Raw genomic sequence first — 57,671 nt, 5'->3', positions numbered from 1 at the left:
GAATCGGACTTCCGGAACATAGCGTAGCCTGGGCTACTATTGTCGGAATAACCTTAAACCTCGTTTTGAGAGGACATTCCGAAAACCCCAGTGGTAAATTGAATAAGTAAACAATAGTTTAAAGGACGCGTAAGCGTCCTTTTTCTTTTGATCGAGAACAAAAAACTGGGGACACCATCACTATAAGTGGGTGTCCCCAGTCATATAACTTCTTCTTTAAAGTACTGGGAGATTAAGTGTCTGCATGGCCTTTTCCATAATCCCCTTATCTTGAACTCTGAGCACAACTAAGGCCTGCTCGTTCTCTTTCTCAACAAAGGCATACATGTATTCCACAACTACATCTTGTTGGACGAGCTGGTTTAGTACTTCAGCTAGCCCGCCTGTGCGGTCAGGAACCTTGAGCACCCAAACGGGGGTCAAAGAAACCACAACTTTTCGTTCGCGTAATTTAAGGGCAGTTCCTTCCGGATCATCTACGATGATTCTAAGCACTCCATAATCTTTGGTATCAGCTAATGACAAAGCCCGCAAATTAACCTTGCATTCCGCTAAAAGACTTATGACCTCCGCTAATCGTCCTTTAGCATTTTCTAAAAAAATCGATAATTGAAGCATTATTTTACCTCCTTATTTCGTTTATCGACAACCCTTACAGCTTTTCCCTCACTGCGCGGAATACTCTTAGGTTCAACAAGCCGAATACGTACAGAAATCCCCAGAACGTCTTCAATTCTCTTATGCAGGCGTTGTTGACGGGCCTCTAACTCGCGGACTTCGTCAAAAAAGCTGGTTTCGTTGACTTCTACTTGAACCTCTAGTTGATCCAAATTGCCAACTCGGTATACAACCAGCAAATAATGAGGTTCAAATCCTTCAAGAAGAATCGCTTCTTCAATTTGACTTGGGAAGACATTAACTCCACGGATAATCAGCATATCGTCCACTCGAGCGGAGACACGATCCATCGTCCAACCTACTTGCCCACAAGAACAGGTGCCATAATGCAAGGTTGTTAAATCTTTGGTTCGATAGCGCAGAACGGGAAAACCTTTTTTGTCTAAGCTAGTAATGACTAATTCTCCTCGTTCTCCAACAGCCAGCGGATTTCCTTCTTCATCGAGGATCTCCGGATAAAAATGTTCATCAATATGTAACCCCTTATGGGCAGGACACTCCATTGCTACACCAGGTCCCATAGTTTCACTAAGACCGTAAATATCGTAAGCTTTGATTCCGAGCCGTTGTTCGATTTCTTCCCTCATGCCTTCAGTCCAAGGCTCAGCACCAAAAACCCCAATTTTTAATTTCAGCTCATCCCGGGAAATACCTGATTCTTCGAGACTCTCTGCTAAATATAGGGCATAGGAAGGTGTACAGGCTAAAACAGTTGTGCCAAAATCCCGCATAAGCATAAGTTGGCGAGCGGTATTTCCCCCTGAGATGGGAACAACAATTGCTCCTAATTCTTCGCATCCATAGTGTAGTCCCATTCCACCGGTAAATAATCCGTATCCATAAGCAATTTGCACAACGTCCTTTTTAGTTACGCCTGCTCTTTTAAGACTATTAGCGACAATTCTAGCCCAAAGTGTGATGTCCTCGCGAGTATAACCTACAACTGTCGGCTTACCCGTTGTTCCAGAAGAGGCATGTAGTCGAACAATATTCTCCATCGGTTCTGCAAAAAGCCCAAAGGGATAATTCTTGCGCAGATCTTCTTTAGTAGTAAGGGGTAGTTTCTGAAAATCCTTAAGAGATTTAATATCTGTTGCACTCTTAATCCCTATCGCCCCATAGCTTTCTTGATAGTGCTGTATAGGCAAAACCATCTCTACCGTTTTTCGAAGTCCCTCCAGCCACTGTTCCTCTGTACGTTCCGTTTCCTGTGATACATTATTTGCTAAGTCCATAACCCCATCCCCTATTTCAATTTGTTTAAACTAAATATAGTTTCTATAACAGATATCATACTGAAACACAATTATATGATCTAATATACTACAGTTTCGAATATCATACCACCTATTTTTCCTCATGCCAAAGCCTCTAATGATTGGAAAATCTGTTTACAGGAATAGCATTTGAGAATAAAATTCAATTAGTGCATTCCATCATTAATGCCTTGAGGCAGACTCTACAACAAATCAATTTAGCAATCAAAATTATCCTATTCATGAGATGTCCACAAATTTTGGAGAGCAGATTGTATATATCCGCGTTCCCAAAAGCCTGGTAATCAATAATGGGCAGTACACAGATCAAATTCAAATGGTTGACCCCGTCGTTCAGTTTTAGCTGGTTCACTCTTTCTGACAGAACATAAAGGCAGGTGGATTAATACCACCTGCCTTTATATGCTATTTTATAGAGTCTTTTTCCTTCAGCAGCAACTTTGTACTGCCTATTGATTATTATTTCAAACCTGCCAGCTTTCTTAAGGCTTCGACTTTATCTGTTCTTTCCCAAGGAAGATCCAGATCAGTTCGGCCGAAATGACCGTAAGCAGCTGTTTGACGGTAAATGGGGCGTCGAAGATCTAAAGCTTTAATGATTCCTGCCGGTCTAAGGTCAAATGTTTGTTGTATAAACTCAACAATTTTTTCATCAGCAATTTTTCCAGTGCCAAAGGTCTCAACAGAGACTGATACAGGTCGAGCTACCCCGATTGCATAAGCAATTTGGATTTCGCAACGATCGGCTAAGCCTGCTGCAACTACGTTTTTTGCTACATAACGAGCCGCATAAGCCGCCGAACGATCAACTTTTGTGGGATCCTTACCAGAGAAAGCCCCTCCGCCATGACGGGCCATTCCACCGTAAGTGTCCACAATAATTTTTCGCCCGGTAAGTCCACAATCTCCTTGAGGACCTCCAATTACAAACCGTCCAGTCGGATTGATGAAATACTTGGTATCTTCGTTCAATAGTTCTTTAGGAACCGTTGGATAAACTACATATTGAAGCAAGTCTCTGCGGATTTGCTCATTCGTAACATCCGGGTGATGCTGAGTAGAGATTACAATCGTATCAACTCTAACCGGCTTATTATCCTCATATTCCACAGTAACCTGAGTTTTTCCGTCAGGACGCAGGTAGGTTAAATGATTAGATTTTCTCATTTCGCTTAATCTGCGGGCAAGGCGATGAGCCAAATCTATAGGAAGAGGCATATAGCTTTCTGTTTCATTGGTGGCATAGCCAAACATCATGCCTTGGTCGCCTGCTCCTATAGCATCAATATCAGTATCTGTCATTTCGCCATTCTTTGCTTCTAAAGCCTTATCGACACCCATGGCAATATCTGCAGATTGTTCTCCTATTGATGTCAATACTGCACAAGTATCCGCATCGAAACCGTATTTAGCACGAGTATAACCAACTTCACGAACTGTCTCGCGAACAACATGGGGAATATCCACATAACAAGAAGTCGTGATTTCTCCACTAACAAGAACTAATCCCGTTGTAACTGTGGTTTCACAAGCTACACGAGCATTGGGGTCTAAGGTATAAATGGCATCTAAGATGGCATCGGAAATCTGATCACAAATCTTATCAGGATGCCCCTCTGTTACAGATTCTGACGTAAATAATTTTTTAGCCAATTACTTCACTCCTTTGTTAACCGAGGAGATTGACAATCTCGTCAACGAGATTACGTGCAATCTCTAATTTGCTCATTTGAGGAAAATCTATTCTTCTTCCATCCGGAAAGAGAAAGCTGACAATATTTGTTGGACTTCCAAACCCAGCACCAGGTTTAGTAACATCGTTTGCTACAAGCAGGTCAACATTCTTCCTGTGCATTTTTTCTTGGGCATAAGCGAGAAGATTCTCAGTCTCAGCGGCAAATCCAATTAGAACCTGAGAGGTTTTCCTGCGCCCAAGTTCAGCTAATATATCAGGATTGGGAACCAGCTCAATCGTACGGTTAGTTCCATCCTTTTTAATCTTCTGCTCGGCGTTACTAGCTGGGCGGTAATCTGCAACCGCTGCAGCTTTAACAATAACATCCATGTTTAAGAAATTATCAAGAACCACATCGTGCATTTCAAGGGCTGTCTGCACAGAAACACGCTTAACACCCTTGGGTACCGGCAAATCTGTAGGTGCACTGACAAGAATAGTCTCTGCGCCAGCTTCCTGCATGGCTTGAGCTATAGCATACCCCATCCGCCCAGAACTACGATTACCCAGAAAACGAACTGGATCCAAGGGTTCTTGAGTCCCACCTGCTGTGACAAGCACTTTCTTTCCTTTTAAACGAGTAGACTCTAAAAAAAAGTACGTGATAGCTTCGACAATTTCAACCGGTTCGCTCATCCGACCTACACCTTCCGTGCCACAGGCCTGAAACCCGGTGCCGGGTCCAATAACCTTTATCCCGCGGCCTTTGAGCCGAGCAAGATTTTCTTGTGTCGCCGGATGATCATACATTGCCTGGTTCATTGCCGGGGCAACGAAAATCGGGGAACGGGTTGCTAAGAGCACAGTCGAAAGAAAATCATCAGCCAGCCCCATAGCCATTTTCGCGAGAATATTAGCGGTTGCAGGGGCGACGATGACTGTATCAACATGCTCTGCCAAAGCGATATGCTCAACGTTCCATAATTTTGGTTCGTCAAACATCTCCACATACACAGGATTTGTTGAGAGGCTGCGAAGAGTAAGAGGCGCAATAAATTCAGTGGCTGACTTAGTCATAGCAACATGGACTTCAGCGTTCAACTTACGTAGACGGCTAACCACTTCTGCAGCTTTATAAGCTGCAATTCCGCCGGAAATTCCAACGAGGATTTTTTTTCCTGTTAACATTGCACATTCAGTTCAGGATTACATTCGTAGTTGAGATGATTTTGAGAAATCTCTTCTAAAGAGATACTGACTGGTTTTACACCCTTGGCTAAATCCTCGTGCTTCGCTTCTTCCATTATCTGGCGCGCCCGTTTAGCGACTACAATAACTAGTGTATACTTGCTATCTACTTTACTCATTAGAATATCGAGTGAAGGTTGTTTCACTTAAATTCCTCCTTCAAAAACAAACGGTTTTCGTTTTACCCTGCATTTTTCTGCAACCAAAATACTTTTTAATTTATCAACAGCCTCGGGAACTTCATCATTAACGACAACATAATCATATTCACTTACATATTCAAGTTCATGTATGGCAGCGGCTAAGCGCTTTTGAATAACTTCCTCACTTTCAGTCCCCCGTTTGTGAATTCTCTCTGAAAGAGCGTCCATTGAGGGTGGAACAATAAATGTAAAAACTCCTTGAGGAAAACGCTTCTTAACTTGTAATGCTCCTTGAATCTCAATTTCCAAAATTACATCCTGCCCTGCTTGGATTGCTTGTTCAACTGCAAAACGCGGTGTTCCGTAGTAATTATCACAAAACTGGGCCCATTCCAACAGCTCATCTCTTTCAATCAGAGCTTCAAATTCTTCCCTCTGACGAAAGAAATAATGAATTCCATCAATTTCACCAGGCCGGGAATTCCGTGTGGTCATAGAGACGGAATACTTTAGGGTAGGGAGCTGACGGAGTAATTCTTGGCAAAGGGTTCCCTTTCCTGCCCCTGAAGGCCCGGAAAGGATAATTAATAATCCATGACTTTGTTCCACTACTCCACCCCTAATCCGTCGGGTCTTCGACATGGCTGCTCGACTCTTTAGCTGTAAGACGATGAGCCACAGTTTCAGGCTGAACTGCAGACAGAATTACATGATGGCTGTCACAGATAATCACTGCCCGGGTACGCCGACCATAAGTAGCGTCAATGAGCATGCCCGCATCACGAGCTTCTTGAATAATACGTTTGATTGGGGCGGATTCTGGACTAACAATCGAAATAATCCGATTGGCAGATACAATGTTACCAAATCCGATGTTTATGAGCTTAATGTCCAAGATGAATCCTCCATTACTCTAAATTTTGAACTTGCTCGCGTACTTTTTCCAGTTCACTTTTTACCTTAATCACTCTTTGACCAATCATTAAGTCATTGGCCTTTGATCCTATTGTATTAATTTCTCGGTTCATTTCTTGAACTAAAAAATCAAGTTTTCGTCCTGCCGGTTCCTCACTTCTCAAAGCCTCTCTGCTTTGGGCAAGATGGCTGTCAAATCGGATTAACTCTTCTGTGATTGACCCTCGATCTGCGAAGTAAGCAACTTCGTTTGCCAATCGAACACCATCTAACTCAACTTCACCTAAGAGGGCCTGAAGCCGTTCCTGTAAGCGTTCTTGGTAGTCTGTTACAACATATGGTGCACGCTCACCAATCGTGTGTAAATTTTCAGCAATAAGGTCTAACCTCTGCAAAAGATCTTGGGTTAATTTATCTCCTTCAGAACGCCGCATTTGCCCAAATCCATCGACTGCCTTAGACAGTGCTTCGAAACATGTCTGCCATAAAGCAGCGAGATCAATTTCAGGCTCTATCACCGTAAGAACCTCAGGAAAACTAACTAAACGATAAATATCTGTTTCATACTCCGTATGTAGCGCAAAGGCGAGATCTTTCAATGTCTTATCATACGACAGTGCCAAATCATTGTCAACCTTCACCAATCTCTTTCGTTCTTCTGTTTCCACCATATTAACATGCACTTCAATCCGACCGCGCTGGAAATTATCTTGTAATACTTTACGTATTCGTTCTTCAAAACTATTATAGTTTCGAGGTATCCGCACGACAATTTCTAAAAAACGATGATTAACGGATTTCAGCTCAAAGGATACTTGATAACCATTTCCACATGCTTCTCCCCGGCCAAATCCAGTCATGCTGTTAGACAAAGCCATCACTTCCTCTCTTACTCGATCCTCCAACTTTGTTTCCTAATTATATTGTTACCAAAAATCCCTTGTCTGCTACCTTCATATTTAAGGGGCAGTTAATATTTCAAAATTGCTGTCCTAATATAAAAGTACAGCAGGGGTAGATCCTGCTGCGCTTTTATTATAACACATGTCCTTTTATCTAAGAAATGGTTTTTCACCTCTAGGAAAATCATTTTCTTGTTTTCTTAAAGTCCTAACCATTCACCTTTAAAAACATAATTTCCCGGCCCCGTCATATAGACACGATTATCAAGTCCCCACTCAATCAATAGATCTCCGCCGGGCAAATGAACCGTAACGATACGCTCAGTCTGTTTATTAAGAATGGCAGCCACGACAGAGGCGCAAGCCCCAGTGCCACAGGCTAGTGTTGGTCCGGCACCGCGTTCCCATACCTTCATTGTTATTTCTTGAGGCGAGTTAATTTGAATAAATTCAACATTAGTTTTACGCGGAAAGAGTGAATGCTTTTCAATTGCTGGGCCCACTCTGTCAAAATCCAAAGCTGAAAAATCCTCCACAAAAATTACACAATGAGGATTCCCCATGGAAACAGCGGTAAATAAGTATTTTTGACCTAATACTTCAATTGTTTGTCCAACTACAGGTTCTCCTTCTCCCAAAACCGGAATAAGATCAGCCCGCAAAATTGGTTCCCCCATATCTACCTGTACTCCCTGAACCTGGCCCTCTTTAATAAAAAGCTTAAGCTTTAGGATACCAGCCCCAGTCTCGACGAGCATCGGGTCAGAGATAATTAACCCTTGATCAAAGATATAACGGGCAAAGCAACGTATACCATTGCCACACATCTCCGGTTCCGAACCGTCGGAATTAAAGATCCGCATTCTGGCGTCCGCGACCTTCGAAGGCAGTACCACTATTAAGCCGTCTCCACCTATCCCAAATTGACGGTGACAAAGTTTTCTGGCCAGTTCAGGATAATCTTCTGTCCCATCTTCATCTGAAACAGAGAAGCGATCAAGGAAAACAAAATCATTTCCCAGACCCTGCATTTTTATAAACTCCATTTCGTCCCCTCCCTAATTGTGTTCAGCTTCGTTATACGAACCATATTAAATATCAGCCCTCTTACCCTGAATATTAATCCACATCTGGAAATTAACCTTAGTCCATCTGAAGCCTAGAAGAACTTATCCAGGGACGTAGCAGCCCTTATCTCATCCTCACCGCTAAAGTTGTTCTGTGTAGTTTGCGGTTCGGCGAAAGCAACCTGCGCCGTTAAGCTTTTCTTTGGAGCAGGCGGCTTGGGCGAAACCCTCACCCGGGTTTCGTACTGGATGCTTTCGTACTTATAGAAGATAGGAGTCTTACGACTGGCAGCCTGGAATAAACTTCTATATATTACGTAATTCCCCCTAAAAGAATACTACGCCAACTGAAGTGGGTCAACCGCGTAAACCGGTTGACCCAAAATATCACTATCCTCTCATCCGCATCAAAGTGATCTCATTTTAGCACAAAGAAGTATGCTAAACGCCTTTGGTAGAGGAAAAGCCCTTGGTTGAGTATTTCATTTGTTTGATTACCCTTTAGCGATGACCGTTTTTCCCTGCCAACTATTCTTTAACAACCTGGCAAAACCGATCAAAACAGACGGTCCACCGGCTACACACAGAATAAGAATCCATTGCCAACTGACTAAAGGTGTGGTTTTAAAGATCACCTGTAAAGGAGCCACATATATTACGCTAAGCTGCATGATCGTGGAAATACAGACTGCTCCTACAAGATAGAGATTAGTAAAGATACCCACTTCAAAGATCCCTCGTTCTTCAGATCGACAATCAAAGACATGGAACAATTGAGAAAACACTAAAGTAGTAAAGGCCATTGTGCGGGCGCCTAACATATTAACGCCCATAAAAAGAGCAACTACGAAAACAAAGAGCGTTCCTAAACCAATGAATGTCCCTCTTACTGCAATCTTCGAAGCCAACCCGCGGGCAAAAATACTTTCGCCGGGTTTTCTCGGCGGTCGATTCATAATGCCTGGTTCAGAGCCGTCCACTCCTAAAGCCATAGCAGGCAGACCATCAGTGACTAGATTAACCCACAGAATCTGAATCGGAAGTAATGGAAGGGGTAACCCTACTAGAGTAGCCAAGAACATGGTTAGGACTTCTCCTAAGTTACAAGAAAGTAAATAGCGAATAAATTTTCGGATGTTATCATAAATACCACGCCCCTCTTCCACAGCGGCCACAATAGTTGCAAAGTTATCATCTCCTAAGACCATGGAAGAAGCTTCCTTGGTGACATCTGTCCCCGTCTTACCCATAGCTACACCAATATCAGCTTCCTTGACTGCCGGAGCATCATTGACCCCATCTCCCGTCATGGCGACAACTTGGCCTCGTTTTTTATAAGCACGGACAATTCTAAGTTTGTCCTTCGGGGTCACACGAGCAAACACTGAGATGTCCATTATACGTTCACTTAATTCCTGATCAGATGTTCTCTCAAGTTCTGTCCCGGATACTACCCCTCCATTTTCACCCCGCAAGATTCCTAACTCATGAGCAACTGCTTCAGCGGTTAAACGATGATCCCCCGTAATCATGACTGGCTTTATCCCGGCTTGTCGACAGACTCTGATGGCTTTAACAGCACTGGCACGGGGCGGATCAATCATTCCCAATAATCCAACAAACGTCAACCCTTGTTCTACACCTTCGTCAAGTGGTTCAGCGTCTGCCAAGGGTTTTTCAGCAACGGCAAGAACCCGAAGGGCATGCCTGGCCATCTCATCATTGGCTCTCATAATACTTCTCTTCCGTTCATTGGAAAGTTCTACGATCCCCTGACGAGTTAGTTCTTGCTGACAAAGTCGCAATACCATATCCGGTGCTCCTTTGACATAAGCCTTGCGTCCTTGTTTAGTTTCATAGACTACACTCATACGTTTTCGATCCGAATCAAAGGGCAGCTCGCCAATTCTCTTTTGTTTTCGCTCCAGAACTTCACGCCAAATTCCCGCTTTAGCAGCGGCCACCAAAATGGCACCTTCTGTGGGATCACCCTCAATCCCCCAGGGAGCATCCTTACCCTTAGAACGAAAGAGTCCGGCAACTTGCACCCCTTTCTTGGTGAGGGTAGCATTATTGCATAGTGCTGCAATTTTTAAAGCAGCATTAAGAGGATCCCGTTCTTTTTCCGGATCAGCCCCCTGGAACTCCCCTTTAGGGTCATACCCTTCCCCAGAAACAGAGATTCGTCGTCCATCTGAGTAGATCTGGCGCACTGTCATTTCGTTCTGAGTTAAAGTCCCTGTTTTATCTGAACAAATTACTGTTGCACACCCCAAGGTTTCAACAGCAGGAAGTTTGCGAATAATTGCCTGTCGTTTAACCATGCGCTGTACCCCTACAGCTAAGGCCACAGTGACAATAGCCGGTAACCCTTCCGGTATAGCTGCTACTGCTAGAGAGACTCCTGTGAAGAACATCTTATAGAAATCCTCTCCTCTTAAAATCCCCGTTACCACTACTGCTACACAGACTAAAAAACTGATTAATACCAACCATTTACCAAGTTCCGCCAAACGTTTTTGTAAAGGGGTTTCTTCGTCTTCCACACTTTGGATCATTCCAGCGATAACACCCATTTCAGTATCCATTCCAGTGGCTACAACAACCCCCGCTCCACGGCCATTAACAAGGGCCGTCCCCATATAGCCCATATTTTGACGGTCAGCCATGGGGGTGAACTCATCATGAAGGGGGGAAATACTTTTAGTCACAGGATGGGATTCCCCAGTCAGGGCAGACTCCTCAACTTGCATATTAACAGCTTGAATCCAGCGCACATCTGCAGGAATGCGATCCCCTGTATCAACAAGCACAATATCTCCCGGTACAACATCCGTTGCCGGAATCCTTTGTTCCATGCCTTCCCGTAGGACCCGGGCCTCGGGAGCAGTAAGTGAACGGAGAGATTCCATTGAACGTTCGGCGCGGAACTCTTGTACGAACCCTAAAATGGCATTAATTATGAGAATTGCTAAGATCGTGATTGCATCCGCGATCTCGCCTAAAAGTCCGGAGACTACTGTGGCCGCAAGTAAGACCAACACCATAAAGTCTTTAAACTGTCCAAGGAATAAAAACACAGGATGAGTCCCTTTTTTTACAGCCAGAACGTTTTTCCCCACCTCTTGTAACCGCCGCCGAACCTCTTTCAAATTTAACCCTTTAGCTGGATGCACATCCAACGCCTTAGCCACGTCCAGCCAAGGCAATACATGCCATGCCTGTTGCCGCATGCCCTTTTCCTCCTTTTGCTTTATAAACACCGATTAGAAGGAACTCCTACCTCAAATTATAGGTTAAGTAACAATTGAGAGGCTTTGTCCCTTTTATAGTACATGCTTATTCCTAAAGGTGTAGAAAAATGCCTCGTCCCAACAAGTGTGTTATACTAAAAAGTGATTTGAGCTGAAAGGATGTATTCATATGGCGTTAGACGGCGTGACCCTCGCCTATTTAGTTAAAGAGCTTGCTCCTTCACTTGTCGGAGCACGTATTGATAAAATATTTCAACCCGAAAAAGATGAAATACATATCCAATTACGACAGCAAGGATCCAGACGGCTCCTGCTTAATACAAGTGCCACCTCTCCGCGCTTTCACTTTACCCAAGAAAACAAGAAAAACCCTTCTTCCCCCCCCATGTTTTGTATGATTTTACGTAAACACCTAGAGGGGGGCAAACTCATAAGCTTGCATCAAAACGAGCTAGAGCGGGTTATCACCTTTGAATTTCAAAATTATAATGATCGAGGAGATTTAGTCTCTTTGCATCTTCACTTAGAAATCATGGGCAAGCATAGTAATCTCATTCTCGTTGATCCTCAGACCAATACCATTCTTGATGGACTGAAACGTTATTCTCATGCCCTTAGCCAATATCGCGAGGTGTTGCCCGGACGGGCTTATTTGACACCTCCCTCTCAGGGAAAACAACCCCCACTGGAGGATGAAGAGCTTTGGCGAGCTACTCTTTATAATGAAGAATTAGAGGATCCCATGACAAGTATTCTCCTAGCCCGTTTTGCCGGGATCAGCCCGGAATTAGCACGAGAAATCGTCATCCAAGCCGGATTAAGTACTGAAATTCGCCTCCATCAATGCGGAGATATTGACCTTTCTCGACTTTTTCAAGCTTACCGCAGGCTCTCCAATCCGGAGGGTATCTCCAATATTCAGCCTTGCCTATATTACAAACTGACTCCTCGCCCACAACTCTTTGCCTTCAGCTTTCTTCCCTTTCAACAGTACCAAGATTTAAAGGTTGAATATGTTCCATCTTTAAATGATGCCGTTCAAATTTTTTATCAGTCAAAATCCAATAACAACACCATTGAATCCAAGCGTGGCTCTCTAAAGAAGATTGTCCAAGAACAATACACTCATATGAGCAAAAAACTAAAAATATATAGCGAAGCGGAAGAAAGTGCTCAAAAAGGTTTAGCCTATCAAAGATGGGGCGAACTTCTTACAGCAAACCTCTATCGAATTCCACCTGGATCCTCAGAAGCTAACGTAGAGGATTACTATGATCCTTCAGGCTCTACCGTCACCATTCCTCTTAACCCTCATATAAGTGCCATCGACAATGCTCAACGCTATTACAAACTTTATAATAAAGCCAAAGCAACTCTGCTCAAAACAAAGGAGCTCAAAGAAACCTCCCTGGAAGAAATCAATTACCTGGAGTCCTTACAATATACCTTAAATCAAGCTGCGACTATAACGGAACTTAATGAAATTCATCTCGAACTTGCAGGACAAGGATATGTAGCCGGAAAACATATAAAAGAGAACCTCAGCTTTAAGAATGGGCGTTCCAAGCAATCTGCCAAATCCAAATCTAAGTCCAAAACTCCTAAAGAAATCCCCCAGCCCCGAGTTTATCGTTCCAGCCAAGGGAAAATTATTCTAGTCGGAAAAAATAATGCTCAAAATGATTGGCTTTCTTTGCGCAAAGGAAAGCCGACAGATCTTTGGCTCCATACTAAAGTAATTCCGGGTTCCCACGTCCTCGTTCCTCTGGAAGACGGCGAAGAATTCCCTGATGACAAAACCCTCGAAGAAGCAGCTGCCCTGGCAATTTACTATAGCCAGGCACGGGGTTCTTCTCAAGTTGCTGTCGATTACACCCATGTTAAACAACTAAAAAAACCTAACTCAGCAAAGCCCGGAATGGTCGTCTACGATCAGAACTGGACCTTATACCTCACGCCTAAACAGGAGATACTAGAGCAGTTGTTAGCCAGCGAAGAGGTTACGGACTGAACCAAACCCCAATCTTAATCTCAGGACTTAATCTCTATTACAGACAAAGAACCATATGTGATTAATTAATGTTGTAAAAGCTTAATAACCAGGGAGCAGAAAATCGGAGGACGATCTCTGCTCCCTAGTTATTAAGCTTCTTTATCCTTGTCGTTGGTTCCTAGAACTTCGGAAATCGAAAGTGCCCTGTCATTTTGGATGGCCAGCTCTCTAATTGATCGGACTCCTTTGGTATGGGGCCGGAATTGTGGAGAATATACGGCACGCCATCAGGTCTGCGTTTGTCCGAGACAATAGCAATGTGCTCATGAGGCACATCATACGTCACAATGTCCCCTGGCTGCCATTGAGTTAAATTTTCTATATCCCCAGGTTTAATCTCTTGAGTTAAGTCCAGAGCATTTCTCCGAAAAAAGACGATTAGATTCGGCACTCTTCGAAAATCTATATTAGGATCAGGCTTACCTTCAATGCGGTAATATTTACCGAGGTTAGCATGAATATCTTGGTCAACTAATCCCTTTAAGTCGTAGCCTGCATCTCGAAATGCTCGCCACACGACATCAGTGCAGACTCCTTCATTTTCAGGAGGATACCCCTGTTGATAATATGAGCTGCGATATTGGGGTTTTCTCTCCACCTCGGCTTTTGCGCCCTCTACAATGTCTTTCAGATCATCTAAACCATCTCCATCTTTATCCGTTGGACAAACGATGGCGGGAACCTTTAGAGATGGCAAAAAGGGTATAAAGCTTTTAGCCTGAGGGCTTCCCATAACAAAAGTTCCGATAACTGCACATGCTATTAATAAAATTGATGAGCCCCAGACCAACCATTTACGCAAAATCTCACCTCCTATGCTAATATCAAGTCCTTCTAAATTTTGTATCAAGAGTATATTACTACCTTACCAAAATTATCAAGACTTTTTAAGACCTTTGATAAATTTAATTAAAGGTTTATTCGTAATTTTTCATTAAAAATAACATTTCTATTTATGAATCTATAGACAGACAAAGGTCTCTAGAAAGTTGATCTAACTCGTTTTTAGATACATTAAAGGATGGCAACTCCTTAAAAAAGCCGCCACCCCTATATTTATAGCTACTTTATGAAGTTTCCTATAGTCCAAAATGACGCAAAATCATTGGATATAGATCAATAATTCTCAAATGTTCCCCCTCAACCGGTATACCTGCTACAATCATGGGAACTGTTGAATCTTCTTCTTCCAGAGAGCCATGGCTTCCTCCTCCCGGATGGATAGGAGCTCCAGCTGAGAAATATTCATATCCTGAGGCGGCAGAAACAGCAATTCGTCTTCCATCACGTGCTTCGAGTGCCGTTATTAAACGATTAAAGGCATCCGGAAACTTGCCAAACTCTATAAATTGAGTGCCTGTCTCTTTGGCATCAACTACGGTCAAATCTCCTTCATAGAACCAGCTTTGACCGTATACATCTTGGTAGGAACCTCCGCGAGAAAAGAACAGTTGTTTTTCTGTCCCTCCTTGAATAACACTATATCTATTATCTGAGACTTTCCAAGTGATTTGGGCATTGCGAGGATCTTTGGCCAATATACCCACGACTTCAGGCAAGATCTCCTCTTCTCTTTGGAGAAGGTAAATAAAGGCCATCCGTTCATTTGGGCAAATGGCGATATCATGATGCTCTTGATCATTGGCTTCTTCAGTAAACTTAATCCTCTTAAAGGACTTCAAAGAATGATCTAAATTAATAAGATACTCTTTACCTAATCCAACCGTTGACTGGGCGTGATCTCCCGTAATAATTATTACATTTTCTTCCAGTGCTTTTTCCCAACTCCCAAACTCATCTAGGATTAAAGATACTTGTTGATCAGCATGTTCAATGGAAAAGCCTGAGCGCAAAGGCCCATGTTGGTGGGAATATTTATCATTATCAGGAAAATAAACAACCATAAAATCTGGCTGTTGTCCTTCTCGAACAAGTTGTGCAGCAATTCTCCCAGAAAAAGTATCATTAAACCCAAAACGGTGCAAAGGCCCTCTTGGATAGGCTGTACGTCGTCCAGTGAATGGGGGATGAACAAGTTGACCTAGAGTTAAGCTTTTTGGGCCAGAGACAGTTTCATTATAGAGACGGAAACCTGTTCCTAAAGCAAGGGGAAAGGGAACTTTTGCTTGATAATTATTTGCAGCTCGATGCATGAAAAAGTTGATATTACCTGTACTATAGCCCCCTGCCTCTAATACCTCATATAATGTCGGCGTTAGTAGACTAAGATGCTCTTCATTAAGTCTTTGTAGCAAGTTGCGTAGAACCTTCTCCAGACCTACTTTCAAAATACTTTGCCAGGTCGCTCCATAATCTACTACTTTTTTAATTTGATGATTGTACCAGATAAAGCCTGGAACTCCATGGCGATCCGGCCATTTTCCTGTGATCATTGAGCTCGTAGCAACGGGAGTCATGGTTGGAAAAGATGAGACTACCCGATCAATGTAGGTTCCGTGTTTAACTAAAAAACGAAACCCAGGGGCATTCCCTTCTGAAAGTATCCTGCCTAAAACAGCAGGATGAAGGGAGTCTACCACAAATAAGATTACCTTTTTCATGATTGACTCCCTTCGCTAATTTAATATAAAAATAAGTATATCAAACTTTTCGCTCTTTTGTCACGATTTTAGTTAATTGTCTCTAAGACATCCATATACTCTGGAATAATGCTCCAACAATCAAAAAACATATTACAACGATAACACATGCGACCAACTTATCAGAAGAGCTCAAAGGGAATACCTTTGGTTTTTCTTTTTTACTGCCAGTACAATCCTGGCAGCACCCAGAAATTGAGATTAGCGAAGAAGAAATCTCGCTAGACTCATTTAAAATAAACTTATTACGGAATAACTTCTTACCCCTTTGTTTACAGGAAGCCAGAGTATTCAAACATGCTCCGACTGGACAGAAACAACGACACCAAAATCGTAGAATGAAAATTGACGACAGCAAGATTATCCCCATAACTATCCACTGTGAAGTATTCCCATCACCAGCGAAAAATACCGAGAAGGGTTCATAACTGGCAATGCCAGGATTATTGAATAACAGTGCCAACATGGCAGCTAACCAAAGGAAAAGCCAGCGACTTTTATGGGCTGTAAAAATGAGCCTAGGATTTGGAACATAATTGATCAGATTCAAAGCCTTGTAAATTCCCTCCTGAACAGCTCCGAAAGGGCAAAGCCAGGTACAGTAAAAATTCTTTCCCAAGATTAGCGTGACTACTAATACCCCTAGGACCATAAGGTACCAAACCGGTCGTTCGAAAAAGGTCGGCATTTTTAAAGCTAAGATGCTTATAAAATTACCGATGGTCAAAGAAGAATTTGTCACGAATCCCAAAATCACTACAGAAGATACCAATAACCAGATTCTTAATCTCCTCATATTTCTGACTGATGCTGCCATAGCAACTACAAACAACAGAACGACAAGTCCATCCTGCCATTGAAAATGAAAATGCTTTTGAGAGGGAACGGTTAATCCCAATTGGTTTTGACCCACTTGGTATATCCCTTTCTCCACAGCAAGCTTAATCCCTGTTGTCGTCCGGGTTGCTCCGCTTACAGCATCGATATCCTCATAGTTATTTAATGGCTGAGTAATTTTTTTCCCCTTTAAGTTTTCTGGATAACCAAATCCCCGTACTTTCTTTAGATAGAGAGGAGTTTCCGTGTTCTCCAGTATTACTGCATTGACGATACGCCCTTCTCTACTAACCGTGGTCAACATCGTAATCGGTCCGCCGTAACCAGAAGCACTTGATATGACTCCGTAACTTAAAAAGCTGCCCTTGGCATCCATTAATTCATAGGTTTTATAAACCCCGTTAACTTCATTAAACTTAACGGCAGCTGGCTCTCCTTGCTGTAATACACTTAAGATACTCTGTTTGTTAGCTATTTGCTGGTAAATAGACGTTAAGAGAAGCAAGCTGCAGGCGACAATTATAATAAAAGCTTTACCCTTTTTTAGCAAAAAAGTATTGTTTCCCATTTTCATTCTTTCTTTTCAAATAATCGTTTCCTCACATCAGACAGTAAATCGACCTCCGTTGGCTGTTTTTCACACCAATAGCATAAGTTCTGTTCATTTACTAGGTTATAGGCTCCGCAGCGGTTGCATTCCGCCACGGGGGCTTTGTAAATATTCTTGACTTCAAAGGGATTAGTGATAGGATGCCGATCCCGGGTAATGCTTTGGGTGGGACAGGATAACATACACATCCAACAATCTAAACAATGACCACTGGTAAACAAATGAGTGCATTGCTTATCTTCCACTGTAATTCGTAAAGCCTGAGTAGGGCAATACCTGCTGCACATGCCACAATTTACACAGCCTGTACTCATTTGAATAGTAGGCCAAAAGGCAGGACTACCACCTTCACGAAAGTGATTTAAATAACTATCTTCCAGACGCTTTTGCCAATCTGGCAGATAATTACCTCTCTTCTTTACCTTCCTTTCTTCAGGGGTAAGTGAGTTTTTAGTCTTGATCTCTGGTTCAGCCTTTTGTCTACGTCCAACTAAGGACAAAAACAGATCCCGTCGGGAAGTTATTTTTAAGCCCGAGGAAACCGCTTGCAGCTTTTTCTTCTTTTGGGCTTTCCCTGCGGTAGCGACATAAATAAAATCAGGGGTATGACCTGAAGCGCTTAACCATTCCATTGCGGTTTCTACCGATAATTTCATTCTATCGACACAATTTTTCATCGGACATTCATGACATTCATCTAAACGTAGTTCTACAGCTGTCTGCAGACCCAGCTCATACCAAGTCCCTTTCGAAATACTGCTAAGGCATGTCGGAATCTGCACTGCCCCTTTCTCTTTTTCTTCTTTGCTAAGGAAAGGTGTTTCATGGTACCCACAAAAAAATTGTGTTGCTCTTGCTCCTTGATCTTTTACCTCAGTGATAATGGTTGTTTCATCCCATTGCTGTGACCCAAAAACCTGAGTGGGACAATCTGAAAAACACAGGCCGCAACCCAAACACTTTTCCTTATCTAAGAAAATCTGATGATTATACAGAACCAAGGCTTTTCCTGGACAATGGGAAACACAATGGCTGCATTCCACACCATTGTGTTGTTGGTTCAAACACCTATCTGTCTCAACTTGTACATGTGAACCTTTCGTAAAAAGCATGCTTCCACTCCTTTTTCCTTTACTCCGAGAATAAGCCTTTATCTTATCCGATGAGAAGCATTAGATGAGGCCTAAACCTGTCTTCGCCAATTTTGCCAGAGCTTGATAAGAATTGCTCGTCGATTTGGTATGCAGACCGTTGAAAAATTCTACGCACCACTTTTTAAGATGCATCCTTTCGAATTGCTGGATCTGCTGCTCTATTTTTTCCAATGCCTCATGGTTCTCCTCTTTTAAGGCCTGACCCTTCTTACCATATAAATACATCATGAATTCCAGTTCTGTTGCCATATGATCCGCCGGTTCAGCAGATTGTCGAACTAAACTAACCCCCGCCTCTCGATAACAGCGCTCCACATCAAGGGCCGTCGGGCTCATAAACAGCATGGCTCCCTGGCCATCTTCGGGGTTGTGAAGAAAAAGTGTCTCATAAATATTTAAAGCAGGCTGCTTGGGGTCATCAAAAAGCCGGGTATATTCTCGACGCATCTCAATCAAGAGCGGAGTTAAACCCTCTTTGCTTCCTTTCAAGGTATCCAAGGATTCACTAACTAACAATAAATCTTTTTTGCTGCAGGAAAGCTCCTCTAAAATATTAATCCCGTCCTGTCTGTAACTACCATCGAGGAGTGCTTCTGCCAATTCTGTGGTAGGGAGACGTAAGGAAATAGATAATAGTTGAAAGAAATCTGAGGTTGCACAGGCCTCTTTGACTTTTTGTTCTTCGATAGTATTCATTGTTTCTCCTTTTCGTTAACTCCTAATGTTTGTCCTTCTTCATTGAAAAGAAGACTTTACAACTCAGTTTAAGGTGAGCTGTAAAGCCCCAGTTCTACATATACATTTGTACCAAAGGCTGCAGTAAACTACAGCTTTCGTGTATTGGCATTCGTCCCAAGGTTAAGTTTACCAAATCCCAAATTCAATAGGAGTGCCCCTAAGGATACGATTCCTAAAGACAACCCGATTTCAAGCAGAGAAGGGACATAGGGTCCTGTTGTCCCGCCATAAACAGGTGTTCCCGGCAAGGTAATCAATGGATTGAATAATTGGGCCTGAAGCAGGTTGGATTTAATGAGATAGATTGCTATAAGAGCGATTATCGCACCGCCTAAAAGAAGACCTGCCTTCGGTGAGGTTCCTTGTTTAGCTAAAAGAACAATCGCAGTGACAAGAGCTACCATCTCTAACCAGAAACTAACGGCCCCTTTTCCTGTGACCAGCCATAGGAAGGCTGCATAGTCTTCTCCACTACCTGGGTAAAGACCAATCAATATTTCTGTAATTACTATAATGAACTCGATGCAAAGCAGCGCGGCCATCAGTTTACCCATCTTAGCGAGAAGACCAATGGGCATCTTAATATAACCGCTCTTATTCAGGATATGGCTTAGAATCATCATTACCGCTAAAGCGGCTGCTAATGCAGCAATTAAGAAGGACAAGGGCTGTGCCGGAGTATTCCACAAGGGTCTAGCCACTTGGAAACTGAATACGAATGACGTTACCGTTACGAGAATACCTGCAGCAAAAGCAACCAAAGCTAATCCTTTTACGTCTTTTTCTTCGATTTTGCCTTCATTTAGTAAAATGAGCTTGCGAGTAAACATTATAGAAATTACCATATACGAAGCCAGCATGATGAAATCCCAAAACATCGGTGAACTCCAATTCCCGCTGGTGATAAATAACCAAACCCGTTCAGGATTTCCAATGTCAACGATGATGAACAGGGACGCAGCTACAACACTGGCTACAGCCCCCAGATAGGAGGCGATCCGAGTATAGGGCTTAAACTCTTCGAGTTTAAACAGGTAAGGCACCGCTGCAAAAAGCAGACTCCCCGCAGCAATCCCCGTAAAAATCATAAAGCCAACAATATAGAGTCCCCACATATTATCAGTACCTAAGTTGGTCATCTGCAAGCCCTTTGTGAGTTGTAAGCCCCAGCAAACTGCTCCAAGGACAGCAAAGACAGTAAAAATCATTGTCCACAAATTAATTGCACTAGTTTTCTTAGTGTTTGTTACAACTGCCATGTTCCCACCCCTTTACGTTAAGTAGAAGATAGAGGGCTTAGTGCCTTTTTCTTCGAGTAAATGGAAATAACTGCGTCCTTGGATAGCTCGGCTTACTTCACTGTTCGGGTCATCGATGTCCCCAAAAATTCGGGCCCGATTCGGACAGGTATCAATACAGGCTGGTTTCAAGCCTTGTGCCAATCGATGGGTACAAAACGTGCATTTTTCTACTGTATTATACTGATGAGGTGTGATTGCAGCGTCGCCCATAGCTACATCTATGGCATGTTCAGGTTTTTTCCAGTTAAACTGACGAACACTAGCGTATGGACAAGCCACCATACAATAACGGCAGCCAATGCATTTATCATAGTCCTGTATCACAATACCATCTTCTTCTCGCTTATAGGTTGCCTTTACGGGGCAAGCCTTCACACAGGCAGGATTCTCGCAATGCTGACAATTTACGGGCAAGAACTGCATACTCAAATTAGGAAATGTTCCTGATGGTGTATCCATACTTTTACCACCAGCGGTTAGAATTCGGTTCCAAAAAATACCGTCCGGCAGGTTGTTTTCGACTTTGCAAGCTACCGAGCAGGCATGGCAACCTGTACAACGGTCTAGATCTATCGCCATTGCATAACGCATGATTTCAATACCTCCTTATCTTTTTTTAACGTCCACTAAACAATCAAAGAATGCGAAATTGACAGCCATGGGATCTGAAGCAGCGTTAGTTAACTCTTGGAAACAACCTTCGATGAATTGTTCTCGCTGCCAGCCTTTTGGAATACTGAGAACACCTGCACAAATGGCATCATTAACTTCAGCTTTTAGTACCGCCTTGCCACGATCATTAAATACTTCTACGATATCTCCGGTCTTAATCCCCCGGGCTTCAGCATCTACACGGCTGATTTTGGCTAGAGGCTCAGGGTCGATTTCTCTTAACATAGGCACATTGTACCACTGAGTATGGGTGCGGAACCTGGCGTGTTCCTGAATAAATACCAGCGGATATTTGGCAAACAGTGGATTTTCGCTCCATGCTTCACCAGGTGCTTTAAAGTACGGTAGTCGTTCCTTTTCCGTAATACCCTTTAAATTCTGTCCATAGTTAACACGAGGCAAGGGATTTTCACAATAGAGCTGCGCTCTGCCGCTGGGCGTATTAAAAAACTCTTCGCCGCGGATAAATGGTTTTTCGGCACTTCCTGTTGCTCGAATTGCTTTTTCTTTTTTAAGTCTCTCGTAAGTAATATTCATTTTGCGTAAGGCGTCAGAATTTAATAGAACTTTAATCCACGCTGTATCGTCCATGTTTTCGGGGAAAAATTTCTCCAAACCCATTTTCCGACCAATCATGGCGATAATATCGGCATCCGGCTTGCTTTCATACAAGGGCTCAATGGCTTTTTCCTGCATAGTTACGTAGGGGTTGTTATAGTTCACACGCAGGTCATTGACTTCAAACCAGAAGGAAGCAGGTAATACGATATCTGCATAGCGAGCTGTATCCGTAAGCTCAGTATCCACGACAACTGTAAACTCAAGGTTCGGCAAAACATCTGTAAGCCAAGTTTTCTGTTGGGCGAAATTGCTCATCGAATTAGAAGAAGTAGTGTACATAGCTTTGATAGGATAGGGTTTTCCTTCCAGTGCTTGATCTCTTACTGCTTTATAAAACTCAGTGTGGGGAAGTGTTGAACTAGCCATTTTGCCGTTAGTAACATACATACCAATGTAATTAAGGGGGGTACTTTGAACAAATAATCCCGTGAAACCTGCACCCTTTACCCCAATATTCCCTGTGACAGAAGCCATCATGAAGGCAGCAAATGACCATAAATGACCGTTTTGATAGTGATCAATTCCATAATTTGTATAAATCTGGGTCGGTCCGGAAACATAAGCTTGTACTAATTTCTCAATTTTCTCTACAGGAATCTTAGTGTATTTACTGGCTTTCTCAACGGTGTATTCCTGTACTTGTTTCTTAAGCAGGCTAAAAGTGGTCTCCACCTCTACCCCTTGAATCGTGTATGCGCCCTCAATGGCTACATCTTGGGGACCTTCTTTTAACAAGGCAGCGGCATTGGCAACACTATCCCATACATAATAATCATCTTCAGCAGGGGGAAGATTGGCAACAAAATCACTCTTGCGCAATATTTTTCCATTATCTTTACGAACAAGGAAAGGCGCTGTACTTCTCTTTTTCATAAACGGGATATTGATCAAATTTTTATCAATAATATGATTTAGCATAGCAAGTACCAACATTAAATCCGAACCCGGAACGATGGGAATGTATTCATCGGATTTATTGGCAGTGGCTGAGTAGATTGGATCAATGGTAATAATTTTCGCACCATTCTTCTGAGCTTCTTTCAGAATGCGCCAATTTTGTGGCTGAGAGTATACCGGATTAGACCCCCAAACAATAATTGTTTTTGAATCCATCATGGTGCGCGGTTCATTACCCCATAGCCAAACACTACCGCCTATAACACGGTCAGCACCATACCCTGTTGCTTGGTCATAACATACATTTAATTTGGTACAGCCGATAGAATTAGTTAGCCTGTTAAAGATACCCAGGCACCCATGGACAACACCATAATTTCCGGATCCCACATCAAAGGCCAGGGCTTTGGGACCATATTTTGCTTGGACAGCCATAAACTTTTCAGCGATTTCACTAATAGCTTCATCCCAAGAAATTCTTTCCCATTTATCTTCACCCCGTTCACCGACTCGACGCATAGGGTACTTGATTCGAGTAGGACTATAGGTCCTTTGCACATGAGATAAGCCCTTCAAGCAGCTCCCGGTATAGATGCTATCTGGGTAAGGTGCAGGGGTTGTTTTGGTTAATTTACCATCTCGGACATGGGCGTTTAAAAGACAACTTTGGAAACAGTTAGAACGACATGGCGAAATCACCAACGTCTCTTCACTTGAGGCCGCAGTACTTTCTTCTCCTGTCGCTAATGCTTTCATCCCAGAACCCCAAGGATTTGCCGCTACTGCACCTGTGGCTACAGCAGTGGCTGCCGACGCCTTTAGAAAGGTACGGCGGGACAACTTAGAATTAAGTGCAACGTTCTGCTCTTCCTTTTCCATTCCATTTTCCCTCACTTTCATTAGAGCCATAAACTGTTTTTGGTTCTCCATTAAGCGAGCGACGGCCTCATTGAGTTTTCTGTCCCGCAATACCTGAACCAGAGCAGGAAACAATTGTTCATCTGCGTTTTCCTTGACCACGACAGCACTGGCTCCTGCGGTAGTTAACTCGTACTGATAACCGGTGTTGCTGGTGGACACCAGGGCTACGATGGACAGTCCTGAGTTCTTTTCCTTAATCCGCGCAAAAATGTCCCGATAGTATTGTGAGTACGAAAAAACATCAACGATAGCCAGCCTAGCCTTTTTTCTATCGATGATCTGATATAATTCCGCGATACTATCTACACAGACACAATCCACCTTAGCAGAAGCAAAAATTCTTGCTACCACCTGCCGTAGCCAGAGATGGGGAATTGCAACTACAACCGTTAAAAACTCTACCTCAGCCTTACTAATACCACTTAAATTGTCCAACCAAAACAGCTCCTTTGCGCTTAAACGCACAACTTAATTTTATTCTATATGAGGCATCCCCTTTAATCTGTCGGGAATAAGCCTAGATTACGTTGAGAATAACCCGCTAAAAAAACGACAGCAGTGTCAGTAAAAAGCACTACTGTCCCAGCAATTTATAACGGATAGCATAATCCACCAAATCAGAACGATGTTCCAATTTCAATTTGACAGTAATTCGCTCCCGGTAAGTCTCTATAGTACGAGGAGATAAATACAGTTTTTCACCAATTTCCTTGGAGGTAAAGCCGCGAGCAAGTAATTGAAGCACCTGCCGCTCTCTTTCCGACAAGATATCAGGCTTTATCTCCGAAACACTTTCTGTACTGCAATATTGGCGTGCCATCACCTGGACACCTACGGAACTTAAGAAAACCTCTCCATTCATAACAGTTTGAATGGCCTTTAGCAAATCCCGATCTGCCGCCGATTTGTGCACATACCCCATGCCGCCGGCATTCAGGAACTTTAATAGATATACATCTTCCATGTGCATGGTAACTGCGATAACCTTAGTTCCAGGCAGCACTTCCAATATTTTATGGGTAGCCTCTACACCGTCGAAATCAGGCAAAGTAATATCCATTAGCACTACATCGGGCTTCTCCTCTAAAACCCCTCGAACAGCGCCTGCGCCATTGCCTGCTTCCCCGACGACTTCTATATCCCTTTCTCCCTGCAGCAGCATACATAAAGCATTACGCAGAAGTGTATGATCATCCGCCAGAAAAACGCGAATTTTATCCATCATTTCTACTCTCCTTAGTCAAAGGTAGTGTAATCAAGATCTTAGTTCCTTGCTCCGGCTTGCTTTTTATTGTGAACTCTCCTCTAGCAAGCTTTACACGTTCCTCCATACCTAGCAAGCCTAGTCCGCTATTTACATCTCGTAGATTCATTCCTTTGCCATTATCAGCAACCTGCAGTTCCAGACAACCTTCGTTATAATTCAGCGTGACAAAAACATGACTTGCCTTGGCATGACGAGCCACATTGGTTAGGCTTTCTTGGACCGCCCGATAGATTATGATTTCTATTTCACCCGGGAGCCTTTCTTTGATTCGGGGACTGGAAAAATCCGTTGTAATTCCAGAATAGCGACGATAGTCTTCAATATACCAATCTAACGCTGGTACCAATCCTAAATTCTCTAATACAGCCGGGCGCAGATTCATGGATATCCGCCGCACATCCTCGATGGTTTGTTGAGTGATATAGCGAAGCCCACCCAATCGATCATGAATCAGCTCAAGGTCCTGTTCCTGCTGTAATAGCTTTAGTTGAAGCAAAATCGAAGTCATAGCTTGTCCCACCTCGTCATGCAATTCCCGGGACAGCTGTTTCTTATTATTTTCCAGTTCATCAATTGCCTGTTTGCAAATCCGTTCCAGAGTGTCCTCCCTCAATCTCAGACGCTGTATTTCCGTCTCCGCATACATACTATTTCCCAACAATTGGCCAATGCACTGCAATATGCCCAGATTCTTTTCAATCCAACTATCTAACGGGACAAACTGTTGCCATCCTGCCACCAAAACCCCGACGACCTTATCTCCAACTCTGATGGGCAGTAAAAAGCAACTCTGCCAGAGCGCTTCCGGAAAAATTTGATTAATTGACTCTTGATCCTCATAACCAACCAACTTAGAAGGAAGGACCTCTCCCCCCCAAACATCAGCAAAGGTGAAATCTGCATCTGCATTCATTTGTCCGACTAATACGATATGTTCAAGCTTCCGGAGATAGAGTGCACAAGCATCTGCGCCCAATGTACTTGAGAAATACTCAAATACCTTCTCTGGAATTTCTTCAGATGTCCTCTTTTCAACTGCATCAGTAATCTTTATTAATAGTTGTAATAATAATTGATTCGCCATCAATTCTAACACCTCATGAGATTCATCAAATCGCCCTGTGACATGATACATACAGGATACTTAAGAGAAGTTCTTATAACATTGTACCGTATATTCGCTACAAATACTGTCCGCAATAATTGTAATGAATAAACCTATCTGTGGTGGTTTTTACGGATATTGATGTACCGTTATCCCTCGATACAACAAGTAAAACCAGAGTGCTATAATGCAGACAGAAGTAGTTTCCTTTTATCCTCAAAAAATTATAATGATATAGACTGGATGTGAGACCATGATGAATGAAAAACTTTATAACCAAAAAATAGATCGACGCAAGTTCCTTTTAGGAGGTTTTTCCGCAAGTGCTCTAACAGCAAGCGCTCTTCTGCTTGGGCAAAAAGTTACCTTTGCCAATTCCCTTCAAACTAAAACCAATCCCCAATGGCAAATCACTGTTGACGGTAAACTGGTTCAAGCAGGGACTTTTGCAGCAGATCTCAAAAAAGATTTATTTATTCCAGTTCAAAATGGAACAGCCCATGTAAGTTTAGAGGGAAACCGAATTTTTGTCCACCAGGACAATAAGGTCTGCGAGAAAAAGATATGTTCCATGATGGGGGCTATCACCAAATCAGGCGAATCCATAACCTGCTTACCTAACAAACTGGTCATTCGTGTTCTATAATGAATGCTTATAGAAATCTGGCTAAGCTAATCCTAAGTTCCTGCCTATTGATCCTCTTGTCATTTTTCTTAGTGGCCTGCAGCCCAAATCCATCAAAGGACATATACCGAGGGGCTCAATTTCTTTTTGATACGGAAGTTTTTATCGAAGCCCATGGACCCGGTGCACAAGAGGCTGGGCTGAAAGCTATGGGGAAAATGACTACTTTAGACCAGGCGTGTAATATCTATTCTCTGGACAGTGAGCTGACCGCCCTGAATCAAGCTGCGGGCGAAAAACCAGTGCCCTTATCAGATGATACATTCTTTCTTATTCAGCGTTCTTTGGAAGCAGCAAAGCTAACGAAAGGGATCTTCGACCCTACCATAGGTCCTTTGGTTCAGCTATGGCAAAAAGCTAAATCACTAGAAACCCTCCCCACTTCTGAGGAAATACGCAAGGTCTTAATTTTAGTTGACTACAAAAAGGTCATTTTAAATCCTGACCTTAAGACTGCCTTCTTGCCCACAACTGGTATGAGCATTGACCTGGGAGGTATAGCCAAAGGATACGCTGTGGAGCAAGCGATTAATAGTCTAAACCAGGCTGGAATTTCTTCTGCTATGGTCATAGCAGGCGGAAACATTGGCACCATCAACACTAAACCTGACGGCACTCCTTGGCGGGTAGGTATAAAGGATCCTCAACAGCCCGACTGTATAATCGGCTATTTGGAACCTAGCAATCAAGTTGTCGACACATCCGGAAATTATGAACGTTATTTTACTCAGGAGGGTAAAAAATACGGACATGTATTAAATCCTCGAACAGGTCGTCCCACCAATGGATTTGCCAGCTGTACTATTTTGACTGATAGTCCTACGATGGCCGATGCGTTATCCACCACGCTTCTAATTCTTGGAACTGAAGGATTAACCTTAATAAATGATTTACCCAATACTCAGGCCCTTCTCATTGATTCAGATGGATTACAGTTTATGTCAGATGGGTTAAAGGATTTGCTAAATAAATAGACAAGCCCTCGCACAAGTCAAAAGGAACGGGTTGGAAATCGTCACCTCCAGCCTGCTCCTTTTTTCATATTTAAATTCTCTATAAAATAGCATTTCCTGTGTCCCGATCTATTTTTTTACAGTCATCGGCAGTTAGTGAAAGTTACCCTTCATCAAATAACTTCAGATATAGTTTTCAGTGTTTGAGTGTCAACGGCAAAATTCTGTATTGTTGCCGTTATTTCTTGGGTAGCTGCAGCCTGAGTATGGGAAACATCATTTAGTGCTTCTACCTTTTTCATAAGATAATTTACTTTTGTGTTTATAGTTGAGATGAGAGCCTTAGTTTCAACCACTGATTTGGCACTATTTTCAGCCATTTTGCGAATTTCTTCAGCTACAACAGCAAATCCTTTCCCTGATTCACCCGCTCTTGCCGCCTGAATAGCTGCATTTAACCCTAAGAGTCTCGAATTTTTGGCAACACTATTAACGAAATCTAGAATTTGATTGGCTTCTTCAATTAATTTTAGTATATCTAACGTTTGATCCAATACGTCTGATACATTATCGGACAGGAACGAGGCTGATGATGCCAGCTCCTCTGTTGTATCTGAAAGCTGTTCAGCAGAAGATGAAATCGTTTCAATTGTATTTTGTAAAGTAGTTTGACTTTTTAAGCTTAGAGCGAGACTAATTGTTCCAATGATATCATCCTCACGATCTAGAATAGGGATAGTTGTAGATTTAAAAGCAACTCCATAGAGTTCTTTTGGGATTATGCTTGTTTTTATGTCCCCCGTCTTTAGAGTAATTGGTATATTTCCGCTTGTGGGAATAGGTTTCCCTATCAAATTAGGCTGTTTATTGACAACCTCTGAGCCCAAAAAATAGCCTAGGATTTTCTCCGTATCAGTAAGTATAATAGTATTTTCTATTGATAGCACCCGGTGAAATAACGATGATATGTCTCCAATAATTTCAAATAGCTCATCATTAGTTAGGTTGTAAAGCTTTTTTTCTCTCATACGTTGCCTCCAACTAGATATACGATTTTTTAACCAATTGAAAAGGTGTTTCTCTCATTGAAGTCGCTCAACTTGAACATCGAAGGATTCGGTGATAATCCTCTTATTGGAGACTATCATTACCATACAGAGTCCATCTTACCACTCCCACTTATGAAGTTGGTTCTTCAGTTGAATGCTCTATTATATTCTAGCGCATATTAACTTCTAAAGCTGTCAGTTAAAAATGATAGCAATAAACCTTTTTGTGGTGATTTTTACGTATTGATCCTAAATGATACGAGGGCTCCGCTATACAGAATCTCAATACTATGGCAATATCTAGTTTACCTTTAGTACAGGTTAAAGGATTTTTCAGAAAACAAACAGACTAAGAGTACCCTTGTTTCTTTAATGTCTTAAGTGAAATATAAATAATTGGGTATTATAAGAAAGTATCGATGCTAAAGGAGGAGGAAATAGTTTATGTACCTCAAAGTGTTTAGAAAAATCCTCAATCTTCTTCACCAACTAAATAATAAGAATTCTCTTAAGGATTCTCTGGTCATTGGACTTATAAGCGGTACGGTTGGAGCGCTTGTCACAGAGTTACTTAACGTACTACTAGGAAACAAGCTATTTTTCGGAAAAGTTGCCTCATCGATGGTTGTGAATCCATTGCGCAGCTATAGACTAAAGAATATTCTCCTTGGCGAGGTCATGCACATGACTGTTGGGGCAGGTATAGGTGCCCTAATATCCGGACTTCTTAAAGTAGCTGGAAAAGATTTCGTTATCGTCAAAGGCATTTTCATAAGCTTGTTGGCCTGGATCGGTCTTCATAATGGGGGAAATAAATTAGATCTATTTGGTATTAAACCACATTCAACTAAAAGCCACTATTTTGCTTTAATTCAGCACCTGGTGTATGGATTAACTACTTCGGCCGTACTTAAATACATCTCGGATTCTAATACATTTCAACAGCCATCAATTACCAAAGTCAACAACCGGACAAGTTACTTGGAGTATGAGTAGCCATTTTGGGCAAATCCGGAAAAACAAGAACCTACTCCTCAAGTCCTTTTTTAGATCGAGAGAAGAAGGATCAACCCGGAAGAAATATAGACTTCGTCACATAAGGCTCTGGGTAAGACAAAAGAACCGTCCCCCTGACTAGCCATAGCTGGAGAGGGAGACGGTTCTCTTGTCTTGCTTTATCCTAATCAAATCTTTCGGCTTCCGGGTTTGACAGCAGGAATTCCCTGAGCACAAAGAGGGCAATCCTGAGCTTCGTAGGCTTGGATACTCAACTGAATAACTGAGCACTGAGGTAAACCAAAATCTACTTTTCCACCTGAGCGATCGACGAGTACTCCCACACCTAGGGCCGTGGCTCCGAATTCTTTGACTACAGTCAGTACTTCTCGAACTGAACCACCAGTCGTTATAACATCTTCAACTACCAATACTCTTTCTCCCGGGGATATAGTAAATCCTCTGCGCAAGCGCATGATTCCATTTTCTCTCTCTGTGAATAAAGACCTAACTCCTAAGGCTTTGGCAACTTCATGGGCTACTAAAATCCCCCCTGTTGCGGGGCCGATGACTGTTTGAACGTCCATGTCCCGAAATTGTGATGCCAGCCCCTCTGCCAAAATCCCTGCTCGATCCGGATGTTGAAGTACTTGAGCACACTGCATGTATTGAGCACTGTGTTTGCCTGAGGTTAAAAGGAAATGCCCCTCCAACAAAGCTTCACTTTTTCTAAACAGGTCCATATATTCTTCAGTTGTAAGCGGCATCTTATTGTTAAGAGTTTTATCCATTAATGTGATCTCTCCTTTTCTATAACCTCTATGTCATCTACTCTGAAAAAGCTTTCAGGTAAGTCGATTCTTCTGGTCTGGCTCTGGGGGCGGAGCGCTTTTACGCTGTTGTAATTCGTGCGAAGACGGTGTCTTCAGCCAGCACGCGTCTGCGAGTTCCGCCGCTGCCTCGCTGGACGGTTCGCGAGCGCGTCCGAACCTCTGTGCATTACTGCATGTGAACCTGCGGCGCGCTACGGGGACGCGAACCGTCAGCGCTCGCCATAACGCGGCTCCGCTGACGCATCCGCTTAGCAGGCAAGCGCTCCTTCAGCCAGTTTGCTGGGAGTGTAAGCAGATCTCTAGGGAGGCTCTGGTCGGGCTTCGTGGGATCTACGTGTGTTAGGCATTTTCATCATCTGCTAGTGCTACGACAGCGGCATGATCGGCCACTCTGAAAAAAGGAAGCCGAAAGCCCCAAAACAGTCCCAAGAACCCATGGACCCGAAAGCAGGGCAGCTTCGTCCACAGAAGCGAACCCATTGCATGGAGAGGCGGTAAAAGCCCACAAGACGGCGCGGGGAGACGGAGCCACGGGTTAACATCAGGTACTACCCGGAGGTTTGGCGAAGTCCCGCGTCGGCGAGTGGGCGAGCCTCGGAGTGCTGCGGTGAGCGGATGTTGCGAAGCCGCCCAACCCGAGCGACCCCTTTTTCATCCTATTCCCAAAGCCGTTCTAAAGCTTGGCGTGGATCTTCCGAACGGGTTATCGGCCTCCCGATGACCAGGTATGAACTGCCTGCATCTAAAGCTTCTGAAGGAGTAAGAACCCTTGCTTGATCCTGGGCTTCACTCCAGGCTGGGCGGATTCCTGGTGTCACAATTAGAAAATCCGCTTTTGTGTTTTTTCTAATATCTGTTGCCTCCTTAGCTGATGCAACGACACCGTCAAGCCCTGCCTTTTCCGCTAGCACCGCTAATTCTACAACGTGCTCTCCCAGGTTCCGTTGGACTCCCATCTCTTGTCTGAATTGAGTTTCTGACATACTTGTCAGGACTGTAACTCCAATCACCTTAGGGATACTATTTAGCTTACTTCCTTCTTCACGCACTGCATTCCCTGCTCTAGCCATCATATCATACCCGCCGCTGCAATGGACATTGATCATATCAGCTCCACACTGCACGAATCCTCGAATTGCTCGTTCCACTGTTGTAGGTATATCATGCAGCTTCAAATCAAGAAAAATGGGAAATCCTAAAGCTTTTAGTTCCCGAATCATCATGGGGCCGGTATAGGAGTAAAGTTCTAAGCCTACTTTTAGCCAACACCCACTGCCTTGAAGAGCTTTGGCTAGAACTAAAGCTTCCTCTCGACTTTGAACATCTAAGGCAACCATCACTCGCTGGTTATTTAATGTTAAATCCAACAATATCCCCCCAGTTTTCAACATTTCAAGGCAGGAAAAAGCTATTAACAGTTCATGGTTTAAGTAAACCGGTGTCATTTGTTTTATCTAACATGATGGGCTAATCCTACTAAATCCCTTACGGAGGCCAGTCCACGTTCCTCACAGTACTCTTTGATTCCTTGTAAAATCTCTAACGGTGCCTGAGGATTAACGAAATTACCAGTACCTATACTTATTGCCGTTGCTCCTGCCAGCATGAATTCTACGGCGTCTTGCCAAGTTGTGATCCCGCCCATTCCAATAATCGGCAAATCGACTGCTTGAAAAACCTGCCAAACCATGCGTACGGCAACTGGCCGAATCGCTGGGCCTGATAGTCCTCCAAATGTATTGGCTAAAACAGGCCGTTGTTGATATATATCAATATGCATCCCTAAAAGAGTATTAATCAGAGAGATTGCATCCGCTCCCCCTAGCTGAACTGCCCGCGCCATGCCCACAATATCTGTAACATTGGGAGAAAGTTTTGCGATAACTGGCAAATCAGTTTCAGCCTTTACCGCGGCAATTACTTCCTGGGCACTTTGAGGATCTGTACCAAAATGCATTCCACCATGTTTGACATTGGGACAAGAGATATTCACCTCAAGTGCAGCTAAACCGGAATCCTTTTGCAGTGCCCGGGCCAGCTGGACATAATCTTCAAGGGAAAATCCAGAAATATTGGCGATGGCTGCAGTGGGTAACTTCCTTATCTTTGGCAGATAGGATTGAATAAATTCATCTAATCCTGGGTTTTCCAGACCAACGGCATTTAGCAGTCCTGCCGGAGTTTCAGCTAACCTGGGGACAGGGTTGCCCAGTCGAGGTAAGGGAGTAACCCCTTTTAGAGTTATTCCCCCTAAGGCTTCCAGAGGACAATAGCTGGTATACTCCTCTCCAAATCCGTAGGTACCCGAACAAGTAATCAGTGGATTTCTTAAGGTTATTCCAGCGAACTGGGTAGATAAATTAACAGGATTCATCCCATACAACCTCCTCTCCTCGGAAAACCGGTCCATCCTGACATACTTTTTTATGAACTTTTGCCCCAGTTTCGTCGATCAACGTGCACACACAACCCAAGCAGGCTCCTACTGCACACCCCATTCTTTCTTCCAGGGAAACCTCTATAGGTACTTTAACGTTTATACAAATCTCCGCCACGGCCTGCATCATCTTCTTTGGGCCACAAGCCGCTGCCCAGATTTGGCTACTGCTCAAAGACATTTGTCCTAACTGATCATTTATTTGTTCAGTCACAAGGCCCTTTTGCCCTAGACTTCCATCAAGTGTACTCAGATATAGCGGGATTCCTAATTTCTCCCAGGAGGAAAGACCGGCACTCTCCAGAAAGGATTGGTTTTCTCCTCCCCAAAACAAGCGAACAGTTAACCCCTTACTCAGAGCACTAAGGGCTAAGGGATATAAGGGAAAAATTCCAATTCCTCCGGCTACCAACCATAATTCTCCCGCTTCCGGCAGAGAAAAGCCATGTCCCAAAGGGCCCATGATACTGAGCACTCCTCCCTCCTTAGCACGCGCAAGAATTTCTGTTCCTCGTCCCTGAACTCGATAGAGCAAAGTAATTTCGTCATTCTCGGAAGAGATGTCGGCTAAACTAATCGGCCGCCTTAACAAGGGATCAAATGACGAGATTGATGAGTCCTGGACTTGGATTGCAACGAATTGTCCCGCCTGGGCAGTTCTGGCAATCGGTCCTTTCAGAACTAACCTTTTAAGCTTATGCTTTTCATCCCCCAGGGATTCATGAACTACCACTTGTCCTTTGGTAAGCATGGCAACCTCCTTTTCGTGGTTCGATATTCGTAGTTCGTGGTTCGCAATTGACTAGAGCGGCAAGAGACCCGGAGATAAACTTTCTAGTACCTGAAGCAACGCTGCCGCAGTATCTAAGCTTGTGAAGCAAGGGATTCCATGTTCTACAGCTGCTCTACGGATGGCAAAGCCATCACTTTCTTGGACTCGACCATGAGTTGTTGTATTGACAACGTATTGAATCTGTTGCTTGCGAATACCATCAATAATTTCGTTAGAACCATCATGCAGCTTGGCAATTGTTTCTACCCGTAATCCCTGAGTCTTTAAATAGCGGGTAGTCCCCTCAGTCGCTAGGATACGGAAGCCAATTTCTGCGAAACGCCTGGCCAGCTCTAACCCTTCTGCTTTATCCCGATCTGCCAAGGTTATTAACACAGACCCATAAGTCGTAAAGGACAATCCCGCTCCCAGCAACGCCTTGTAGAGAGCTTTTTCATAGGTTTTGTCCATGCCCATAACTTCACCCGTAGATTTCATCTCAGGGCCTAATGACGGTTCGACTCTTTGCAGCTTAGAGAAGGAAAACACAGGTGCTTTGACAGCAACTCGATCACTGACTGGCCAGAGGCCGTGGGGGATACCTATTTCTTCCCACTTTTTGCCCAGGATAACTTGGGAAGCCCAATCAACAATGGGAACCCCGGTAACTTTACTTAGAAAGGGAACTGTACGGCTTGATCGCGGATTAACCTCCAGAACATAGAGTTCTTGGTGGTAAATGACATATTGTATATTAAGCAGACCTTTTATTTTCAAGGATCGTGCTAAGGATTTTGTCAAAGCAATAATACGTTCTTCCATGTTTAAGTCGAGAGTTTGAGGTGGATAGACTGCTATAGAATCTCCGGAATGAACTCCGGCCCGCTCCAAATGTTCCATAATCCCGGGGATAAAAACATTCTCTCCGTCTGAGATTGCATCAACCTCAACCTCCGTACCCAGCAGATATTGATCCATCCAGATTTCCTGGTCTGAGGATGCGGAAAAAGCTCGCTTAATAACCGGTTCTAATTCCTTTTCTTCATATACAATGTCCATAGCCCGGCCGCCAAGAACATAAGACGGACGTACAACTAAAGGAAATCCAATCTCATGGGCAACGCTCTGCACTTGCTCCATATTCTTGGCGCCGCCTCCGCGAGGGCGCTGGGCACCTAGCTCTTGCAGTACCCGGTCGAAATTTCCTCGCTCTTCTGCACGATCGATATCTTCTACCGTCGTACCTAAAATCTTATATCCACGTCTTGCCAGTCCGCTTGCTAAACCGATTGCCGTCTGCCCACCGAACTGAACGACTACTCCATCGGGTTGTTCTTTATCTAAAATCTCGGATACATCCTCTAAGGTTAATGGTTCAAAATAGAGACGATCAGCCGTATCAAAATCCGTCGACACTGTTTCCGGATTGTTATTGATTATAATGCTTTCATAACCCGCTTTTCTCAGGGCCAGTACAGCATGTACTGAACAATAATCAAATTCTATACCCTGTCCTATTCGAATTGAACCTGAACCTAGAACGACAACTTTAGGCCGTTTATGAACATCCCCTTCATCTTCCAGATCATAACTGGAATAAAAGTAAGGTGTTGTCGCTTCAAATTCTGCGGCGCAGGTATCCACCATTTTAAAAACAGGCCTTATACTATGCTCTTTTCTAAATTGATGTACTTTGTCCTCAGTAGTTTTCCAGAGAGATGCAATCTCCAGGTCAGAAAACCCTAGCCGTTTTACTCGACGCAACCTAGCCTCATCCCAAGGAGTCTGTTCCAATAAAATTGTCTCATCCACAAGACGTTTTAGTATATTCAAATAGTATCGATTCCAACCGGTTTCTTGAACCAACCAATCTACTGTCCAACCGCGTCTCAAACCTTCAGCAAAAACAAACAACTGGCGATCATCTGGTTTTAAACAAGCGTCTTTAAGTTCCGCGTCTGAAAGTCCCTCAAGCTCCGCCATGCGAACCCCATAAACTTTTATATCAAGAGAACGGATGGCTTTGAGCAAGGCGGATTCCAAGTTCCGACCTATCCCCATTACTTCCCCCGTTGCCTTCATCTGAGTCCCTAACTGGCGATCTGCCTCTGTAAATTTATCAAAAGGCCAGCGCGGAAACTTCACAACCACATAGTCCAAGGCAGGCTCAAAACAAGCGGAGGTCTTTCCCGTCACAGCATTCTTGAGTTCTGTTAGAGCATAACCCAAGGCTATCTTAGCGGCGATTTTAGCAATAGGATATCCCGTAGCCTTCGAGGCCAAAGCACTTGAGCGACTTAAGCGAGGATTAACCTCGATCACAACATATTCCATTTGAGAAGGATGGAGGGCAAATTGGACGTTACACCCACCTTCAATTCCCAGACCATTAACAATTCTTAGAGAGGCACTGCGCAGGGTTTGAACCTCTCTGTCAGTTAAGGTTTGACAAGGTGCTACAACAATACTGTCACCTGTATGTATTCCCACCGGATCCATATTTTCCATGTGACATATCGTTATACAGTTACCGACTCCATCCCGTAAAACCTCAAACTCGACTTCCTTCCAACCAGCTACACTTCTCTCTACAAGAATCTGACCAATCAGACTTGCCTGAAGGCCGCTTTCTGCAATCTGTTGAAGTTCAGTTTTGTTTTGAACAATTCCTCCTCCGGTTCCACCCAAGGTAAAGGCCGGCCGAACAATAAGTGGGTAACCGGTAACATCTGCAAATTTCAGGGCATCCTCAACATGGGAAACAATCATGCTTTCCGGAATCGGCTCACCCAGTTCTTTCATCAGAGCCCTAAAGCTCTCCCGATCTTCAGCTTGGTCAATGCTTTTCAGCGAGGTTCCCATTAGAGTGACCTCACAGCGCTCCAAAACCCCTCTTTTAGCAAGCTGATACGCTAAGTTTAAGCCTGTTTGTCCACCCATCGTAGGTATCAACCCGTCAGGTCTCTCCCGTTCAATGATCCGTTCCATAGATTCCACAGTTAAAGGCTCTATATAAACCCGATCTGCTGTTTCTCGATCCGTCATGATTGTGGCAGGATTGGAATTGACGAGAATGACCTCAATCCCTTCCTCGCGAAGAGCTCGGCAAGCTTGTGTGCCGGCATAGTCAAATTCAGCCGCCTGTCCAATTACGATGGGGCCTGAGCCAATTACCAGAACCTTTTTCCACTCTTTTTTGGGCATTCTTATCCTCTCCCCTTTCGCGCTGATCTGTCTAAAACAATAGACTTGAAGCGGTCAAAAATTTCATCGTTCTCCTCAGGCCCTGGAGCCCCTTCCGGATGAAATTGTACCGATAAAATTGGATAAGAAGTATGCTCCATTCCTTCTACGGTTCCATCATTGAGATTCAGCAAGGTAACCTCAAAGCCCGAACCCTTCAAAGAGTCTTCCTGCACAGCGTAGCCATGGTTTTGGGATGTCATTGTCGCTTTTCCAGAGCGGATGTCGATCACCGGATGATTCCCGCCCCGATGTCCATAATGTAACTTGTAGGTTCTTCCACCTGCAGCCAAGGCTAAAAGTTGGTGTCCTAAACATATCCCTAAGATTGGCAGCTTATCATATAACTTCTGTACTGTAGCAATTTCTTCGGGTAACTCTTCGGGATTGCCGGGGCCATTGCTCAGAACTATCCCACTGGGGCGATTCTTAAGTATTTCTTCAGCCTTAGTCTTAGCTGGGAAAACCATAATCCGAAACCCTCTTTTCTGAAGGTTACGAATGATATTTCGTTTTACGCCAAAATCCATGACTGCAATCAATGGACCTGATCCGGGAATTTCAAATGACTCTTTCACCGTCGAACGATAAACCCAATGCTCACTATTTTCCTTTACTTGGGTTTTCTTCTGCGAATTCCTCCAATAATCCTGCCCAATCTCTTTAGTGCGAACAAGTACTCCTGGCAAGGTTCCAAATTGCCGTAAATATCTGGTTAGTGCTCGTGTATCGACTCCCTTTAGACCTTGTACACCATGCTGGTAACAATAATCCTCTAGAGACCCCTCACCATGCTGACTTCCCTCCCCCCCGGAAAGTTCGCGAAGGATGAGCCCTTGCAGGCGTGTTTTATCCGCTTCATTTTCTTCATGATGCCATCCATAGTTTCCAATCAGGGGTTGAGTAAGGACAAGTATCTGACCTGCATAGGATAAATCTGTAACCATCTCCTGATAGCCACTCATTGAGGTATTGAAAACGACTTCTTGCTCTTCTACCTGGGTGGAACTCTTTTCCCATCCCCCAAACTCTTCTCCCTCAAAGGTCGTCCCATCTTCAAAAATAAGATAAGCCACCTCGACACTTCCTCTCTCTATCTTGGTAAATCTTTATCTATTTAACAACTCTATCTCTCTGAACTAACTTACCTTCAACCCAAACCATCACAGGGAAGCCAGCCATATTCTTTCCTAGAAACGGAGTATTGCGAGCTTTCGATACCAAGTTTGTTGAATCAATCACCTCTGAGAAGTCAGGATCAAAAAGCACAATATCCGCTATAGCCCCAGGCTTGAGGGTTCCCCCTGTCAAACCAAACCGTTGTGCCGGAGCCCAACTCCAAGCCTCAATCACACGATCCAGGGACAATCGTCCAGGTAACACCAAGTAGTTCCAAACCGCACTTAAGGCAGTCTCTAGACTAGCAATTCCAAAAGGAGCTTCTGCAAAGGGTCGAGCTTTTTCTGCCTGGGTGTGTGGGGCATGATCAGTTGCTATCATATCAATAGTTCCATCACGCAGCCCTTCAATTAAGGCTTCCCGATCCTCTTCCGAACCCAGGGGAGGATTTACCTTAAGCACTGTATCTGTAATACCTATCTCTTCATCAGTAAAGATGAGATGATGCGGGTTGACCTCTGCCGTAACATTAACACCTCGTGCTTTAGCTTTTCGAATCATCTCCACGCTATCTGCCGTTGAAATATGGGCCAGATGAAGCTTGCCGCCAGTTTCCTCGGCAAGAATTAAATCTCTGGCCACTATTACACTCTCGGCACTGGCCGGGATTCCTCTTAATCCCATCCGCCCTGAAGCCACGCCTCTTCGCATTTGGCCATCTCCGGCTAAATCTTTATCCTCACAGTGACTGATAATCGGAAAGCCTGTAAGTTTGGCATATTCTAAAGCAAGCCTCATCATTTCTGCGTTCTGAATGTTTTTACCATCATCCGAAAAAGCTGCTGCTCCTCCTGCTTTCATATCCGCCATTTCTACTAATTCACTGCCCTGCATGCCTTTAGTGACTGTCCCTATGGGCAGGACATGGGCATATCCGGCACGTTCGCCTTGTCTGCGTACAAACTCTACCAAAGCTCGATTATCTATAGGAGGTTGTGTGTTAGCCATGGCCAGAATTGTCGTAAATCCACCCCGTACTGCAGCACGTGATCCACTTAATATATCTTCTTTATCCTCTTGCCCTGGTTCACGCAGATGAGTGTGTACATCAATAAGTCCCGGGAAAAGATATTTACCTTTGCCATTAACGGTTTCCACAGATTCACCTTGCGCTTTTACTAAAACATCTTCCTCTGTCAGTGATGCAGAAATTTCTAATACCATTTTATCCTTAATAAGAACATCCCGGGGAGCAGATATATTTTGACTTGGATCTATAACCATAACGTCTTTAAGCCACCACATTGCCAGACCCTCCTATCAGTAAATAAATCAATGCCATACGGATTGCTACACCATTCGTGACTTGACGCTCAATCAAGGCGTCGACCCCATTAGCAACATCATCAGAAATTTCCACCCCTCTATTCATCGGGCCGGGGTGCAACACGATGCTTTGTTTGCCTGTTTTCTTGAGCCGCTCTGTGGTTAAACCATAAAGATGGCTATATTCACGAAGACTGGGAAAGAGTCCGCTTTTCTGTCTTTCAAGTTGAAGGCGAAGGGCCATAACGATATCCGCACCGGGTAAAGCACTGTCAAGATCGTGAGTCATGTTAACCCCTAATCCCTCCATTTCAGCGGGAACAAGGGTTGGAGGACCGGCCAAAGTCACATTGACCCCCATCTTTTGCAGACACCAAGCATTACTTCGAGCAACCCTAGAATGTAAAACATCCCCCACAATGACCACGTTCTTACCTTCTAACTCTCCCAAATGTTCCTGCATCGTAAATATATCCAGTAAGGCTTGGGTTGGGTGGGCATGCTGCCCATCACCTGCATTAATGACTGCCGGGTCTAAAATATCTGCTAAAAACTTCGCAGATCCTGAACTAGGATGCCTAAGAATCACGACATCAGCTCTCATTGCCTGAATAGTCTTAGCAGTATCATATAAACTCTCACCCTTACTTACACTGCTCTGGGCAACCGCAATACTTGTTGTATCAGCTCCTAAAACTTTCGCCGCCATTTCAAAAGAGGTTCGAGTCCGTGTACTTGCTTCATAGAAAAGATTAACTACTGATTTTCCTTTTAATGTAGGCAATTTTTTTATTGGACGCATTAAAATCTCTTTCATCACTTTTGCAGTATGCAAAATATGACGGATTTCCTCCACACTCATATCCTCGATCGCTAGAATATCTTTACGCTGCCACTTCATGAATAAACCTCCCTAACTTTTTCCATTCTTATTGTTTCTAAACAGTTTGTGATTATTCTCTTTGAAAGTAAGGGGAATTCCACTAAAGTGTTCACTTAGCAATATCCCCTTAGTTTCTGGTCGACGGGGTAAAAATGTAAAAATCCTCATCCCAAAAGGGAGAGGATTTAAAAATAGGCATAGCCTACTATATCCAACTCACCCCTTGGTTATCTCTCTGGATAACATTTAAAGGGAACCGGTTGATTAACTTTTATTGATATCATCATCTCTTTCGAGCAAGAGCACGTCTTCGTCCCCATCCACTTCTTTAAGTCGAACAGCGACAATTTCTCGACGAGATGTGGGAAGGTTCTTGCCAACAAAATCTGCTCGGATAGGCAACTCTCTATGTCCCCGATCGACCAGCACAGCCAACTGAATTCGTTCAGGCCTTCCAATATCCATTGTTGCGTCTAAAGCCGCACGAGCCGTTCGGCCTGTATAAAGTACATCATCAATTAGAATAACCGCTTTACCTTCAATACTTACCGGAATGTCCGTTTCATGAACGACGGGGTGAATGTCAATGGTACTGAGATCATCTCTGTAAAGAGTAATATCCAGGATTCCCAATGGAACCTTTACTCCCTCGAACTCTTCAATATACTGCTGGATTCGTTCCGCAAGAGGCACTCCTCTTCGGCGAATCCCTACTAGGACAAGTTTATCAGTACCTTTATTCTTTTCGACAATTTCATGAGCAATACGAGTTACTGCCCGGCGAATTCCATCCGGATCTAAAATTTTACTTTTTATTGTTCCTTCCAAGGCTTCTAACTCCTTTCTTCCCAGGGAATCTTTAGTCCTTAGATATTTCTGTCCTAATTGGTGATTGGTTGCTCGAATACTTTCTGAGTAGTACAAAAAAACTGTCTCGAAAGCAGACAGTTTTCCCCGTGTATCCGTCTGCCTTCCCAAGCCTCTCGGGACTTCATTAAAGGCTATAATTCTTGTTCCCTAGTTTACTTTAGCTTTGATTAAAAGTCAATGCACTAATTAAAATACCGAAATTTATCGAATAATCTCTCAACTAGCGCATTTTTTCAAGCAGAGCGGCAAACCTATGCGGCAGAGGAGACTCGAAACTCATCCACGACCCATTGCGCGGATGCTCAAAACCTAAATGAGCTGCATGGAGCATTTGACCTTGTATGCCAAATTGATTCTTCTTAGGACCGTAAACCGGATCTCCGATAATCGGGTGCTTAATATAGGCCATATGTACGCGTATCTGATGGGTTCGCCCCGTCTCTAAGCAAACTTCTAAATATGAAGTATCTCCAAAACGTTCAACAACGGTATAATGGGTCACAGCCTGTTTCGAATTCTGCATAACCACCGCCATGCGTTTTCGATCAGAAGGATCTCGTCCAATTGGGGCATCGACGGTTCCAGATGGCTCCGTCATGACCCCGTGAACCAGGGCCAAGTATTTTCTCTCCATAGAATGTGCCTTAAGCTGTGCAGCAAGACCTTGGTGTGAAAAATCATTCTTAGCCACTACCAAAATTCCCGATGTATCCTTGTCTATGCGGTGTACAATCCCCGGTCGCAACACTCCATTGATTCCAGAAAGATTATCACAGTGGTATAGCAAAGCATTAACCATCGTTCCCGTCCAAGCCCCGGGAGCCGGGTGAACTACCATTCCTTGTGGTTTATTGACAACTAAAACATCCTCATCCTCGTAAATAATCTCCAGGGGGATATTTTCCGGTGTAGCCGAAGATTCTCTTAGAGCTGGAATAATGACTTTTACTAAATCCCCTTGGCGTATTTTGTAATTCGCTTTTCTAGCTAACCCATTGACAAGTACACATTCTTTTGTAATAAGACCCTGAACGAAAGAACGGCTTTTTTCTAAAACTTCAGTTACTCCAAGATCTAAGCGAACTCCTTCAGGAAGTTCAAACACTTGCTCGTGAGAAGATATTTGTTCATCTTCATCCAATCCGCAATCGGAGTAATCTAATCCTGAATTATTTGTTGAATCAATTAACACTCTTCATACCCCAATACCTAGTTTTTCTTGGTGAGAACTAAATGCAGTTCACTACTCATCAGTTACATCAAGTTCAGATCCCCTTGAGGCTCTTTCATCCCGATAAATAGCCAGCAACAGTAGTCCTACCCCTACAACAATCATACTATCAGCGAAGTTAAACACATACGGCCAAATCTGAAAATCAAGATAGTCTACAACCCGTCCTATAACCAGCCTATCGTACAAATTTCCCAGTGCTCCGCCTCCAATTATCCCTAATGCCAGTCGTGTAATCCTCTCTTGGCGTGGTATACGATACTGCCCATAAACCACCCCTCCAACAACCAGAACCGCTGTAAGGATAAAAATCCAGGTTCGGCCCGCCATCAGACCAAAAGCTGCGCCTGGATTCAAGACATAGGTCAAATGGAATATCCCGGGGAAAACTTTTAGTGTTTCGCCCGGAATAAAGTATGTTTGAATTAAAAACTTCAGAAAACGATCTACACCCCAAACCCCAATTATTGCAAGCCAAACTAACAACAGATTCCCTCCCACTATTCTTTCCCTCATCTTAACATAGGGTTCTAAGTGGGGCAAATAATTATGTTTGTCCGTGCTCTTTACTATAATGAATGGTGTTTATGCGACCTTCCGGTTCCCGCTGAGTTTCTATAGTTTCAATAAATTGGACAGCGCCAATGGATTCGTCCGAATCTTCGTAGAGGTTATTTGGATCCGAAATATTACGGTTAGTTCCCAAGTCCTGAAGAGTATCTGCAGTACCATAGCGAGCTACAGCTTGCCAGGAATCTTCGCCATCAAACATAACTTGATCAGTACCATCATTAAAAGTTCTGGAAAATGGACGATTTAGAATTTCGTTTTCCACTGGGTCTCGATGCAGGGAGTGTTGCTCTTCTTTTTCCTCTTCACGGCTGCATTTTGCACATACTGTCGTGTAAGGCAAAACCTCAAGACGTTCATAAGGAATCTGTTCACCGCAATGCTCACATTTGGCATAGTTTCCCTTTTCAAATCTTTCCAGGGCATTGTCAATAGCCCCAATTCTATGACTTAAGCGATCATGTTCGGCAATATCACGCGACCGCTGATACAATTCGCTTCCAACATCTGCCGGATGATTATCCACAAGGGATAATTCTCCTAATGAATCTTTCATACTTCCTTCAAACAATTCAGCAGCAGTTTCCATAACTTCATTTCGTTCTTCATGTAATGTATTGATCAATTTATCATATCCCTTTTGATCTTTCAATTATCTTCGCCTCCTACTCCAAATTTAGGGTTGGTTAACATATCTGCTTAATTCCGCAATCAAACCTCCTATTACTGGCAGGTTCAGAACCACTATCCGTTTTAAGATAAAATAGGCAAATCCAGCCAGCAAACCTGCTCCAAGGGCAGTTCCCAATCCTCGCAAAAGACCAACTCCGAAATTAATCCATAGCATTCTTCCCGGTCGATTTAAATAAGAGATATAATCAGCTAGTCTCATTTTTTCCAGAGTTTCTGCCAGCAAAGCAACTTGATGGTTTAATCCCGCCAACTCCTGAGCATTAATTGAATCCGTTTCATCTTTACTTATTGAGAGTTTCATGGTCGGTTTATTCTCTTCTTTCGAAACGGCCACGTTATCACCTCACGTTAAACATCTTTTTTATTGTTCCCACAGCTTTGTAATTTACACTGATTCATTTAAATATAATAATCTTAAAAATTCTGTAATGAAGCAAGCTACGGCTTCTAATCCAAATAAAAAAAGGGTTGTAATTAATCTTTAGAAGTTAATTACAACCCTTTTAAAAAACACACACTACTTATAGCTAAGAGCTTCCCAGACAGATCAAGGTTTATATTCTTCCACTAGGGAAGACATACTTCAAGCAATTGTCCGTTTACTAAACTAAAGGCATTTCCTTCATCAGTGTCTACATGCAAGTCAAGAGCGTACTCAGGGTTTACCCGAACTAACACCTGATCAAGAATTCCACCACGGGGACCAGGCACAATCGCTCGGATATATTGCCCATCAACAAATTTATACTTCTCTGCATCTTGCGGACTCATATGAAGATGCCGAGCAGCAATTATAACACCTTTAGTCATTTGAATTCTACCCTTTGGACCTTCAACATCAATGCCAGGCGTTTCTTCAATCTTTCCAGAATCCCGGACTGGCGGTTTTACTCCAAGTTTAAAAGTATCAGTAGCAGTAAGTTCAACTTGAGAAGCCTTCCGGGCAGGCCCCAAAACCCGAACTCCCGCAATAGTACCTTTTGGTCCAATCAGCGTTACTGTTTCTTCACTGGCAAATTGACCAGGTTGACTAAGATCTTTCATTTTTGTTAAAGAGTATCCCTCACCAAAAAGAGCCTCAATATGATCCTGTGACAGATGGATGTGGCGATTAGATATTCCGACGGGAACTTTTAAGGTTTCCATAAGTTCATCTCCCTCCTATCAAATAGTAATGCCACCGTGCGAAATAGAATATGTCAAGTTTTAAGCATCGGCAGAAGTTATAAAATACCTTACGCTTATTATACCTATTTCGAATCATAACGACAAATTACTATTTATTCAGGCGATTTCGGGAAGTAGATGAATTAGGAAATTACTTAATAATGAGATATTAGGTACAAGATTCTTATTCCCCTGTCAACCAAACTATTTCTCCCTCTTGAACCACCGGAACAATTGGCAAAATATTTGGAGTGGAGCAATACTCTATGTCTCGTTCAAAGCCCAAGGATATAAGTTTTTTACCATGTACTGAGTTTCGAATTCTATCTGTAAGATGATCTTCAGAGCTTCGATATAACATTCGTGCAGCTTCACCTAAATCATTGAGCAAAATTTTTGATCCCAAAGAATCAATTAACATTCCGGCACAAAGAGTATCCGGCAAGTCAAAACGTTCTTCAGTACCTGCACAAAACACTACTATTCCTTTTAATCTATTTCCCTTCTCAAATTCTCTGTGTATAGCTAGAACAATACTATGCATATTTATAAACGAAGCCATCCAAATCATTGGGGCAGCAATAGAATCACGTATAGCTCGAGTACCATTTGATGTAGTCAAAATTACTCTTCTGCCTCCTACTTTTTCAGGAGCATAGTCAAAAGGTGAGTTTCCTAAATCAAAGCCCTCAATGATCAGCGAATCACGCTCACCCCCTAACAATGAGCCGGGAAGAGTTAAACGTTTTTCTATGGCTTCCTCTGAGGTAAGCACCGGGATAATGGCCTGGCAGCCATTAGCTAGTGCAGTCACGATGGTACTGGTTGCTCTCAAAACATCAATCACGATGACTAATCTATCTTCTAAATAGGGAATTCGTGGAGAACCTGTACTCGGCAATACTTCGATTTGCATGCGATCACCCCATTCCTTAATTATTATGTAACTTTACGAACAATCTTATTATAATTCAACTTTTTCTGACTTAATTCCTGCCTAATATCTTTATAATCTCTAATTTCAGATTTTCTTAAAAACATTCTATTTAATTTGGCTTTTTCTCTTAACAAAGAATAGACACAGAATACATAAGTATCCTGCGTCTAGCAAGAAAAAAATTCATTAAGACTCTCTACGCCAACGTAAGTTGGGTTTTCTAACGGCACTTACTTCATCCAAACGGGTTACAAAGGTGGTATAAGGGGCATTCTTTACCAGATCCGAATCATTTTTAGCTTCTTCAGCAATCTTAATTAGAATTTCGGCAAATTTATCTAGAGTTTCAATGCTTTCAGTTTCTGTAGGCTCTATCATCATGGCCTCTTCAACAATTATGGGGAAATAAATTGTTGGAGGGTGATAGCCATAGTCTAATAAGCGTTTTGCAATATCTAAAGTGTGTACTCCTGTTGACTTAAGGTTCTTAGGTGTAATAATAAATTCATGCATGCAGACCCGTTCAAAAGGAAGATAATAATGTTCTTTAAGAATACTCATAAGATAATTAGCATTCAAAACTGCATTTTCTGAAGCTGACCTTAATCCCGCCCCGCCAAGGCTGCGAATGTAGGCATAGGCCCTTACAAGCACTGAAAAATTTGCATAAAAAGAGCGTACACGGCCTATAGACAGTGGCATATCATTTTTAAGTGAAAAGATTCCATCTTCCGACCGTACAACCAGTGGTTTAGGAAGATAGGGGATCAGAAATTCCTTAACCCCAACTGGCCCAGACCCCGGCCCTCCACCTCCATGAGGTGTAGAAAAGGTTTTGTGCAAATTTAGATGGACAACGTCAAAGCCCATATCCCCAGGACGGGCAATACCCATTACAGCATTTGTATTCGCTCCATCGTAGTACAATAAACCGCCCACATCGTGAACCAACTTGGTTATTTCTAAAATATTTTCATCAAAAAGACCCACAGTGTTAGGATTTGTTAGCATCAGAGCCGCAACCTCGTCATTAAGAACCCTTTTCAAAGCGTCAAGATCCACTCCACCCCGCTCATTAGAGGGAATTTGAATAATTTCGTACCCGGCCATTGCGGCAGTGGCGGGATTTGTTCCATGAGCCGAATCCGGAACTACGACCTTTGAACGTTTAGTGTCTTGGCGATGATCGTGATAGGCTTTGATAATTAGTATCCCCGTCATTTCTCCGTGGGCTCCGGCCGCCGGTTGAAGAGTAAACCCATCCATCCCGGTTAATTCACAAAGGTCCTCCTGTAACTCTGCCATAAGCTGTAAAGCCCCTTGAGTCAACGACTCCGGTTGATAGGGGTGTAGAGCAGTAAAACCTGGAAGGCGAGACAACATTTCATTAACCTTTGGATTATACTTCATTGTACAAGACCCTAGTGGATAAAACCCAGTATCAACACCATGGTTGAAGGTAGAAAGATGAGTAAAGTGACGGACAGCGTCTACTTCAGAGACTTCCGGAAGCAACGGCTCTTGCTTGCGCAATAAACTTTCAGGAATCAGATTTTCAATCGGAACTTCCGGTACATCGCAGGCAGGTAGACTTACTGCAGTTCGTCCATCGGCACTGAGGTCAAAAATTAGCGGTTCTAAAACTTTCACTGGATTTCCCCCAATCTGGCCACTAGCCGATCAATATCTGCTTTTGATTTCGTTTCTGTCACACAGAAGAGGAGATGGTGATCGAGTTCCGGATAGAAACGAACCAGATCAAGCCCACCAATAATTTTACTTTCCAATAGCCCTGAATTAATTTTAGCAGGTTCAATCTCAGACTTAATCACAAATTCATGGAAAAAAGGTCTTGAAAATGCCAAGCTCATCCCTGGTATCTTGGCAATCTCTTGAGCAGCATAGTGGGCATTTTGCAGATTCAGGTTGGCCATTTGTTTAAGTCCTATTTTACCCAGGGCACTCAAATGCATAGTAAAGGCAAGGGCGCAAAGTGCTTCATTGGAACATATGTTTGAAGTTGCTTTTTCCCGTCGGATATGTTGTTCACGTGCCTGAAGAGTTAAAACATATCCTCTCTTTCCAGATTTATCGGTTGTAGCCCCAACTATTCGCCCCGGCATACGACGGACAAACTTGTCTCGGCATGATAAAAATCCCAAATATGGCCCACCATAGTTAAGCGGGTTTCCGAAAGGTTGACCTTCACCTACAGCAATATCAACGCCACACTCACCAGGTGATTTCAGTAGTCCCAATGAAACAGGGTTAACTGAGACTACCACTAAGGCTCCCTTAGCATGAGCCATCTGGACAATTTGTTCCACATTTTCCAGTCCGCCAAAAAAGTTGGGAGTTTGAACAAGAACACCGGCGATATCTTCTTTTAGTAGAACTTCTAAAGCAGCCTGATCCATTACACCTTCTTTGAAAGGAACTTCAATGATTTCTACACCCCGGGGTGGCAAATATGTTTTCAATACCTCACGATATTCCGGATGTGCCGTAGTCAAAACTAACACCTTATCTCGTCGCGTAGCATCACAGGTCATAAGAGCTGCCTCTGCTAGTGCCGAAGCCCCATCGTACATAGAAGCATTGGTTACATCCATTCCCGTCAATTCGCAAACTAAGGTTTGAAACTCATAAATTGCTTGAAGGGTTCCCTGACTAATTTCTGGTTGATAAGGTGTATAGGCTGTATAGAACTCTGAGCGCAACAATAATTGGTCAATGAAGCTGGGAATGTAATGTTCATAAGCCCCAGCTCCTAAAAATGAACTATACTCTTCGACAGTTTTATTTAAACCCGCCAAACCTTTGACGTGTTTGACTAATTCCTGCTCCGACATCCCTCCAGGAATAGCCAGCGCCCGCTGCAACCGGACTTCCTGCGGAATATCTGAAAAAAGATCTTCAACTGACTTAGCCCCGATACGGGCTAAGAGCCGTTCTTTTTGGCTGTCCGTATTCGGTACGAAGTTCATTCTAATGTTCCTCCTGTGCTAGTAATGTCTCATATTCCTCAACGGACATCATACTTTCCAGCGGAGCTAAATCTTCAGCCTCTACCTTAATCAACCAGCCCTCTCCATAGGGGTCAGAATTTAATAAATCAGGTGTATCCATAACTGAAGTGTTCACTTCTACAACTTTTCCACTCACTGAAGCAGAGATGTCGGATACAGCTTTAACTGATTCAACGGTACCGTAAGATTTTCCGACCGTTACCGTTGCTCCTACATCCGGGAGCTCGACAAACACTACGTCGCCAAGGCTTTTTTGGGCGTGGTCTGTTATACCAAATGTAATAATATTTCCTTCAACCTTTGCGTATTCATGCTCTTTGTTATACTTTAAATCAACTGGATTCATTCAAATCATCCTCCTCAAATTTTAATTATTTTGTCCAAAGGGGATTAGCAACATCCACTAGTAACCCTAAATGTGTAGTATGGCTAGATGAATTTTATTTAAGCAATTAGCAGAGAGTAAAACTACTAAGATTATTTTTTAGCTATGCGATACTGGATAATACTTTATCAGCTACTACACTAGATTCCTTGGGTTTTAATTGATCCTCACGTTTGTAAAACAAGGAGGGAACAATTCTTGCTTTAACTGCCTTCCCACGAATCATTACATCAAGAATCTGACCCTGAATCGCTAAATCGGCCTTGATTAATCCTAAAGCAATGTTTTTGTTTAGAGTTGGTGAAAATGAGCCAGATGTAACAAATCCAATCTCTTGCCCATCTTTTTGTAAGGGATAGTGGGAACGGGCTATTCCACGCTCAATCATTTCTAATCCTACTAACTTTCGCGGTACCCCTTGTTCTTTTTGAGCGAGAATTACTTCCTTGCCAATGAAATTCACTTTATCCAGCTTAACAAAAATCCCAAGCCCAGCTTCAAGAGGAGAAATCTCCGCCCCTAATTCATTCCCATATAAGGGAAGACGAGCTTCAAACCGCAATGTGTCACGTGCACCCAGCCCAATGGGCTGTACACCCTCTAGAGCACCAACCTCCAATATCTTTCTCCACAGTTGCCGACTATGATCCGGAGTTACATAAATCTCAAATCCGTCTTCTCCTGTATAGCCCGTCCGGGAAATCAGACAACTAATCCCGTCAATATTCCCGTGAGTGAAACTATAGTATTTAATCTGTGAAAGATTAAGCTCTGTAATACGCTGTAAGACAGTTTCTGCTAGAGGGCCTTGTAAGGCAAGCTGAGCATATTGGTCAGAGACATTCTCTACGTTAACATTAAAGCTGTCTGTTTGTTTTAATATCCATGCGTAGTCCTTATCGGCATTGGAGGCATTTACGACAATCAGAAAACGTTGAGAATTATATCGATAAACCAACAAGTCGTCTACAATTCCACCGCTTGGATAGCACATAGGAGAGTATAGAATTCTGCCATCCTCCAGCTTACTGACATCATTGGTGATCAGCATTTGAATAAACTCTAAAGCGTCTTGACCACGAACCTCTATCTCACCCATATGAGACACATCGAAAAGGCCAGCTTTAGTTCGAACAGCATGATGTTCATCTATAACACCAACATATTGAACAGGCATTTCCCATCCGCCAAAATCAATCAGTTTTGCCTTATTAGCCAAATGCTCTTCATAAAGTGGAGTCCGTTTTAATTCATTCATAAAGAAACCTCCTTATTTAGACTAGAATAGGTTTTTCACAGAAGACATTTAGCGCCTTAGATTTCTTCAATAGTGTTCCATATACCAAGTCATTACACCCAGAAAAAACCTTCCATAATACCCTTGTAAATTTCTGTAAATTAAAGAAGGACAGAGAAAATGCGTAGTCGCGCATTTTCTCTGTCCTTTAACCTGAGAGATTCGCCGTATCTCGGCTTCCCCTTTGGTGTTCTTTTGCAAGAAACTCTCCAGAGTCCCGTCTTCTAGCAGTACTTTTGCCTGAGAGCTTCCCTCCCTGAAAAGCGAATTCAGGGAATTTCTCCTTCGGCGTCTGTATTTCAGATCTCTCCTGCCAGTTTCATCCGGTAAAAACTATTAAGTTAATTATATAATATGCTTTTTTAGTCAATAAGTCTACTGGAATTTTCTGAAATCACGTCCCTGCATCGAGGGCAAATCGTCGGAAACTCTTCATTCTTTCCAACTTCCTCATGAAACATCCAACAACGCTCGCATTTTTCCCCATTGGCCGGTTGAACATGAATTCCTAATCCCTTGTTAACCTCCGCAGCCTGAACCCCTTCAGGTCTTTCTTCATCAGGCAGATGGATAACCAGTTGAGAAACAATAAAGATTTCTGCCAAATTCGGAACTTGCTTAAGGGATTTATACTGTGCTTCTGTCGGATACAGATCGACTTGAGCAGTTAAGGGATGGCTTATAAGTTTTTCTTGCCGCGCGATTTCCAATACCTTTGAGACATCTGTGCGTAAGGCAAGAATCTGATCCCAGCGGTTAGCCAGTTCCTCATCCATCCACTCAGAATTGACCTTAGGCATTTCTGCTATTTGAACATTTGCCGCACTTTTATCTCCAGGTATATACGGCCAAATTTCTTCAGTCATGAAGGACAAGATTGGAGTTAAAAGACGTACCAGAGCATCAAGAATTTCATACAAAACTGTCTGAGCCGAGCGACGAAGAAGAGATGTTTTCCCTTCTACATAAAGCCGGTCTTTGACAATATCCAGATAAACGGCACTTAACTCTATGGTACAGAAATTATGAATGGTATGGTAAGTCCAGTGGAATTCATAGGATTCATATCCCAAGAGTACTCGTTCGACCACTTTGGAAAGCTTAAGCAGAGCCCAGCGATCAATTTCTTGCAGGTCTTTATAAGAAACTTTATCCTTAGCCGGGTCAAAATCATTCAGATTGCTGAGCAAGAAACGCAAAGTATTGCGAATTTTACGGTAGGCTTCAGACATTTGTTTCATAATTCGGGGAGAAGCGGCAACATCATTTTTATAATCTACAGAACTCACCCAAAGCCTTAAAATATCTGCACCTAATTCCTGAACAACTTTAAGAGGGTCAACCCCATTGCCCAAGGATTTTGACATCTTGCGCCCCTGCTCATCCACAACAAAACCATGAGTCAATACATTGCGGTAAGGAGCCTGACCGAAAGCAGCCACAGAAGTGGACAGCGAGGAATTAAACCAACCACGGTGTTGATCCGAACCTTCCAAGTAGAGATCCGCAGGCCAAGACAGTTCTGGTCGCTGCTTCAGGACACCGGCATGGCTGGTTCCTGAATCAAACCATACATCCATAATATCTGTCTCTTTACTGAAGTTTTTCCCTCCACACTCGCAAGCAGTTCCCTCTGGCAACAATTCCAAGGCAGAATGAGCAAACCAAGCATCAGAACCTTCCTGCCGGAAGAATTCTTGAACCCTGGCAATAGTTTGATCGTTAACTAACACTTTTCCACAATCCTCACAATAGAAGATCGGGATAGGTACTCCCCAAGTCCGCTGCCGGGAAATACACCAATCTCCCCTGTCGGCTATCATGTTAAAGATCCGGTCTTTTCCCCAAGCAGGAATCCAGCGAACCTTCTCTATTTGATCTAAAGCGGCTTGCCGGAAACCATTAATCGAAGCAAACCATTGTTCTGTTGCCCGAAAAATGATCGGGCTCTTACAGCGCCAACAGTGTGGATAACTGTGTTCGATGGTTTCTTCAAGTACAAGATCTCCGGAATTCTTTAGATCCTCCACAATAACAGGATTTGCCTTTCCGGTCTTTAGTCCCGCATATGCTCCACCTTCTGAGGTAAATTTCCCTTGGTGGTCAACGGGACATAAAACGGTTAAGTTATACTTCTTGCTAACATAGAAATCATCTTCACCATGGGCAGGGGCTGTATGAACACAACCTGTACCGGCTTCTAAGGTAACATGTTCCCCACAGATTACTAACGAGTCTCGATTCATCAGGGGGTTTTTGCATATAACCCCTTCCAGTTCCTTTCCTGAAAGTATCTTTTCTACAGGAAGTTCCAGCTTCCAGAGAGAACGTAGGGATTCTAACATCCCTTCAGCAACAACCCAATGTTCTTGATTCGCCTTTACAACAGCATACTTAAACTCCGGATGTAAACTAATTGCTTGATTTGCCGGCAGTGTCCATGGAGTTGTCGTCCAAATAACGACAAATGTGTTATCTTCAGTAAGGACACTTAGTCCATCACGTACCGCAAATTTCACATAAATTGCAGTGGCTGACTTATCAGCATATTCAATTTCAGCCTCAGCAAGTGCAGTTTCACAGGAAGGGCACCAATAAACAGGCTTTAACCCTTTATAGATATACCCTTTCTTAGTCATATCCCCAAAAACTCCTATTTGAGCAGCTTCATACTCCTTTTGCAGAGTCAGATAAGGGTGTTCCCAATCCCCCCTTACTCCAAGCCGTCTGAACTCTTCCCGTTGAATCCCTACATACTTTTCTGCATAATCCTTGCATTTCTCTCTAAATTCAAGGGCGGAAACCGAATGACGGTTTACTCCTAATTTTTTAATAACTTGTTGTTCAATCGGAAGTCCATGGGTATCCCAACCAGGAACATAAGGAGCATCAAAACCCATCATAGTCTTATATTTGACGATGATATCTTTGAGTACTTTATTAATAGCATGTCCCAGGTGAATATCACCGTTCGCGTAGGGGGGGCCGTCATGGAGAATGAATTTCGGGCACCCTTCCCGAGCCTTTTGCACTTTCTCATAAAGATTCTCTTCTTCCCATGCTTTAAGAATTTCCGGTTCTCTTTTGGGAAGATTCCCCCGCATTGGGAAATCCGTTTCTGGTAGGTTTAATGTATTACGATAATCCATTAAAAGATATCCTCCTTTGGTTCAAGCATATTATCCTTGCCCTATTTCAATGTTTTTATCACCTTACCAACTGATATTTCGTCCGAATGGAGCAACTAAAAATCCCGCCCCTAATAGGGACGAGATTACTCGCGGTACCACCCATGTTGCTCTAAAGCCACTCGGAAGTCTTTTAACGGGGACAAACCGAACAAAGCTTACTTAACCTTTCAGCCTTTCACTCCAAGGGGATCCTCTTTGCACTTTCTCACGGGCTCACACCAACCCCGCTCGCTGTTTAGCCAGTTAACAAAGACTGTCCTTTTCAACGTGTTTAAGATTTATACTATCAAATTACTATAAATGATAAACTTTTGGGGTTTCTTGCAATAAAAACACTAGTCTTTTAAAATAACTTTGCGCAGTATGGTAATGAGTTTCGCTTGTCCTTCCGAATCAATCGGATCCACCATCCAAAGACAGAGAAATGATAGCTTCCGGCTTTTCCAGTCTTGAACAAAAGGATCCATCTGCTCTTTGGATACGTATAAGTGCTTAGAGTCTGGAGGGGGAGTCAAACTTACAACGACACCACGTTGTTCCATTTCATCCATTGCCCTAAAGGCACGATCTAGCAAATCATCACTTCCGGTCATCAAAACATCTCCAGAACGAAAATGGTGATCCGCTTCAGCAAACCCAACACAAAAAATCTTTATATCTTTTTCATCTGAATTTAAGTTATCAATGGAAGCTAAAAGCTGAACCTCTTGACCGCCAACTTTGCCAACATAAATCTCATTCTCATCCTGGTGTAAGGCAAATCCTTGAATGAGAAAGTCCGGAGATATCTCACTAATTATTCTATACATTGATGAAACCCTTCTCCTTCAAAGTCATCTGTAAAACATTTTACCACGAAACCAGAGAGATTCGCAACATTTTCCAGCTGATCTCGTTAAGCGATGCCTTCATTTTTCTCCTGTAAGGTTTCTAAATCTAGATGGGCTATTAAAAAAGACTTAAGTTGAGTACGCAATAAATCGCGTTTCCTGGCAAGACCTTGGATCTCTTCTTGAATTTCTTCCCACTTCTTCTGTGCTTCAGCAATCTTTATTGTCTTAGCATGTTCTGCCTCTCGCAGAATAAGTGCCGCCTCCTGACGCGCAGACTCCTTGACTTCTTCAGCAGTTTGTTGAGCCAACACCAAAGTCTGTTGTAAGGTATTCTCTATTTGCCGATAATGTCCGATTTCCGTTTCTAACCCTTTCGTCTTTTCACGGAGTTCGAAATTCTCTGTATATGCTAATTCAAATTCTTGGCTGACATTCTCGAGGAATTTCTCCACTTCCTCACATTGATAGCCGCGAATCCCTTTGCGAAAAGCTTTATTTCGTATATCAAGTGGAGTCATTTCCATTTTGATCCCTCCTAATGCCGTTGTGACCGAAAAAGTAGAATTTGCCAAGCTATTTTGTCTTTTCGGGTATTGGAGCACTCCAATAGCTTAACGCGCCCATGCCCTCGACAAGATACTATGTCATTAGGTTGTACTTCTGTTTCTACTTTGGACACCCCAAGACCTGACTTTTTAACCTTACCTTGAGTTATCCATTCTTGAGCCATACTTCTTGATACCCCAAAGGCATTAGCAATTACCGCATCTAGGCGTGATGAATTTACAGTTATACGCCGCTCTTCACCTAGTCCTGGAAGAAGATCTGGTATTCCTTCGGATATTGAAACATTAATTTTTTCCCGCCCGGCTTCAGTCCATTGATTTAACAAAATTGGAACCATTTCCAGCGTAGTTGCAACATAGAAGCCACTCCGGCCAGCTTGAATATCTCCAAATAAATCTCTTCGTAAGCCTAATCCCATAAGCGATCCAAGTATCTGATGATGCTCTAGTTTAGCACGCAGATTAGTGGCTCGAACTGACAACAGGGAAATCTCTGCCTGCTCCGGTTTCATGACGTCTCCCTTTGCACCCATAATAATGCGAACCCGTTCAGCATCAGGAAGCCCGCCCTCTGCCAGATAGGCAAGATGTTCTTTCCGTAAAACGGATTCAATCCAATCCCGCATAGCAAAACTCAAAAATGGAGTTACCTGTTGGAACTCTTTACTAAGCACTAAATTGACTTGATCCAATAAATGAGCTGCTTCTAGACGTGCTTCTTTATCATCCCAATATTTTAAGACGCTTCGATCAATTAAATGTTTCATTCTAGAAGATTTGCCATAACAGCCATTGTGCAACGTTCAAGGCAAGAATTGCAAAGATTGGCGAGAAGTCCATTCGCATTGCAGCATTGCCAAATTGAAAACGCTGGAATGGTTTGAGGATTGGATCGGTTACATCATAGAGAACCGCAACCAATTTGTTGTTTGAGGGGTAAAACTTAGGCCCAAACCAGGATAAAATAACTCTCACAAAAATGGCGTATATTAGAATAGATATCACTTTGCTTGCTATTTGAACAACGAATAGAATACTAATCCCTCCCTAACTTAGAACTCTGCCAAAACAAACCCTTGTCTTTAAGCTCGTCTCTCATCTCCCCAGATATGTCGACGTTATTTGGAACAAACAAGAATATACCGTTTCCGACTTTCTGCATGTTTCCATTTAACGCATAAGTTGTCCCACTGATAAAATCAACGATACGTTTGGCTAAAACCTTCTCGGCGTTTTCCAGGTTAACAATTACAGGCCGACGAGTCTTAAGCTGATCGGCAATGTTTTGGGCTTCTTCGAAAGAATTTGGTTCCATCACTACAACTCGCATTTGTTTCTGAGTATGTATACTTACTACCTGAGCGTTTTTACGGCTGGTACGAACTTCTTCCTGTACACTTTTCTCACGTTCGTTCTCTTCAAGAATATCCTCTTCCGTTTCCTCGTCTGCGAACCCCATAATTCCAATAACCTTATCAAATAACTTGGCCATTATCTTTCCTCCTCTTTCAGGTCTCTATTCACGGTCGCCGAAAATCTGACGGCCTACACGTACAAGGGTTGCCCCTTCTTCTACAGCCAGCTCAAAATCTTGACTCATTCCCATTGAAAGCTCGTGCAAATGGGTTCCAGGCCACTTTCGAGATTGCAGTCTGTCCCGCAATTCTCGAAGTTGGCGAAAAAAACCCTGAGTTTCTGTCATGCTTGCTTCCAATGCCCCAATGGTCATCAACCCCTGTATTCTAACAAAAGGAAAATCACCAACTGAGCTCAGAAAGTCCGGCACTTCCTCTGGCATGAGTCCAGCCTTGGCAGGATCCCGCGCAATATTAACCTGAACCAACGTCGTCCAAACAATGCTGCGTCGTTCTCCTTGGATATTTAGTGCTTCCAACAAAGGAAGCCTGTCCAACGAATGAATCATAGCAATTTTATCATCTAAATATTTTACTTTGTTCGTCTGAAGCCTCCCCACCAGATGCCACTGGCAATCATTCGGAAGATTAGGGGCCTTTTCCAACCATTCTTGAACTCGATTCTCAGCAAAGGCTCTTTGTCCAGCCCGATAAGCCTCCTCTAAACTTGAAATCGGTTGAGTCTTAGAGACGGCCAATAATCGGATAGTACTCGGATCCCTCTTACTTCGTTCCGCCGCTTGGTTAATACGCCGACGAACCTCATTTAAGCGCTGTTCTATCCCCGCATTTGCCAACATCAGACTATCTCCTTTGAAAATAATGAATTCTACGCAGTTTCATAGGTTTCCTGCTAAATAAGTCACTCTCTAGATATTTTTTACGTTGGCGACTAATCCTTCGAGTCCATCTCGAGGGGTTATTACAACAGGAATACCACTTGGGAGATTCTCGATGCAAACCATGTTGTCATCTTCATCAAGGACTTTCACCTTTCTGAACTGTACAATCCCCTCACTCCAGAGAAAAACCCCCAGTTCCTCTCCTTTTGTCCATAAAGCAGATTTCGGAATAAGCACTCCATTAGTGGGCGGACGGAAGACCCAAGACACGTCCTGCCTTCTTTGCACCGCTGAGCCATCAATATAGTATGGAAATTGAACGATTACTCCTTTTGGCTGATCAGACTTACGCAGAACTTTAGCACTAGTAGTCTGTTTACCCATAGTAACACGCATAGTTTTGCCAACTGTGAG

Annotated in this window: 53 protein-coding genes, 1 riboswitch and 1 other annotated feature (2 of these 55 running past the window's edge); of the genes, 5 read left to right on the top strand and 48 right to left on the bottom strand. The window is 43.1% G+C overall.

The window, feature by feature from the left end:
* On the top strand, positions 1-110 hold the end of the coding sequence (locus tag DP73_RS07470; RefSeq protein ID WP_034598555.1) for a solute carrier family 23 protein. It extends 1,120 nt beyond the left edge of the window; 110 of the gene's 1,230 nt are visible here — the last part of the coding sequence; the start codon falls outside the window, past its left edge; the stop codon is at positions 108-110.
* A 106-nt stretch (positions 111-216) separates the two neighbouring features.
* On the opposite strand, the gene DP73_RS07465 is transcribed toward DP73_RS07470, so the two are convergent.
* From DP73_RS07465 to DP73_RS07420, 10 genes are all read right to left on the bottom strand, one after another.
* Positions 217-618 carry an amino acid-binding protein gene (locus tag DP73_RS07465; RefSeq protein ID WP_034598553.1) on the bottom strand — a complete coding sequence of 134 codons (402 nt, stop codon included), beginning with the start codon at positions 616-618 and terminating at the stop codon, positions 217-219.
* The gene (locus tag DP73_RS07460) at positions 618-1,913 is read right to left on the bottom strand and encodes a phenylacetate--CoA ligase (protein WP_052090467.1); all 1,296 of its coding nucleotides are present in this window, start codon (positions 1,911-1,913) and stop codon (positions 618-620) included. Before DP73_RS07460 ends, DP73_RS07465 begins: the two co-directional genes overlap by 1 nt.
* Positions 1,914-2,414: 501 nt before the next feature.
* Complete coding sequence (metK, locus tag DP73_RS07455; RefSeq protein ID WP_034598552.1) at positions 2,415-3,608, bottom strand: methionine adenosyltransferase; 1,194 nt, start codon at positions 3,606-3,608, stop codon at positions 2,415-2,417.
* 16 nt (positions 3,609-3,624) lie between these two features.
* A complete protein-coding gene (gene coaBC, locus DP73_RS07450) occupies positions 3,625-4,818 on the bottom strand; it encodes a bifunctional phosphopantothenoylcysteine decarboxylase/phosphopantothenate--cysteine ligase CoaBC (RefSeq protein WP_034598551.1) in 1,194 nt (397 codons plus the stop codon).
* On the bottom strand, positions 4,812-5,024 hold the full coding sequence (rpoZ, locus tag DP73_RS07445; RefSeq protein WP_034598550.1) for a DNA-directed RNA polymerase subunit omega: 213 nt from the start codon (positions 5,022-5,024) through the stop codon (positions 4,812-4,814). Before rpoZ ends, coaBC begins: the two co-directional genes overlap by 7 nt.
* The gene (gmk, locus tag DP73_RS07440; RefSeq protein WP_034598548.1) at positions 5,025-5,630 is read right to left on the bottom strand and encodes a guanylate kinase; all 606 of its coding nucleotides are present in this window, start codon (positions 5,628-5,630) and stop codon (positions 5,025-5,027) included.
* Between the two features lie 10 nt (positions 5,631-5,640).
* On the bottom strand, positions 5,641-5,916 hold the full coding sequence (locus tag DP73_RS07435) for a DUF370 domain-containing protein (protein WP_034598547.1): 276 nt from the start codon (positions 5,914-5,916) through the stop codon (positions 5,641-5,643).
* Between the two features lie 13 nt (positions 5,917-5,929).
* The gene (locus DP73_RS07430; protein ID WP_034598735.1) at positions 5,930-6,808 is read right to left on the bottom strand and encodes a YicC/YloC family endoribonuclease; all 879 of its coding nucleotides are present in this window, start codon (positions 6,806-6,808) and stop codon (positions 5,930-5,932) included.
* A gap of 230 nt (positions 6,809-7,038) precedes the next feature.
* Positions 7,039-7,884, bottom strand: a complete 846-nt coding sequence (gene dapF, locus DP73_RS07425) for a diaminopimelate epimerase (protein WP_034598546.1) — start codon at positions 7,882-7,884, stop codon at positions 7,039-7,041.
* Between the two features lie 515 nt (positions 7,885-8,399).
* Positions 8,400-11,138: a calcium-transporting P-type ATPase, PMR1-type gene (locus DP73_RS07420; RefSeq protein WP_034598545.1), complete on the bottom strand. Its 2,739-nt coding sequence runs from the start codon at positions 11,136-11,138 to the stop codon at positions 8,400-8,402.
* A 190-nt stretch (positions 11,139-11,328) separates the two neighbouring features.
* Here DP73_RS07420 and DP73_RS07415 point away from each other — a divergent pair, with 190 nt between their 5' ends.
* Positions 11,329-13,170, top strand: a complete 1,842-nt coding sequence (locus DP73_RS07415) for an NFACT RNA binding domain-containing protein (protein ID WP_034598543.1) — start codon at positions 11,329-11,331, stop codon at positions 13,168-13,170.
* Positions 13,171-13,330: 160 nt separating this feature from the next.
* Here DP73_RS07415 and DP73_RS07410 read toward each other — a convergent pair whose 3' ends face one another.
* The 10 genes from DP73_RS07410 to DP73_RS22000 form a co-directional block, all read right to left on the bottom strand.
* Positions 13,331-13,960: a DUF1287 domain-containing protein gene (locus DP73_RS07410; RefSeq protein WP_242865723.1), complete on the bottom strand. Its 630-nt coding sequence runs from the start codon at positions 13,958-13,960 to the stop codon at positions 13,331-13,333.
* 331 nt (positions 13,961-14,291) lie between these two features.
* Positions 14,292-15,773 (bottom strand): alkaline phosphatase family protein, encoded by a 1,482-nt coding sequence (locus tag DP73_RS07405; RefSeq protein ID WP_034598540.1) that lies wholly within the window; start codon positions 15,771-15,773, stop codon positions 14,292-14,294.
* A gap of 82 nt (positions 15,774-15,855) precedes the next feature.
* Complete coding sequence (locus DP73_RS07400) at positions 15,856-17,217, bottom strand: 4Fe-4S binding protein (RefSeq protein WP_034598538.1); 1,362 nt, start codon at positions 17,215-17,217, stop codon at positions 15,856-15,858.
* 2 nt (positions 17,218-17,219) lie between these two features.
* Complete coding sequence (locus DP73_RS07395) at positions 17,220-18,371, bottom strand: 4Fe-4S dicluster domain-containing protein (protein ID WP_034598537.1); 1,152 nt, start codon at positions 18,369-18,371, stop codon at positions 17,220-17,222.
* 60 nt (positions 18,372-18,431) lie between these two features.
* Positions 18,432-19,109, bottom strand: a complete 678-nt coding sequence (locus tag DP73_RS07390) for a molecular chaperone TorD family protein (protein ID WP_034598535.1) — start codon at positions 19,107-19,109, stop codon at positions 18,432-18,434.
* A 128-nt stretch (positions 19,110-19,237) separates the two neighbouring features.
* The gene (gene nrfD / locus DP73_RS07385) at positions 19,238-20,410 is read right to left on the bottom strand and encodes an NrfD/PsrC family molybdoenzyme membrane anchor subunit (protein WP_034598534.1); all 1,173 of its coding nucleotides are present in this window, start codon (positions 20,408-20,410) and stop codon (positions 19,238-19,240) included.
* A 12-nt stretch (positions 20,411-20,422) separates the two neighbouring features.
* Entirely contained in the window at positions 20,423-21,043 is a 621-nt protein-coding gene (locus DP73_RS07380) for a 4Fe-4S dicluster domain-containing protein (RefSeq protein WP_034598533.1), read from the bottom strand.
* A 15-nt stretch (positions 21,044-21,058) separates the two neighbouring features.
* Positions 21,059-23,998: a molybdopterin-dependent oxidoreductase gene (locus DP73_RS07375; RefSeq protein ID WP_052090465.1), complete on the bottom strand. Its 2,940-nt coding sequence runs from the start codon at positions 23,996-23,998 to the stop codon at positions 21,059-21,061.
* 139 nt (positions 23,999-24,137) lie between these two features.
* Complete coding sequence (locus DP73_RS07370) at positions 24,138-24,788, bottom strand: response regulator transcription factor (protein ID WP_205623364.1); 651 nt, start codon at positions 24,786-24,788, stop codon at positions 24,138-24,140.
* The gene (locus DP73_RS22000) at positions 24,778-25,914 is read right to left on the bottom strand and encodes a sensor histidine kinase (RefSeq protein ID WP_052090463.1); all 1,137 of its coding nucleotides are present in this window, start codon (positions 25,912-25,914) and stop codon (positions 24,778-24,780) included. The genes DP73_RS07370 and DP73_RS22000 overlap by 11 nt, the downstream gene beginning before the upstream one ends.
* Positions 25,915-26,188: 274 nt before the next feature.
* Here DP73_RS22000 and DP73_RS07360 point away from each other — a divergent pair, with 274 nt between their 5' ends.
* Both DP73_RS07360 and DP73_RS07355 read left to right on the top strand, forming a co-directional pair.
* A complete protein-coding gene (locus DP73_RS07360) occupies positions 26,189-26,581 on the top strand; it encodes a NusG domain II-containing protein (protein WP_242865716.1) in 393 nt (130 codons plus the stop codon).
* Entirely contained in the window at positions 26,581-27,594 is a 1,014-nt protein-coding gene (locus DP73_RS07355) for an FAD:protein FMN transferase (RefSeq protein WP_034598532.1), read from the top strand. Before DP73_RS07360 ends, DP73_RS07355 begins: the two co-directional genes overlap by 1 nt.
* A gap of 152 nt (positions 27,595-27,746) precedes the next feature.
* On the opposite strand, the gene DP73_RS07350 is transcribed toward DP73_RS07355, so the two are convergent.
* Positions 27,747-28,601, bottom strand: a complete 855-nt coding sequence (locus tag DP73_RS07350) for a methyl-accepting chemotaxis protein (RefSeq protein WP_034598529.1) — start codon at positions 28,599-28,601, stop codon at positions 27,747-27,749.
* 465 nt (positions 28,602-29,066) lie between these two features.
* Between DP73_RS07350 and DP73_RS07345 the strand changes: the two genes are divergently transcribed.
* Entirely contained in the window at positions 29,067-29,618 is a 552-nt protein-coding gene (locus DP73_RS07345) for a hypothetical protein (RefSeq protein ID WP_034598528.1), read from the top strand.
* Between the two features lie 188 nt (positions 29,619-29,806).
* Here DP73_RS07345 and pyrE read toward each other — a convergent pair whose 3' ends face one another.
* The 27 genes from pyrE to DP73_RS07215 all read right to left on the bottom strand — a co-directional run.
* A complete protein-coding gene (gene pyrE / locus DP73_RS07340; RefSeq protein WP_034598527.1) occupies positions 29,807-30,409 on the bottom strand; it encodes an orotate phosphoribosyltransferase in 603 nt (200 codons plus the stop codon).
* A gap of 698 nt (positions 30,410-31,107) precedes the next feature.
* A complete protein-coding gene (gene pyrF, locus DP73_RS07335; protein ID WP_034598730.1) occupies positions 31,108-31,842 on the bottom strand; it encodes an orotidine-5'-phosphate decarboxylase in 735 nt (244 codons plus the stop codon).
* A 59-nt stretch (positions 31,843-31,901) separates the two neighbouring features.
* Positions 31,902-32,825, bottom strand: coding sequence for a dihydroorotate dehydrogenase (locus DP73_RS07330; RefSeq protein ID WP_034598526.1), 924 nt, complete (start codon positions 32,823-32,825; stop codon positions 31,902-31,904).
* Positions 32,812-33,639 (bottom strand): dihydroorotate dehydrogenase electron transfer subunit, encoded by an 828-nt coding sequence (locus tag DP73_RS07325; protein WP_034598525.1) that lies wholly within the window; start codon positions 33,637-33,639, stop codon positions 32,812-32,814. Before DP73_RS07325 ends, DP73_RS07330 begins: the two co-directional genes overlap by 14 nt.
* A gap of 51 nt (positions 33,640-33,690) precedes the next feature.
* On the bottom strand, positions 33,691-36,864 hold the full coding sequence (gene carB, locus DP73_RS07320; protein WP_034598524.1) for a carbamoyl-phosphate synthase large subunit: 3,174 nt from the start codon (positions 36,862-36,864) through the stop codon (positions 33,691-33,693).
* 2 nt (positions 36,865-36,866) lie between these two features.
* Positions 36,867-37,979, bottom strand: a complete 1,113-nt coding sequence (carA, locus tag DP73_RS07315; RefSeq protein WP_034598523.1) for a glutamine-hydrolyzing carbamoyl-phosphate synthase small subunit — start codon at positions 37,977-37,979, stop codon at positions 36,867-36,869.
* Between the two features lie 37 nt (positions 37,980-38,016).
* Positions 38,017-39,327: a dihydroorotase gene (locus DP73_RS07310; protein WP_034598522.1), complete on the bottom strand. Its 1,311-nt coding sequence runs from the start codon at positions 39,325-39,327 to the stop codon at positions 38,017-38,019.
* Complete coding sequence (locus tag DP73_RS07305) at positions 39,314-40,249, bottom strand: aspartate carbamoyltransferase catalytic subunit (RefSeq protein WP_014904559.1); 936 nt, start codon at positions 40,247-40,249, stop codon at positions 39,314-39,316. Before DP73_RS07305 ends, DP73_RS07310 begins: the two co-directional genes overlap by 14 nt.
* Before the next feature lie 246 nt (positions 40,250-40,495).
* Positions 40,496-41,059, bottom strand: a complete 564-nt coding sequence (pyrR, locus tag DP73_RS07300) for a bifunctional pyr operon transcriptional regulator/uracil phosphoribosyltransferase PyrR (protein WP_034598729.1) — start codon at positions 41,057-41,059, stop codon at positions 40,496-40,498.
* 262 nt (positions 41,060-41,321) lie between these two features.
* Positions 41,322-42,242, bottom strand: a complete 921-nt coding sequence (locus DP73_RS07295; RefSeq protein ID WP_242865722.1) for an RluA family pseudouridine synthase — start codon at positions 42,240-42,242, stop codon at positions 41,322-41,324.
* Positions 42,243-42,344: 102 nt separating this feature from the next.
* Positions 42,345-42,818 (bottom strand): signal peptidase II, encoded by a 474-nt coding sequence (gene lspA / locus DP73_RS07290; protein ID WP_034598520.1) that lies wholly within the window; start codon positions 42,816-42,818, stop codon positions 42,345-42,347.
* Between the two features lie 61 nt (positions 42,819-42,879).
* Positions 42,880-43,554 (bottom strand): TraR/DksA C4-type zinc finger protein, encoded by a 675-nt coding sequence (locus tag DP73_RS07285; protein WP_034598519.1) that lies wholly within the window; start codon positions 43,552-43,554, stop codon positions 42,880-42,882.
* Positions 43,555-43,578: 24 nt separating this feature from the next.
* Positions 43,579-43,929: a DUF5665 domain-containing protein gene (locus tag DP73_RS07280; protein WP_052090459.1), complete on the bottom strand. Its 351-nt coding sequence runs from the start codon at positions 43,927-43,929 to the stop codon at positions 43,579-43,581.
* A 233-nt stretch (positions 43,930-44,162) separates the two neighbouring features.
* Positions 44,163-44,741, bottom strand: a complete 579-nt coding sequence (locus tag DP73_RS07275) for a phosphate propanoyltransferase (protein WP_034598518.1) — start codon at positions 44,739-44,741, stop codon at positions 44,163-44,165.
* Between the two features lie 205 nt (positions 44,742-44,946).
* Entirely contained in the window at positions 44,947-45,678 is a 732-nt protein-coding gene (locus tag DP73_RS07270; RefSeq protein WP_034598517.1) for a 2-phosphosulfolactate phosphatase, read from the bottom strand.
* Positions 45,679-45,885: 207 nt separating this feature from the next.
* Positions 45,886-47,349 (bottom strand): aminomethyl-transferring glycine dehydrogenase subunit GcvPB, encoded by a 1,464-nt coding sequence (gene gcvPB / locus DP73_RS07265; RefSeq protein WP_034598516.1) that lies wholly within the window; start codon positions 47,347-47,349, stop codon positions 45,886-45,888.
* Complete coding sequence (gene gcvPA, locus DP73_RS07260; protein ID WP_034598515.1) at positions 47,346-48,686, bottom strand: aminomethyl-transferring glycine dehydrogenase subunit GcvPA; 1,341 nt, start codon at positions 48,684-48,686, stop codon at positions 47,346-47,348. Before gcvPA ends, gcvPB begins: the two co-directional genes overlap by 4 nt.
* Position 48,687: 1 nt before the next feature.
* Positions 48,688-49,074 carry a glycine cleavage system protein GcvH gene (gene gcvH / locus DP73_RS07255; RefSeq protein WP_034598514.1) on the bottom strand — a complete coding sequence of 129 codons (387 nt, stop codon included), beginning with the start codon at positions 49,072-49,074 and terminating at the stop codon, positions 48,688-48,690.
* Between the two features lie 142 nt (positions 49,075-49,216).
* Entirely contained in the window at positions 49,217-50,371 is a 1,155-nt protein-coding gene (gene gcvT / locus DP73_RS07250) for a glycine cleavage system aminomethyltransferase GcvT (RefSeq protein ID WP_052090456.1), read from the bottom strand.
* Positions 50,372-50,628: 257 nt separating this feature from the next.
* Positions 50,629-50,733, bottom strand: a riboswitch (glycine riboswitch).
* Positions 50,734-50,772: 39 nt separating this feature from the next.
* Entirely contained in the window at positions 50,773-53,559 is a 2,787-nt protein-coding gene (gene ileS / locus DP73_RS07245; RefSeq protein ID WP_034598513.1) for an isoleucine--tRNA ligase, read from the bottom strand.
* 112 nt (positions 53,560-53,671) lie between these two features.
* Positions 53,672-53,876: a binding site (T-box leader), on the bottom strand.
* Positions 53,877-53,936: 60 nt separating this feature from the next.
* Positions 53,937-54,410 carry a hypothetical protein gene (locus DP73_RS07240; RefSeq protein WP_034598512.1) on the bottom strand — a complete coding sequence of 158 codons (474 nt, stop codon included), beginning with the start codon at positions 54,408-54,410 and terminating at the stop codon, positions 53,937-53,939.
* An 86-nt stretch (positions 54,411-54,496) separates the two neighbouring features.
* A complete protein-coding gene (locus DP73_RS07235) occupies positions 54,497-54,958 on the bottom strand; it encodes a DivIVA domain-containing protein (protein ID WP_034598511.1) in 462 nt (153 codons plus the stop codon).
* 11 nt (positions 54,959-54,969) lie between these two features.
* Positions 54,970-55,767 (bottom strand): YlmH/Sll1252 family protein, encoded by a 798-nt coding sequence (locus DP73_RS07230; RefSeq protein WP_034598510.1) that lies wholly within the window; start codon positions 55,765-55,767, stop codon positions 54,970-54,972.
* A 1-nt stretch (position 55,768) separates the two neighbouring features.
* Positions 55,769-56,005, bottom strand: a complete 237-nt coding sequence (locus DP73_RS22450) for a YggT family protein (RefSeq protein ID WP_143015488.1) — start codon at positions 56,003-56,005, stop codon at positions 55,769-55,771.
* A 31-nt stretch (positions 56,006-56,036) separates the two neighbouring features.
* A complete protein-coding gene (gene sepF, locus DP73_RS07225; RefSeq protein WP_034598509.1) occupies positions 56,037-56,492 on the bottom strand; it encodes a cell division protein SepF in 456 nt (151 codons plus the stop codon).
* A 24-nt stretch (positions 56,493-56,516) separates the two neighbouring features.
* Complete coding sequence (locus tag DP73_RS07220) at positions 56,517-57,215, bottom strand: YggS family pyridoxal phosphate-dependent enzyme (protein WP_034598508.1); 699 nt, start codon at positions 57,213-57,215, stop codon at positions 56,517-56,519.
* A gap of 69 nt (positions 57,216-57,284) precedes the next feature.
* Positions 57,285-57,671, bottom strand: the 3' portion of a protein-coding gene (locus tag DP73_RS07215; RefSeq protein ID WP_034598507.1) for an HlyD family efflux transporter periplasmic adaptor subunit. The gene runs 546 nt beyond the window's last position; 387 of the gene's 933 nt are visible here — the last part of the coding sequence; its start codon lies off the right edge, out of view — the gene reads right to left on this strand; the stop codon is at positions 57,285-57,287.

Origin of the sequence: Desulfosporosinus sp. HMP52, assembly GCF_000765145.1 — a bacterium.
Taxonomy (GTDB): Bacteria; Bacillota; Desulfitobacteriia; order Desulfitobacteriales; family Desulfitobacteriaceae; genus Desulfosporosinus.
The sequence above is the reverse complement of the archived record's forward strand: the minus strand, read 5'-3'. Positions and strand labels throughout refer to the sequence as shown.

Bases quoted from the DNA above. Each gene is read 5' to 3' on its own strand.
- DP73_RS07465 (WP_034598553.1), bottom strand. From the start codon at position 618: ATGCTTCAATTATCGATTTTTTTAGAAAATGCTAAAGGACGATTAGCG.
- DP73_RS07460 (WP_052090467.1), bottom strand. From the start codon at position 1,913: ATGGACTTAGCAAATAATGTATCACAGGAAACGGAACGTACAGAGGAA.
- coaBC (WP_034598551.1), bottom strand. From the start codon at position 4,818: ATGTTAACAGGAAAAAAAATCCTCGTTGGAATTTCCGGCGGAATTGCA.
- dapF (WP_034598546.1), bottom strand. From the start codon at position 7,884: ATGGAGTTTATAAAAATGCAGGGTCTGGGAAATGATTTTGTTTTCCTT.
- DP73_RS07420 (WP_034598545.1), bottom strand. From the start codon at position 11,138: ATGCGGCAACAGGCATGGCATGTATTGCCTTGGCTGGACGTGGCTAAG.
- DP73_RS07415 (WP_034598543.1), top strand. From the start codon at position 11,329: ATGGCGTTAGACGGCGTGACCCTCGCCTATTTAGTTAAAGAGCTTGCT.
- DP73_RS07405 (WP_034598540.1), bottom strand. From the start codon at position 15,773: ATGAAAAAGGTAATCTTATTTGTGGTAGACTCCCTTCATCCTGCTGTT.
- DP73_RS07400 (WP_034598538.1), bottom strand. From the start codon at position 17,217: ATGGGAAACAATACTTTTTTGCTAAAAAAGGGTAAAGCTTTTATTATA.
- DP73_RS07395 (WP_034598537.1), bottom strand. From the start codon at position 18,371: ATGCTTTTTACGAAAGGTTCACATGTACAAGTTGAGACAGATAGGTGT.
- DP73_RS07390 (WP_034598535.1), bottom strand. From the start codon at position 19,109: ATGAATACTATCGAAGAACAAAAAGTCAAAGAGGCCTGTGCAACCTCA.
- nrfD (WP_034598534.1), bottom strand. From the start codon at position 20,410: ATGGCAGTTGTAACAAACACTAAGAAAACTAGTGCAATTAATTTGTGG.
- DP73_RS07380 (WP_034598533.1), bottom strand. From the start codon at position 21,043: ATGCGTTATGCAATGGCGATAGATCTAGACCGTTGTACAGGTTGCCAT.
- DP73_RS07370 (WP_205623364.1), bottom strand. From the start codon at position 24,788: ATGATGGATAAAATTCGCGTTTTTCTGGCGGATGATCATACACTTCTG.
- DP73_RS22000 (WP_052090463.1), bottom strand. From the start codon at position 25,914: ATGGCGAATCAATTATTATTACAACTATTAATAAAGATTACTGATGCA.
- DP73_RS07360 (WP_242865716.1), top strand. From the start codon at position 26,189: ATGATGAATGAAAAACTTTATAACCAAAAAATAGATCGACGCAAGTTC.
- DP73_RS07355 (WP_034598532.1), top strand. From the start codon at position 26,581: ATGAATGCTTATAGAAATCTGGCTAAGCTAATCCTAAGTTCCTGCCTA.
- DP73_RS07350 (WP_034598529.1), bottom strand. From the start codon at position 28,601: ATGAGAGAAAAAAAGCTTTACAACCTAACTAATGATGAGCTATTTGAA.
- DP73_RS07345 (WP_034598528.1), top strand. From the start codon at position 29,067: ATGTACCTCAAAGTGTTTAGAAAAATCCTCAATCTTCTTCACCAACTA.
- pyrE (WP_034598527.1), bottom strand. From the start codon at position 30,409: ATGGATAAAACTCTTAACAATAAGATGCCGCTTACAACTGAAGAATAT.
- pyrF (WP_034598730.1), bottom strand. From the start codon at position 31,842: ATGTTGAAAACTGGGGGGATATTGTTGGATTTAACATTAAATAACCAG.
- DP73_RS07330 (WP_034598526.1), bottom strand. From the start codon at position 32,825: ATGAATCCTGTTAATTTATCTACCCAGTTCGCTGGAATAACCTTAAGA.
- DP73_RS07325 (WP_034598525.1), bottom strand. From the start codon at position 33,639: ATGCTTACCAAAGGACAAGTGGTAGTTCATGAATCCCTGGGGGATGAA.
- carB (WP_034598524.1), bottom strand. From the start codon at position 36,864: ATGCCCAAAAAAGAGTGGAAAAAGGTTCTGGTAATTGGCTCAGGCCCC.
- DP73_RS07310 (WP_034598522.1), bottom strand. From the start codon at position 39,327: ATGTGGTGGCTTAAAGACGTTATGGTTATAGATCCAAGTCAAAATATA.
- DP73_RS07305 (WP_014904559.1), bottom strand. From the start codon at position 40,249: ATGAAGTGGCAGCGTAAAGATATTCTAGCGATCGAGGATATGAGTGTG.
- DP73_RS07275 (WP_034598518.1), bottom strand. From the start codon at position 44,741: ATGGAAACCTTAAAAGTTCCCGTCGGAATATCTAATCGCCACATCCAT.
- DP73_RS07270 (WP_034598517.1), bottom strand. From the start codon at position 45,678: ATGCAAATCGAAGTATTGCCGAGTACAGGTTCTCCACGAATTCCCTAT.
- gcvPA (WP_034598515.1), bottom strand. From the start codon at position 48,686: ATGAACTTCGTACCGAATACGGACAGCCAAAAAGAACGGCTCTTAGCC.
- gcvH (WP_034598514.1), bottom strand. From the start codon at position 49,074: ATGAATCCAGTTGATTTAAAGTATAACAAAGAGCATGAATACGCAAAG.
- gcvT (WP_052090456.1), bottom strand. From the start codon at position 50,371: ATGAATGAATTAAAACGGACTCCACTTTATGAAGAGCATTTGGCTAAT.
- ileS (WP_034598513.1), bottom strand. From the start codon at position 53,559: ATGGATTATCGTAATACATTAAACCTACCAGAAACGGATTTCCCAATG.
- DP73_RS07240 (WP_034598512.1), bottom strand. From the start codon at position 54,410: ATGTATAGAATAATTAGTGAGATATCTCCGGACTTTCTCATTCAAGGA.
- DP73_RS07235 (WP_034598511.1), bottom strand. From the start codon at position 54,958: ATGGAAATGACTCCACTTGATATACGAAATAAAGCTTTTCGCAAAGGG.
- DP73_RS07230 (WP_034598510.1), bottom strand. From the start codon at position 55,767: ATGAAACATTTAATTGATCGAAGCGTCTTAAAATATTGGGATGATAAA.
- sepF (WP_034598509.1), bottom strand. From the start codon at position 56,492: ATGGCCAAGTTATTTGATAAGGTTATTGGAATTATGGGGTTCGCAGAC.
- DP73_RS07220 (WP_034598508.1), bottom strand. From the start codon at position 57,215: ATGTTGGCAAATGCGGGGATAGAACAGCGCTTAAATGAGGTTCGTCGG.